48 protein-coding genes (2 of these 48 only partly in view) are annotated in these 57,671 nt (G+C 75.7%); 25 read left to right on the forward strand and 23 right to left on the reverse strand.

Annotated features, from left to right (window positions below; genetic code table 11):
• Positions 1-212, forward strand: the 3' end of a protein-coding gene (locus G339_RS37245; protein WP_051108009.1) for a serine/threonine-protein kinase. Its footprint begins 1,519 nt before the window's first position; 212 of the gene's 1,731 nt are visible here — the last part of the coding sequence; the start codon falls outside the window, past its left edge; the stop codon is at positions 210-212.
• Positions 209-979: a hypothetical protein gene (locus G339_RS0130955; protein WP_157408123.1), complete on the forward strand. Its 771-nt coding sequence runs from the start codon at positions 209-211 to the stop codon at positions 977-979. The genes G339_RS37245 and G339_RS0130955 overlap by 4 nt, the downstream gene beginning before the upstream one ends.
• 3 nt (positions 980-982) lie before the next feature.
• Here G339_RS0130955 and G339_RS0130960 read toward each other — a convergent pair whose 3' ends face one another.
• Genes G339_RS0130960 through G339_RS0130970 form a run of 3 tightly spaced genes read right to left on the reverse strand, consistent with a single transcriptional unit; the run spans position 983 to position 2,731 of the window.
• On the reverse strand, positions 983-1,684 hold the full coding sequence (locus tag G339_RS0130960) for a hypothetical protein (protein ID WP_019634950.1): 702 nt from the start codon (positions 1,682-1,684) through the stop codon (positions 983-985).
• A complete protein-coding gene (locus tag G339_RS0130965) occupies positions 1,681-2,019 on the reverse strand; it encodes a PadR family transcriptional regulator (RefSeq protein WP_019634951.1) in 339 nt (112 codons plus the stop codon). Before G339_RS0130965 ends, G339_RS0130960 begins: the two co-directional genes overlap by 4 nt.
• 10 nt (positions 2,020-2,029) lie before the next feature.
• Positions 2,030-2,731, reverse strand: coding sequence for a CPBP family intramembrane glutamic endopeptidase (locus G339_RS0130970; RefSeq protein WP_019634952.1), 702 nt, complete (start codon positions 2,729-2,731; stop codon positions 2,030-2,032).
• Positions 2,732-2,892: 161 nt separating this feature from the next.
• Here G339_RS0130970 and G339_RS0130975 point away from each other — a divergent pair, with 161 nt between their 5' ends.
• Both G339_RS0130975 and G339_RS39605 read left to right on the forward strand, forming a co-directional pair.
• Entirely contained in the window at positions 2,893-3,072 is a 180-nt protein-coding gene (locus tag G339_RS0130975; protein ID WP_019634953.1) for a hypothetical protein, read from the forward strand.
• Between the two features lie 123 nt (positions 3,073-3,195).
• On the forward strand, positions 3,196-4,923 hold the full coding sequence (locus tag G339_RS39605; protein ID WP_019634954.1) for a serine/threonine-protein kinase: 1,728 nt from the start codon (positions 3,196-3,198) through the stop codon (positions 4,921-4,923).
• Positions 4,924-4,999: 76 nt separating this feature from the next.
• On the opposite strand, the gene G339_RS0130985 is transcribed toward G339_RS39605, so the two are convergent.
• Both G339_RS0130985 and G339_RS0130990 read right to left on the reverse strand, forming a co-directional pair.
• Positions 5,000-5,293 carry a DUF397 domain-containing protein gene (locus tag G339_RS0130985; protein WP_051108012.1) on the reverse strand — a complete coding sequence of 98 codons (294 nt, stop codon included), beginning with the start codon at positions 5,291-5,293 and terminating at the stop codon, positions 5,000-5,002.
• Positions 5,293-6,114 (reverse strand): helix-turn-helix domain-containing protein, encoded by an 822-nt coding sequence (locus tag G339_RS0130990; RefSeq protein WP_084693537.1) that lies wholly within the window; start codon positions 6,112-6,114, stop codon positions 5,293-5,295. The genes G339_RS0130985 and G339_RS0130990 overlap by 1 nt, the downstream gene beginning before the upstream one ends.
• Positions 6,115-6,466: 352 nt before the next feature.
• Here G339_RS0130990 and G339_RS0130995 point away from each other — a divergent pair, with 352 nt between their 5' ends.
• The 6 genes from G339_RS0130995 (at position 6,467) to G339_RS0131020 (ending at position 13,300) form a co-directional block, all read left to right on the forward strand.
• On the forward strand, positions 6,467-7,018 hold the full coding sequence (locus G339_RS0130995) for an ATP-binding protein (RefSeq protein WP_026341937.1): 552 nt from the start codon (positions 6,467-6,469) through the stop codon (positions 7,016-7,018).
• Positions 7,019-7,146: 128 nt separating this feature from the next.
• Complete coding sequence (locus G339_RS0131000) at positions 7,147-7,515, forward strand: STAS domain-containing protein (protein WP_019634958.1); 369 nt, start codon at positions 7,147-7,149, stop codon at positions 7,513-7,515.
• 124 nt (positions 7,516-7,639) lie between these two features.
• Positions 7,640-8,896, forward strand: coding sequence for a M16 family metallopeptidase (locus tag G339_RS35950; protein WP_019634959.1), 1,257 nt, complete (start codon positions 7,640-7,642; stop codon positions 8,894-8,896).
• Positions 8,893-10,272, forward strand: coding sequence for a M16 family metallopeptidase (locus G339_RS0131010; protein ID WP_019634960.1), 1,380 nt, complete (start codon positions 8,893-8,895; stop codon positions 10,270-10,272). Before G339_RS35950 ends, G339_RS0131010 begins: the two co-directional genes overlap by 4 nt.
• Positions 10,273-10,388: 116 nt before the next feature.
• Positions 10,389-12,338: a sporulation protein gene (locus G339_RS40130; RefSeq protein ID WP_157408124.1), complete on the forward strand. Its 1,950-nt coding sequence runs from the start codon at positions 10,389-10,391 to the stop codon at positions 12,336-12,338.
• A gap of 107 nt (positions 12,339-12,445) precedes the next feature.
• Positions 12,446-13,300: a hypothetical protein gene (locus G339_RS0131020; protein ID WP_019634962.1), complete on the forward strand. Its 855-nt coding sequence runs from the start codon at positions 12,446-12,448 to the stop codon at positions 13,298-13,300.
• A gap of 229 nt (positions 13,301-13,529) precedes the next feature.
• Here the strand turns inward: G339_RS0131020 and G339_RS0131025 are convergent, their stop codons facing one another.
• On the reverse strand, positions 13,530-16,067 hold the full coding sequence (locus tag G339_RS0131025; protein ID WP_026341938.1) for a hypothetical protein: 2,538 nt from the start codon (positions 16,065-16,067) through the stop codon (positions 13,530-13,532).
• A 1,080-nt stretch (positions 16,068-17,147) separates the two neighbouring features.
• A complete protein-coding gene (locus tag G339_RS35960) occupies positions 17,148-18,038 on the reverse strand; it encodes a hypothetical protein (RefSeq protein WP_019634963.1) in 891 nt (296 codons plus the stop codon).
• A gap of 672 nt (positions 18,039-18,710) precedes the next feature.
• On the opposite strand from G339_RS35960, the gene G339_RS0131035 reads away from it, so the two are divergent.
• The 5 genes from G339_RS0131035 to G339_RS0131055 all read left to right on the forward strand — a co-directional run bounded on the left by G339_RS0131035 (position 18,711) and on the right by G339_RS0131055 (position 23,070).
• Entirely contained in the window at positions 18,711-19,274 is a 564-nt protein-coding gene (locus G339_RS0131035; protein ID WP_019634964.1) for a sigma-70 family RNA polymerase sigma factor, read from the forward strand.
• Positions 19,275-19,352: 78 nt separating this feature from the next.
• Positions 19,353-19,733 (forward strand): SSI family serine proteinase inhibitor, encoded by a 381-nt coding sequence (locus tag G339_RS0131040; protein ID WP_019634965.1) that lies wholly within the window; start codon positions 19,353-19,355, stop codon positions 19,731-19,733.
• A 63-nt stretch (positions 19,734-19,796) separates the two neighbouring features.
• On the forward strand, positions 19,797-20,222 hold the full coding sequence (locus G339_RS0131045) for a CBS domain-containing protein (protein WP_026341939.1): 426 nt from the start codon (positions 19,797-19,799) through the stop codon (positions 20,220-20,222).
• Between the two features lie 51 nt (positions 20,223-20,273).
• Positions 20,274-21,038, forward strand: coding sequence for an ANTAR domain-containing response regulator (locus G339_RS0131050; protein ID WP_019634967.1), 765 nt, complete (start codon positions 20,274-20,276; stop codon positions 21,036-21,038).
• Positions 21,039-21,174: 136 nt separating this feature from the next.
• Positions 21,175-23,070 (forward strand): SpoIIE family protein phosphatase, encoded by a 1,896-nt coding sequence (locus G339_RS0131055; protein WP_026341940.1) that lies wholly within the window; start codon positions 21,175-21,177, stop codon positions 23,068-23,070.
• Between the two features lie 47 nt (positions 23,071-23,117).
• On the opposite strand, the gene proS is transcribed toward G339_RS0131055, so the two are convergent.
• On the reverse strand, positions 23,118-24,566 hold the full coding sequence (proS, locus tag G339_RS0131060; protein WP_240489949.1) for a proline--tRNA ligase: 1,449 nt from the start codon (positions 24,564-24,566) through the stop codon (positions 23,118-23,120).
• Between the two features lie 192 nt (positions 24,567-24,758).
• Between proS and tnpB the strand changes: the two genes are divergently transcribed.
• Both tnpB and G339_RS0131070 read left to right on the forward strand, forming a co-directional pair.
• Entirely contained in the window at positions 24,759-26,126 is a 1,368-nt protein-coding gene (tnpB, locus tag G339_RS38320) for an IS607 family element RNA-guided endonuclease TnpB (RefSeq protein WP_240489953.1), read from the forward strand.
• A 68-nt stretch (positions 26,127-26,194) separates the two neighbouring features.
• Positions 26,195-27,889 (forward strand): proline--tRNA ligase, encoded by a 1,695-nt coding sequence (locus G339_RS0131070; RefSeq protein ID WP_019634970.1) that lies wholly within the window; start codon positions 26,195-26,197, stop codon positions 27,887-27,889.
• Here G339_RS0131070 and G339_RS0131075 read toward each other — a convergent pair.
• Positions 27,886-28,695 (reverse strand): hypothetical protein, encoded by an 810-nt coding sequence (locus tag G339_RS0131075; protein ID WP_019634971.1) that lies wholly within the window; start codon positions 28,693-28,695, stop codon positions 27,886-27,888. The genes G339_RS0131070 and G339_RS0131075 overlap by 4 nt on opposite strands.
• A 147-nt stretch (positions 28,696-28,842) precedes the next feature.
• Between G339_RS0131075 and G339_RS37265 the strand changes: the two genes are divergently transcribed.
• Positions 28,843-31,278: a hypothetical protein gene (locus G339_RS37265; RefSeq protein ID WP_019634972.1), complete on the forward strand. Its 2,436-nt coding sequence runs from the start codon at positions 28,843-28,845 to the stop codon at positions 31,276-31,278.
• 346 nt (positions 31,279-31,624) lie between these two features.
• Positions 31,625-32,011, forward strand: a complete 387-nt coding sequence (locus G339_RS0131085; RefSeq protein ID WP_019634973.1) for an SH3 domain-containing protein — start codon at positions 31,625-31,627, stop codon at positions 32,009-32,011.
• 156 nt (positions 32,012-32,167) lie between these two features.
• Here the strand turns inward: G339_RS0131085 and G339_RS38325 are convergent, their stop codons facing one another.
• Positions 32,168-33,559: a dienelactone hydrolase family protein gene (locus tag G339_RS38325; protein WP_084693529.1), complete on the reverse strand. Its 1,392-nt coding sequence runs from the start codon at positions 33,557-33,559 to the stop codon at positions 32,168-32,170.
• 84 nt (positions 33,560-33,643) lie between these two features.
• On the opposite strand from G339_RS38325, the gene G339_RS0131095 reads away from it, so the two are divergent.
• Positions 33,644-34,507, forward strand: coding sequence for a LysR family transcriptional regulator (locus G339_RS0131095; RefSeq protein ID WP_019634975.1), 864 nt, complete (start codon positions 33,644-33,646; stop codon positions 34,505-34,507).
• 253 nt (positions 34,508-34,760) lie between these two features.
• Positions 34,761-35,105 carry a hypothetical protein gene (locus G339_RS0131105; protein WP_019634977.1) on the forward strand — a complete coding sequence of 115 codons (345 nt, stop codon included), beginning with the start codon at positions 34,761-34,763 and terminating at the stop codon, positions 35,103-35,105.
• A gap of 7 nt (positions 35,106-35,112) precedes the next feature.
• Here the strand turns inward: G339_RS0131105 and G339_RS0131110 are convergent, their stop codons facing one another.
• Both G339_RS0131110 and G339_RS0131115 read right to left on the reverse strand, forming a co-directional pair.
• Positions 35,113-35,550, reverse strand: a complete 438-nt coding sequence (locus G339_RS0131110; protein WP_019634978.1) for a hypothetical protein — start codon at positions 35,548-35,550, stop codon at positions 35,113-35,115.
• A 124-nt stretch (positions 35,551-35,674) separates the two neighbouring features.
• The gene (locus G339_RS0131115) at positions 35,675-38,311 is read right to left on the reverse strand and encodes a phosphoenolpyruvate carboxylase (RefSeq protein ID WP_019634979.1); all 2,637 of its coding nucleotides are present in this window, start codon (positions 38,309-38,311) and stop codon (positions 35,675-35,677) included.
• Between the two features lie 107 nt (positions 38,312-38,418).
• On the opposite strand from G339_RS0131115, the gene G339_RS0131120 reads away from it, so the two are divergent.
• From G339_RS0131120 to G339_RS0131130, 3 genes are all read left to right on the forward strand, one after another.
• A complete protein-coding gene (locus G339_RS0131120; RefSeq protein WP_026341941.1) occupies positions 38,419-40,017 on the forward strand; it encodes an acyl-CoA carboxylase subunit beta in 1,599 nt (532 codons plus the stop codon).
• Positions 40,018-40,187: 170 nt separating this feature from the next.
• The gene (locus G339_RS0131125; protein ID WP_019634981.1) at positions 40,188-40,415 is read left to right on the forward strand and encodes an acyl-CoA carboxylase subunit epsilon; all 228 of its coding nucleotides are present in this window, start codon (positions 40,188-40,190) and stop codon (positions 40,413-40,415) included.
• 208 nt (positions 40,416-40,623) lie between these two features.
• Positions 40,624-41,685, forward strand: coding sequence for an NYN domain-containing protein (locus G339_RS0131130; protein WP_019634982.1), 1,062 nt, complete (start codon positions 40,624-40,626; stop codon positions 41,683-41,685).
• Between the two features lie 12 nt (positions 41,686-41,697).
• On the opposite strand, the gene G339_RS0131135 is transcribed toward G339_RS0131130, so the two are convergent.
• From G339_RS0131135 to G339_RS0131180, 10 genes are all read right to left on the reverse strand, one after another.
• Positions 41,698-44,880 carry a BTAD domain-containing putative transcriptional regulator gene (locus G339_RS0131135; protein WP_019634983.1) on the reverse strand — a complete coding sequence of 1,061 codons (3,183 nt, stop codon included), beginning with the start codon at positions 44,878-44,880 and terminating at the stop codon, positions 41,698-41,700.
• A 220-nt stretch (positions 44,881-45,100) separates the two neighbouring features.
• Positions 45,101-45,514: a TadE/TadG family type IV pilus assembly protein gene (locus G339_RS0131140; protein ID WP_240489950.1), complete on the reverse strand. Its 414-nt coding sequence runs from the start codon at positions 45,512-45,514 to the stop codon at positions 45,101-45,103.
• A gap of 143 nt (positions 45,515-45,657) precedes the next feature.
• Positions 45,658-46,080 (reverse strand): TadE/TadG family type IV pilus assembly protein, encoded by a 423-nt coding sequence (locus tag G339_RS0131145; protein ID WP_240489951.1) that lies wholly within the window; start codon positions 46,078-46,080, stop codon positions 45,658-45,660.
• Positions 46,077-46,499: a TadE/TadG family type IV pilus assembly protein gene (locus G339_RS0131150; RefSeq protein ID WP_019634986.1), complete on the reverse strand. Its 423-nt coding sequence runs from the start codon at positions 46,497-46,499 to the stop codon at positions 46,077-46,079. Before G339_RS0131150 ends, G339_RS0131145 begins: the two co-directional genes overlap by 4 nt.
• 5 nt (positions 46,500-46,504) lie before the next feature.
• On the reverse strand, positions 46,505-46,720 hold the full coding sequence (locus G339_RS0131155; RefSeq protein WP_019634987.1) for a Flp family type IVb pilin: 216 nt from the start codon (positions 46,718-46,720) through the stop codon (positions 46,505-46,507).
• Between the two features lie 58 nt (positions 46,721-46,778).
• Complete coding sequence (locus G339_RS0131160; RefSeq protein WP_019634988.1) at positions 46,779-47,696, reverse strand: type II secretion system F family protein; 918 nt, start codon at positions 47,694-47,696, stop codon at positions 46,779-46,781.
• Entirely contained in the window at positions 47,693-49,015 is a 1,323-nt protein-coding gene (locus G339_RS40955) for a type II secretion system F family protein (RefSeq protein WP_019634989.1), read from the reverse strand. The genes G339_RS0131160 and G339_RS40955 overlap by 4 nt, the downstream gene beginning before the upstream one ends.
• 180 nt (positions 49,016-49,195) lie before the next feature.
• Complete coding sequence (locus G339_RS0131170; protein WP_019634990.1) at positions 49,196-50,500, reverse strand: TadA family conjugal transfer-associated ATPase; 1,305 nt, start codon at positions 50,498-50,500, stop codon at positions 49,196-49,198.
• Complete coding sequence (locus tag G339_RS0131175) at positions 50,501-51,400, reverse strand: hypothetical protein (protein WP_019634991.1); 900 nt, start codon at positions 51,398-51,400, stop codon at positions 50,501-50,503.
• Positions 51,401-51,402: 2 nt separating this feature from the next.
• Positions 51,403-52,323 carry a hypothetical protein gene (locus G339_RS0131180; protein ID WP_019634992.1) on the reverse strand — a complete coding sequence of 307 codons (921 nt, stop codon included), beginning with the start codon at positions 52,321-52,323 and terminating at the stop codon, positions 51,403-51,405.
• A gap of 431 nt (positions 52,324-52,754) precedes the next feature.
• Here G339_RS0131180 and G339_RS0131185 point away from each other — a divergent pair, with 431 nt between their 5' ends.
• On the forward strand, positions 52,755-57,209 hold the full coding sequence (locus tag G339_RS0131185; RefSeq protein WP_019634993.1) for an FtsK/SpoIIIE domain-containing protein: 4,455 nt from the start codon (positions 52,755-52,757) through the stop codon (positions 57,207-57,209).
• Between the two features lie 407 nt (positions 57,210-57,616).
• Here G339_RS0131185 and G339_RS0131190 read toward each other — a convergent pair whose 3' ends face one another.
• Positions 57,617-57,671: the final stretch of a WXG100 family type VII secretion target gene (locus G339_RS0131190; RefSeq protein ID WP_019634994.1), read on the reverse strand. The gene runs 218 nt beyond the window's last position; 55 of the gene's 273 nt are visible here — the last part of the coding sequence; the start codon falls outside the window, past its right edge; the stop codon is at positions 57,617-57,619.

Raw genomic sequence — 57,671 nt, forward strand, 5'->3', positions numbered from 1 at the left:
ACGACCACGGGCGCACCGCGAGCGCCACCGTCGAGTTCCGGCTCGACAACGCGGTCGTCAGCGTCATCTACTCCTACAACTTCTCGCCGGACACCCCCGACCCCTCGTCCATCGACCTGAACGCGCTGGAGGGCACCGCGCGGGACCGCGCGCTGCGGGCGGCGCGCGACCTCGCGGCGAACCTGGCGGCGTGCGGGGAGTGCCGGGCATGACGCTCCCCGCTCCGACCCGCGCGGACCCGCCGCGCCGGCGCGGACGCCGCCTGGTCCCGGTGCTGTCCTCGGTGGCCGCCGGGGCGGTCACGGCGGGGCTCGTGCTCGGGTTCGGCCTGCGCGGCGGGCACGTGCGCGATCCGCGGCCGTCTCCCGCGCCGTCGTCGGCGTCGCCCTTGCCGCTGCCGGGTCTGCTCGCGGCCGTCCCGCAGGCGTGCGAGAGCGTTCGCGCGGTCGCCGAGCGGCTCGTCCCGGACGCCGGGTTCTCCCAGCGCGGGACCGACCTGAAGCGCGCGGCCCCGATCGGCGGCTGCACGTGGGAGACGTCGTCCACCGCCCGGACGGGACTCGTCCAGCGCAGCCGCGCGCTCGACGTCGGGTTCCACCTGTGGCCCGCCGAGGACGCCGCGTCGTCCGCCTTCGCCGACGACCGCGACGTCCTGCGCGGCCGGGCGGGCGCCCGGCGGAAGTCCGGCGCGGATGCGCTGGCCTACGGCCCCGCCGACGACGTGTCGGGCGTCGGCTCCGGAGCCGTCCGGCAGTACTGGACGCGCTCCGGCGCGGCGGACGGCACCGAGCAGCTCTCCGTCCGCTACCGCAACCTGGTCGCCACCGTGCGGTTCTCCGGCCGGGACGCGGAGGCGGGCCGGGCCGACGGCCCGGACCCCGACCCGACGCCCCTGGCCGAGGCCGAGGCGCGGGACGGCGCGGACCGCATCGCGCGCGCCCTCGTCGCGTTCCTCGACGGATGCGCCGACTGCCGCTAGCCGTCAGCGGCGGCGGGACAGGGTCGTGGCCAGCGCCACCGCCAGGCCGAGGATCGCGCCGATGGCCGTGCCCTTCAGGACGCTGGAGAGCGCGCCGCCGAAGGTGAGGGCGGCGGTGACGACGGCCGCGACGGCCAGGGCGTAGCAGGTGACGAAGACGTAGAAGCCCGCGCCGAAGAAGACGCGGCGGCGGGGGCGCGGCGGGGCGTCGGGGCGTTCGCCCGCCGGGCCCGCCGACGCCGCCCTCGGCCGCTTGTAGTAGGCGAAGCAGACCCACGTCCCGCAGCGCTCCCAGCCCTCGGCGGCGGGCGGTTCGGTGCGCGGGCGCTCGGCGCCGGGGAGCATCAGCGCGCGGCGGTACTCCCAGCGCAGCGGGCGGTCGGGGTCGCGGTGGGTGACGAAGCGGCCCGCGCCGTCGATGCCGCGCAGCTCCCAGCCCTCGTCGCCGTAGGCGTTGAGGCGGCGGACGTCCTGGAACGCGTCGGCCGTCCAGCGCCACGTCTGCTCCCCGGCGGGCGCCGGTTCGGCGTCGGACGCGGGCGCGAGCCGGGCCGCGAAGCCGGCGGCGGGCCCGAACTCCTCCGCGGGCGGCCGTCCGCTCTCGGCGGCGAACGCCGCCAGGTCGTCGACGGTCGCCGCGATCTCGTCGCGCGGGACGCCCCGCGCGGCGAGCGCGGCGGCGAGGTCGGTGAAGTAGTCGCTCACCGGACGTCTCCTCTCTCCAGCACCGAGCGGACGGACGCGTCGAACGCGAGCCACAGCGCGCCCTGCTCGGCGAGCGTCGCGCGGCCGCCGGCGGTCAGCCGGTAGTAGCGGCGGCCCGGCCCGCGCTCGGCGGCGCGGAACTCGGCGGCGACGAGCCCGGCCTCCTCCAGCCGGTTGAGGACGGGGTACAGCGTCCCGCCCTTGATCTGCCCGAGGCCGGATTCGGCCAGGTTCTTCGCGATCTCGTACCCGTAGCTCTCGCCCTCGGTGAGGCTCGCGAGGACGAGCAGGTCGAGGACGCCCTTGAGCCAGCTCGCGCGGCGGTCGGCGGCCACGGCGGCGCGCCTAGCGGGCCGGGACGGGCGCGGCGGCCGTCCCGGTCCGGGTCGGGGCGGACGTGAGCGCGAGCCCCCGCACGTCCATGAGCACGTGCAGCGCCATGACGGGGAAGAGGCTGCCCGTCTTCACGTACACCCAGGTCAGGAGGAGCCCGAGCAGCAGGATCGGCGGCAGCGCGCGGACCCCCTGGTACAGGTGCCCGACCGTGAAGACGGCGAGCGCGGCCGCGGCGGCGGGCCACGTCCCGCCGAGCGGCGCGGTGAACAGCGCGATGAGCAGGCCGCGGAAGACGATCTCCTCGGTGGTCCCGGCGGTGGCGGCCATCGCCAGGCCCGCGCCGCGCTCCCGCCGCGTGCGGGGCAGCAGCGCGCCGATCGCCGCGGGCGGGCGGCCGAACCGCGCGGCCAGCGCCGTCGCGACGGCGGCCCCGCCGACGAGGCCGTAGGCGAGCCCCGGCCGGTCCGGCGCGCGCAGCCCGAGGTCGGCCCAGGAGACGCCCGGGGAGAGCAGCACGATCGCGGCGGCGACGGCGACCCACGCCCAGGACCGTCCGATCCAGCGGGCGTACACGCGGGTGAGCGCGGCGGCGTCGCGCTCCCGCGTCCGGACGAGCCGCGCGTGCTCGCGCCGGCCGAGCAGCGGTTCGACCACGGCGAGGTGGACGGTCAGCAGCGCGGCGAGCACGAGCGCCGGGACGGAGAAGTGCATCGGACCCTCCATGAGGTCGGGGTGGCAAGCTAGACCCTAAAGCGACCTAGATAGGAATGCAACCTAAGTAGGAAGGTTTGCGGATATATGAGCGGGAATACATCCGGCGATCATGAGGTTGGAGTGATCGACACGCCCCCGACCCGCCTGGAGGTTCCCCCATGCCGAGCAGCATCCCCCGCCGCCGCGAGCCGCGGCGCGAACAGGTCCGGACGCACTCGCTGCGCGCCCTCGCGGTCGCCGCGCGGCTCGAACGCCAGCACGAACTGGAGGGCCCGCCGGGCGGAACGTCCGGCCGGACGGGCGCTCCGACGCGACGGCACGCGCCCGACCCGGCCTGAACCCCGGCACCGAGGCCCCCGCACGGATGTGCGGGGGCTTTCGCGCTCTTCGTCCCGTTATCGGCGCACCCACCGTGGTCAGCCCAATAGTCTGGCCGGACCCCGAGCGATGGAAGTGAGCAAGTGACGGACAGCACCACGCCCGACGCGCGACCGCTGCGGGCGGGCGACCCGGCGCGACTCGGCGGATACGAGGTGCTCGGCCGGCTGGGCGAGGGCGGCCAGGGCGCCGTCTTCCTGGGCCGCCGCGCGGGCGCCGCCGGCGCGGGCCCCGACGAGCATGTGGCGATCAAGCTCCTGCACGCCGACCTGAGCGGCGACACCTCCGCCCGGTCCCGGTTCGTCCGCGAACTCGCGGTCGCCAAGCGCGTCGCCCGGTTCTGCACCGCGCAGGTCCTGGACGCCGACCTCGCGGGCGACCAGCCGTACATCGTCAGCGAGTACGTGCCGGGCCTGTCGCTGCACCGCGTCGTCCAGCAGGACGGCCCGCGCACCGGTGGCGCGCTGGAACGCCTCGCGGTCAGCACGCTCACCGCGCTCATCGCGATCCACCAGGCCGGGATCGTCCACCGCGACTTCAAGCCGCACAACGTGATGATGGGCCCGGACGGGCCGCGCGTCATCGACTTCGGCGTCGCGCGGGCGCTCGGCGCGGCGGGCGAGACCCAGAACGTCGGCACGCCCGCGTACATGGCCCCCGAGCACTTCACCGGCGCGCAGGTCGGCCCGCCCGCCGACATGTTCGCCTGGGGCACCACGATGGTGTTCGCGGCGAACGGGCGGCCCGCGTTCGGCAACGACGACCTGGCCGCCGTCATGCACCGCGTCCTCACGGCCGAGCCGGACCTCGGCGTCCTGCCCGAGCCGCTGCGCGCGCTCGTCGCGGCCTGCCTGGACAAGGACCCCGAGCGGCGGCCGAGCGCGCGCGAGGCGCAGGAGCGGCTGGTCGGCGCGGCCAGCGGCGCGTCCCCGCTGCCGCCCGCCGTCCCGGCGCCGCCGCCGTTCCCGTACGCGGCGCCGCAGCAGCAGTTCCCCCCGCAGCAGCTTCCGCAGCAGACCCCGCAGCCCGGCGGCACCCTGCCCGGCGACACGCACCCGGCGACCCAACCCGGCACGAACCCGGGCACGCCCGCGCCGCCGCCCCCGCCGGGGCCGGTTCCGGCCAACCGTCCCGCCCGGCGCGGCATCGGCCGCGTCGTGCCGGTCGCGGCCGTCGCGGCCGCCGCCGTCGTGCTCGCCGCGGGCGGCGCGGTGTGGGCCGCGACGTCCCGCGGCGACGGGGACGCCGGTCAGCGCGAGGCCGCCGCGCAGGACGGCACCGCGGGCGACGGCGCGGCGGTGGAGGGCGCGGCGGGCGGCCACGGCGGCACGACCGGCCCCAGGTCGCCCCGCAGGCCGGGCGCGTCCCCCTCGAACGGCGCGGCCACGTCCCCGACCCCCGGCAACCCCAAGAAACCGGGCGGCCAGACGTCGGCCAAGCCGGGCGCGGACCCGACCGCGACCGCGGGCGGCAAGCCCGCCAAGCGCCCCGAGCCGCCGAACAAGTACACGCCGCAGGCCGCCTGCGGCTCCGGCTACGGCGTCCTGGAGTCGATGGCGGTGTCCGGCGGGCGCGCGTACCTGCTCTACAGCGGCAGCACGGGGAAGAACTGCGCGGTCACGATGAAGACGGTGAACGTCGGCAAGGCGTCACCGGTGTCGGTGTGGCTGGTGAAGAGGGGCGGGAGCAAGGTCGCCGACAGCGGCTCGTTCGCGTGGTACGCCGGGCCGGTCTACGTGTCGGCGAAGAACGTCTGCGTGCAGTACGGCGGCAACGGCAGGGCGTCCGCGTGGGGCCACTGCGGTTCGTAGGACGGTTCGCGGTACGGGGGGAGCGGGCGGATCGGAGTCGTCCGCGGGCCGGGCCGGCGGCCCGCGGAGGCGCCTTTCAGTTCTCGCCGTGGGCGATCAGATGGTCGAAGTCGCCGTCCTTGGCGCCGAGGATCAGCGCCTCGATCTCGGGGCGGGTGTAGATGAGGGCGGGGCCCTCGGGATGGCGGGAGTTGCGCATCGCGATCCGGTCGCCGGGGAGCTCGGCGATCTCGACGCAGTTCCCCTGTGAATTGCTGCGACGCGATTTCAGCCAGCGCGCCCCGTGCAGGTCGGCGGCGGAGATCTCGTTGGAGTCGAGGGGGACGGTGGGTACCCGGCCGCTGAACGGGCCGGTGTCGGACTGGAGCATCATGCCTCTCTGAGCAGATCACCGAGAAGCTCGACGGTGCGTTCCGGGGTTTCGCTGTCGACGCACAGGCGTTCCATCACCTGCAGGTAGGTGTCGACGTCGTCGCGCTTGTCGAGGTACATCGCGCCGGTGAGGTTCTCGACGTAGACCACGTCCGGCAGGTCCTGCTCGGGAAAGCGCAGGATGGAGAAGGCTCCGCCCTCGGCGGCGTGTCCGCCGAAGCGGAACGGCATGATCTGGATGGTCACGTTGGGGAGCTTGGCCATCTTGATGAGATGCTCGAACTGTCCCCGCATCACCTCCGGGCCGCCGATCGGCCGGCGCAGCGCACCCTCGTCCAGGACGGCCCACAACCGCGGGGCCTCCGGACCGGTGAGCCGCTCCTGCCGCTGGAGCCGCAGGTCGACGCGCTGCTCGATCTCGTGGTCGGCGGCCCCGGCGTTGCCCTGCCGGATGACGGCGCGGGCGTACCCGTCGGACTGCAGCAGCCCCGGAACGAACTGCAGTTCGTAGGTACGGATCAGCGCCGCCGACTCCTCCAGGCCCACGTAGGTCTGGAACCAGCCGGGCAGCACGTCGCTGTAGCGGTGCCACCAGCCCGGGGTGTTGGCCTCGCGGGCCAACTGCAGCAGCGAGGCGCGTTCGCCCTCGTCGTTGACCCCGTAGAGGGTGAGCAGGTCGTCGACGTCGCGTTCTTTGAAGCTGACCCGGCCGAGCTCGAGACGGCTGATCTTGGACTCCGACGCCCGGATGACGTATCCGGCGTCCTGACGGCTCACCCCTCGCGCCTCACGCAGGCGACGAAGCTGTGAGCCGAGCAGGATCCTGCGGACCGTCGACCCGGTTCCCGACGTCTCTGGAGTCACGCCCAACCTCCCGGCTACATGGCGGACAGCGAACCTAGTGTGCCATTGACCTCAGTGTCCTGGGGGCTCCTCTCTCCGATGCCCGCGCGACCCCGCCGTCCGCCTGTGGAAAGCCAGATGCACGTGCATTGGGCCTTGCATTCGCACGCTACGATGCGCAGGATAACGCACGAGACTTCCGAGCCACGGCTGCACAACGAGATCACTCTGCGGGGTCCGGGGAATGACGTCACGCCACGCGCACGACGACACGCGGTGGAGGGTGGGCTCCGTTGTGGGGCCGCCCGTGGAACCACAGGACCATGCCGTGTACTCAAGTCCGATACCCGAGTCGTCCGACCTCCCCCCTTCGCTGGACGACGCGCTCGGCCGGCTCATCGACCCGATGGGCCCCGCCGAGACCTACGTGGTGCTCCCCGATCCGGAATCGGTCACCGAGGCCCGCCATTTCACGCTGTCCCGCCTGGCCGCTTGGGGCGTTCCCGGGCTCGGGGACGACGTCGGGCTCGTCGTGTCCGAACTCGTCACCAACGCGCTCCGGCACGGCGGAACTCCACTGGTGTCGCCGCTGACGCCGCCGCCCGTCCCGCCGCCCGCGCCGCTCGGCCGCGTCCACCGCGGCTTCGCCGACCCGCTCCGCCCCGCCCCCGCCGTCATCCAGCTCCGCCTGCTGCGGCGCTTCCCGTGGCTGCTGTGCGGGATCACCGACGCCAGCCCCGCCGCGCCCCGCCGCAAGGAGCCCGACTACATCGCCGAGACGGGCCGCGGCCTGCACCTCGTCGAGTCGTTCACCACGCGCTGGGGCTGGCGCGGCCTGCCGACGGGGAAAGTGGTCTGGGCGCTGTTCCACGCGCCGTGACCGGCTCCGGCCGCGGCCTCGCGCGCGGGCGCGCGCGTAGGGACTGAGGGATAACCGCCGCCGCACCGGGTACGGGAGGCACCTCCCCCCGCCGAGGCCGAGGAACCCGCCAGCAGAAGGAGCCGTCCGTGGAATTCGCCGTCGAGAACCACTCGGAGAAGGACCTGACGGTCGTGACGATCCACGGCGAGGTCGACGTCTTCACCAGCCCCGAACTGCGCGAGACCCTGCTGGACCTCATCGACGGCGGCGCACTGCACCTCCTCGTTGATCTGGGCGACGTGACGTTCCTGGACTCCACCGGACTCGGCGTCCTCGTCGGCGCCTACCACCGGCTGAGATCCCGGTCGGGGAGCATGGCGTTCGCCTGCGCGAACGAGCGCGTCCGCCGCGTCTTCCACATCACCCAGCTCTCGAAGGTGTTCACCCTCTACCCGTCGCTGGACGAGGCCGTCGCCGCGCGCGCCACCGCCGGGTCCGCGCCGTCCGGCGGCTGACCGCGCGCGCTTCCGCCGGCCGACGTGGACGGCGCCCCCGGAACGGTACGGTGAGACGGAGATCAAGCCCGCCTGCGCGGGCGCCTCACCCGCCACCCAACACCGAACCGGACGGGAGCGCTCCGTGGCCGATCAGCCGCTGCACGAGCACACGCTCGGCAATGGCCTGCGCGTCGTGGTCCGCGAGGACCACTTCGTTCCGCTCGCCGCAGTCAACATCTGGTACGGGGTCGGCTCCCGGCACGAGGTCGCGGGCCGCACGGGCCTCGCGCACCTCTTCGAGCACCTCATGTTCCAGGGCTCGGCGAACGTCGCCGAGGGCGAGCACGCCGCCGTCCTGGAGAGCGCCGGGGCCACCTTCAACGCCAGCACGTCGTTCGAGCGCACCAACTACTACGAGACGCTGCCGGTCAGTCACCTCGACCTCGCGCTGTGGCTGGAGGCCGACCGGATGGGCACGCTGCCCGCCGCGCTCACCCAGGCCAACCTCGACAACCAGCGCGACGTCGTGAAGAACGAGCGCCGACAGCGCTACGACAACCAGCCGTACGGCACCGCGTTCGAGCGGCTGTGCGCGCTGACGTTCCCCGCCGGGCACCCGTACGCGCACACGCCGATCGGGTCGATGGAGGACCTGGACGCCACCTCGCTGGAGGACTGCGTCTCCTTCTTCCGCACCTGGTACGCGCCGGGCAACGCGGTGCTGTCCATCGTCGGCGACGTGGACGCGGAGAAGGCCATCGCGTCCGTCGAGCGGTACTTCGGCGGGCTGCCCGCCGGGCCGACGCCGCCGCCCGCGCGGCCGGGCGGCCTCGGGCCGCTCGGCGAGGTCCGCGGCGAGGACGTCGCCGAGGACGTCCCGTCCCCCGCCTACTTCGCGATGTTCCCGCTGCCGTCCGACGGCGGCGACGACGTGGAGGCCGCCGAGCTGGCCGTGGAGATCCTCGGCGGCGGCGCCGGCTCGCGGCTGTACGACCGGATGGTCCGCCGCGACGAGATCGCCACCGAGGTCTGGGCGGGCGTCACCCGGCTCGCGGGCGGCCCGTCGCTGGCCATCGTGGACGCCATCGGCCCCGACCCGGCCAAGATCGCCGAGGTGCTGGACGACGAGCTGGCCCGGTTCGCCGCCGAGGGCCCCGACGCCGACGAGGCCGCGCGCGCCGCCGCGCAGGCCGAGCGGGGCTTCCTGGAGCAGACCGAGACGGTGACCGGCCTGGCCAACGCGCTGTCGGCCAACGCCACCCAGTTCGGCGACCCGGGCCGCGTGTTCACCGCGCCGGGCCGCGCAGCGGCCGTCACCGCCGACCAGATCAAGGACATGGCGGGACGCTGGCTCGCGCCGGGCGCCCGCACCGCGCTGACCTACGGAGGTAACGCGTGACCGACTCCGGCCTGGCCCTCCAGCCGCGTCCCGTGCCGGGGCCGGTCCCGGCGTGGACGTTCCCGTCCGGCGACCCCGGCCGCGTCCCGGACGGCCCCGAGACGCTGCGCGTCGACCTGCCCGGCCGCCGCCTGGCGTCGCTGCGGCTCGTGCTGCAGGCCGGCGCGGGCCGCGAGGCCGCCGGGAAGGAGGGCGTCGCGACGCTGCTGTCCCGCGCGCTGCTGGAGGGGACGCGGCCCGGCGGCGGCACCGAGCTGACGGCGGCGTTCGAGCGGCTGGGCGCGAGCCTGTACGCCAGCGCCGACCTGGCCGCGCTGCGGATCGCGCTGGACGCGCCCGTCTCGCGGCTCGCGCCCGCGCTGGAGCTGCTGGCGGCCGTCCTGCGGGACGCGGCGCTGGACGACGGCGACGTGCGGCGGCTCGTCCGCGAGCGGCTGGACGAGATCGCCCAGGAGGACGCCGACCCCGGCACCCGCGCGATGCGCGAGCTGCGGGCGGTGCTGTTCCCGCCGGAGTCGCGGGCGCACCTGCCGACCGGCGGCACGCGCGCGTCGGTCACCGGGCTGACCGGCGCGGACGTGCGCGCGTTCTACGGGTCGGTCGCGCCCGCCGAGGCCGTCGCCGTCCTGGCGGGCGACCTGGCCGGGTCCGGCGCGGACGAGGCGCTGGCCGCCGCCCTCGCGGGCTGGACGACGCCGGGCCCGGAGCTGCCCGCCGCCGACGAGCTGCCCCCGGCGGACGCGCCGCGCGTCGTCATCGTGGACCGGCCCGGCTCGGTGCAGACGTACCTGAGCATCGCGCACGGCGTCCCGGACCGCACCGACGCGGACTGGCCGCTGCTGACCGTCGCCGCGCACGTCCTCGGCGGCGGCCTCACCTCGCGGCTGAACGCGCTGCTGCGCGAGGAGAAGGGCTACACCTACGGCGTGCGCGCGGGGCTGCTGCGGATGCGCGGCCGGGGCGTGTTCATCGCGCAGGGCTCGGTCCACACCGAGGTCACGGCGGACGCCGTCGCGGACGGGCTGGCGGTGCTGCGCAGCGTCGCCGCGGACGGCATCGGCGACGACGAGTGCGCCGCGTCGGTGCGGGCCCTGGCCGACCGCGCGCCCGCCGAGTACGAGACGGCCCGCGCGGTCGCCGCCGAGCTGGCGGACGCCGCCGCGAGCGGGCTCGGCTCGGGCTACCCGGCCGCGTACCTGGCGGCGGTGCGGGCGGCGACGCCGGACGCGGTCGCGCGCGCGTACACCGGTCGGGTGGACACCGACGCGCTGACCGTCGTCGCGGTCGGCGACGCGGCGCAGATCCGCGAGCCGCTGGAGCGGCTCGGCCACGGCCCGGTGACGGTGACCGCCCCGGAGGCCGCCGGGGCGGAGTGACGCGCCTGAACGAACATCTCACCCGAATGATCTCCAAACGGGATGCATCGGATGGCAGGGTGGTGCCCGGCTGCTAAGGCGGGGACCACCCCGCCGTCAGGTGAGAGGGGCCTCGGGTGTCCTACGGACCGATGGCGGACGGGCGCGCGCCCGGCGGGATCGGCGTCGACGCGCTCCTGAGCGGGTCGGGCTGCCATCCGGGCGGGGTCGTCGCCGGGAAGGTCCGGCTGCGCGGCGACGCCGCCTGCGACGTCCGGCACGTCACGATCGCCCTCATGCCGCTCATGGCGGACGCGCGCGGCGGGTATACGGCCGGGCCCGAGGTCTACCGGGGCGCGCTCACGCGGGCGTTCCGGCTGGAGGCGGGCGCGGAGCGGGAGCTGGCGTTCTCGATTCCGCTGCCGTACGAGCTGCCGTTCACGACCGTCCTCGGGCGGGAGCTGCCGGGCTTCACCCTGGGGCTCCGCACCGAGGTCGACGTCGCGGACGGGGCCGACGCCCACGACGTCGACCCGATCTCGGTGGAGCCGCTGCGGTCGCAGCAGCACGTGCTCGCGGCGGTGTCCCGGCTGGGGTTCCGCATCGACTCGGTGGCGTTCGAGCGGGCCGCGCTGCCGGGCGTCACCCGGCATCTGCCGTTCCACCAGGAGATCGGGCTGACGCCGCCGGACGCGTTCCGGGGGCTGCTGGACCGGGTGGCGCTCTCGTTCGTCGCGAGCCCGCGCGCCGTCGTCTTCAAACTGCGCGCCGAGGGCCGGGACGCGCCGGACGACGCGTTCGGCGTCTTCGAGACGGGCCACGCCGAGGCGGCCGAGACGGACTGGCCGGCGCTCCTCCGCGACTGGCTGACCTCCGCGACCCGCCTTCCCCACTCCGCCGCCGCGCCTTCCCCGGGCGCCCCGACCCCGCCCCCGGACGGCCCGCCCGGCTACGGCGGCCCCGGCGCATACGGCCCACCGGACGGCCCCGGCGCTTACGGCGCGGCCGGCTACGGCGGCCCGAACGAATACGGCGGCGCTGGCAGCCCGAACGAGTACGGCGACCTTGGCAGCCCCGGCGGCCCGGCCGGCCTGCACGAATACGGCGGGCCGGGCGGCCCCGCCGAGCACGGCGCGGCCGGATACGGCCGGCCGGGTCAAGCCCCGGCCGCCCACGGTTCCCCGCCATACGGACCGGCCGGCTACGCCCCGGCGGAACACGGGCCGGCGGGCTACGCGGGCGCGCCCCCGCCGCTCCCCGCCGCCTTCGGCGGCCGCCACGGCGAACCCGGCCGCGCCGCCGGAGACCCCCCGCCCTTCGGCCCAGAAGCCGTCCCACCCCCGTTCCCCCCGCCCCCGCCGGGCGTTCCCGGCGACCCATCGTCCCTCCCACCCCCGCCCCCGGGCGTGCCGCCGCACGGCGCGATCCCCAGCGGCATGCCCGGCGTCACGCCCGGCGCCGCTCATGGCGCAGTGCCCGGCGGCCCGCTCCGTGCCGCGCACGGCGCGCTGCCCGGCGGGCCGCCCGGAGCTGCGCCCGGCGCCCTCCCCGGTGGGATGCCCGGTGGCCTGCCCGGCGCGGCGCACAGCGGGATGCCCGGGGCGGCGCGCGGTGGGCCGGCGTTCGGGGGGCCCGCGTCGCCGCCGCCGTTCCCCGGCCCTGGGGGTGCGCCCGTCGCACCGCCCGGTGGGGTGGGCGGTGCGCCTTATCCGCCGCCGGGCGGGCCGGCGGGCGGGTCGGCGGGGCGTGTGCCGCCGTTCGCGCCGCCGGGGCAGGCGCCGCCCGGGTTCCCGCCCGGCTACCCGCCGCCCGGGCCGCACCGCGCGCCGCACGCCGGGCCCGTCCCGCCGCCGCCGTACCCGCGCGCGGCACCGCCCGCGTACCCGCCGCCCGCGCCCGTCCCGCCGCCGTACCCGCCGGGCCGGTACGGCCACGCGCCCGCCCCGTACTACCCGCGCTACGGGCACCACGTGGGCCCCCACACGGGCGAGTGGATCGCGGCCGGGGTCGTCGGCGTGGCCGCCGCCGGGGTCGCCATCGGCGTCGCGGACGGCCTCGCGGACGCGCTCGGCGACCTGTTCGGCTGATCCCCCGGCCCGGCGAGCCGGGCGTTCCGGACGAGATGCACGTGTGTGTCGGCCGATCCCCCGCCGGATGGCTAGGGTCGGACGCAGCCCCGCCCCCGAGGAGCCACATGACGACCGTCATCCTGGTCCTGCTGTGCCTGGCCATCGCCGGACGCGAGATGTACCTCGCGTCCGACAAGCGCCTCCCCCGCGCACAGGAGGAACTGCGCAGACTGCGCAAACAGGTGACCGAGCTGGCCGCCCGCCAGGACGCGCTGGAGCGCGAGCCCGTCCCGACGGCGCTGCCCGAGCCGCCCCCGCCCGTCCCCGACGACCGGACCGCCGAGCGGCTCGACCGCCTGGAGGCCCGGGTCGACGCGGTCGCGGCGCGCCTCGACGGCCTCGACCTGGACCGCGACGCCCGGCACGCGCTGGCCCGCTCCCTGGACGCCGTCGAGCAGGACGTCGGCGAACTCCACCAGGAGATGCTGGAGCGGCTGGCCCGCCAGGAGGGCGTGGTGTCCGGGCTGCTGCTCAGCGAGGAGGGCGAGGCCGAGGCGCTGCTCGCGGAGCTGTACGAGCGGTGCGCCGCCGAGTACGGGCTGCGGGTGCGGGTCCGCGACCAGTACACGGCGCACGGCGCGGGCGGCGCGGCGTTCCACGGGACGTCCTACCACCTGTCGGGCCGCCGCCCCGAGGCGCTGGCGGACGAGCTGTTCGCGTTCGCGCGCGGCATGTACGACCCGCGCGACCCGTCCGCGCTGGCCGCGCTCCTCACCGAGCTCGCGCAGCTCCACGGCGGCGCGGTCGCCCGCATCGGCCCGTGGGCCGCCGTCCGCGCCCCCGGCGCGCTCCTGTGCGGCCTCCTGCCCGACGACGACGCCCGTCCCGTCCCCACCGAACCCTGGGAACTCGCCGCCCAACTGCGGGAACTCCCCGAAGACCAGCAGTGCGACCTGACCTGGCTGACCGCCGAGCCCTAGGCGGTGTTTCAAAGTACCGGCCCACGGCCCTCGCCTGGCGGCTCGGGCCTCACCGGGCCTGTGCGAGCGCGGCATCGCTTCGCGATCTGGACGGCGAAGCTCGCCTCCGGCGTCGCTTCACCGGACAGTCAACGCACTCGCGCTGTGGCTGAGGCACTCTGAGGCAGGCCCTGGCCGGGGAACGCGCCGAGACCCCCATCCCCTAGCAGGGCGGGGGCTCGCGGCCTTTCTAGAGGCGGACGAAGTGGGGCGAGGATTCCGGGTCGAGGGCGAAGGCGAGGAGGCAGCGGGGCGTCCGGGTCGCGTCCACCTCCAGGCAGACGCCCAGGCCGAGGCCCGGGTCGACGAGGACGACGCGGCGCAGGGCGCGCAGGGCGCCGCGGGTACGGGCGCGGCTCTCGGGCCGCTCCGCGTCGTGCAGCGTCGCGGTGACGACGCGGCCCGCGTGCCGCCACAGCGCCGGGGCGTCCAGGACGCGGTCCCCGGCGGCGGTGAGGTCCGCGACGATCACGACGCCGGTGTCGTCCTCGTCCCCGACCGCGCGGGCCGCCGCCGTCGCCTTCCCGCCGGGGGCCTGCGGGCCGCCCATCGCGCGGTGGTAGCGGAGCGGGTCGAGGGTGTCGATGACGAACGCGCCCGCGTACGGCCGGGACGCGCGCGCCCGGACGGCGGCGCGGTCGCCGCTCAGCGCCTCCCCGACGGGCCGGTGCGCGCTCAGGTCGAACACGAGCCCGGACTCGTCCGACCACGCGGGGACGCCGAGCGCCGCGCTCCCCGCCCGGTCGAGGCCGTCGATGGACGCGCGCAGTTCGTCGGTGCGGCACGACAGCGCGGACGCGATGCCCAGCCCCGGGAACGCGCCTTCGAGCACGGCGAGCAGCGCCTGCCAGGTCGCGCCGCCGACGAACTCGCCGATGAACGCGTCCACGTGCGCCCTGCGGCGGGCCGGTTCGGCGAGCGGCCCGGCGGGCGCGGCGGCGTGCCGCGGCTCGCGCGGCCGCGGGACGGCGGTCGGCCGCCACTCGGCCCGCCCGCGACGCGGCGGCACGGCCGACAGCCCGCCCCCGCCCCCCGCCGCGCGCCGCTCGGCCCGATGCCGGGCCCCGTGCTGCGGCCCGTGCTGCGGCCCGTGCTGCGGCCCGTGCTGGGGCCCGTGCCGGGGCTCGTGCCGGGGCTCGTACGCCGGTTCCCCGCGGGAGGGCTTGCCGAGATCGACCGGTTCCGACGCGGCCTCCGCCTTTCCCGTCGACGGCTGCCGAACCCAGTCGTCCGCCGTGCCCTCCCCCAACGGCGGAATGGCCGAAAGCTCAGGCGCATCGTCCGCCCACGGGTGGACGGCCGGAGGCTCCGGGGCGCCGTCCGCCAACGGTTGGACGGCCGAAGGTTCCGGCACCTCGTCCGCCCACGGTCGCACGGCCGAGGGTTCCGGAGCGTCGTCCGCAAGCGGTGCCCGCGTGTCTTTCGCCAGTGGTGGGGCGGGTGGTGGTTCGGGCGCGTTCTCGGCCGCGCGTGAAGCGGCCGGGGGCGTCGGCGTGTCCTCTGTGGACGAGGTCATGTTCGGAGGCTCGGACGCGGTGTCCGGCGACAGAGGACCAGCCGGGGACTCCGATGCGGTTTCCGTCAGCGACGGCTTGGTCGGCGGTTCGAACGCCTCGTCTACCGGCGGGGCGATCCGGGGTTTCGATGCGCTCTCCGTCAGCGGCGGGTTGGCCGAGAGGTCGGGTGCGTCGTCCGTCAAGGGCGGGACGGATGGCTCCGGCGCGCCCGCCGCCGTTGGGACGGCCGGACGCTCTGGCGTGCCCGGGGTGGCCGATGGCTCGGGCGTGTCCGTTGCCGAGGGTTTCGATGCGTCGTCCAGGTCGGCGGGAACGAGCGCGGGGTCGTCCCCTGCCGGGGTGAACGGTCCGTCGTCGGCGCGCGGGGCCGCCGCGTGGCGGGCCTCGCGGTTCCCGGGCGGGGTGCTGCCGGAGTCGAGTTCCTCCCAGTCGAGCGGGGCGCCGCCGCGTGCTTGGCGGCCGTCACCGAGGTCGTCGGGCTCGGTGTTGGCGAGGGCGTCGCCGCTGAGCGGGCTGCGTCCGGGGCCGACGCGTCCGGGGGCGGCGGGGCCGCCGGCGGGCGCGCGCGTGGGGCGGTCGCGGCCCAGCGCGGATGTGGTGGGTTCGTCCTGGTCGGGCGGGGCGCTCGTGCGGCTCGCGCGTGCGTCGTCCGACGTCTCGGGCTCGGCGCTGTCGAGGGGGTCGCCCGTTTCGCCGTCGCCGGGGGGCGCGGTCTCCTCGTCCTGCGCGCCCTGGTCGGGGGCGTCGCCGCTGCGCGGGCGGGACTCGGGGGTGAGGCGGAAGGGGGTCGTGCCCCATCGTTCGCGTCCGTCGCGCGGGCCTGCGTTCACGTCGTCCCCCTCTGCGGGCGCGGCGGGTGCGGGCCGCGCGGTCGGGTCCGCGGGTCCGGCCGCCGCGTCCCGTGCGCGCGGCGCGCCCCAGCCCGCGGGCGGGCCGCCGGACGGCGCGGTGCCGCCGGCGGGCCCATCATCGCGGGCGGCCGCGGGCGACGCGCCGGAAGCGGCCGATCCGCGCGCGGACGGCGGGGACCACGACGGCCCGGCCGCGGCCCGCGGCCGGTCGCCGGGCTCCGGCGGACGCGCCGCGGGCGGCGGCTCGACGGCCGGGTCGGGAACGCGGAACCCGTCCGGCACCGTGGTCCCGGCGAAACCCGGCCGCGTCCCGGCGGGCGGCGGGACGGGCGGCGTCCCGGGCAGCGGCGGCAGCGGCACCCGGTCCGCGGGCGGGACGTGCCGCCAGTCGGCGGGCGGCAGCGCCTGCTCCCGTCGCCCCCGCGCGTCCCCCGTCCCGGCACCGGAACCCGGCGCGGGCTGAGGACGCGGCGCGGAGCCCGGAACGGCCCCGGACGCGGGCCCGGAGCCGCCGCCCGGCGCGGGTCCGGAACGCGGCGCGGGACCGTGGTTCGTCCCGGGAGCAGATCCGGGGGCCGGTGCGGAACCGGACCGGGACGCGGGGCCGTGATCCGGCCCGGGAGCAGAGTTGGGGGCTGGTGCGGGACCGGGCCGGGGCGCGGGACCGTGGTTCGCCCCGGGAACGGAGCCGGGGGCCGGTGCGGAACCGGGCCGGGACCCGGGTTCGAATCCCGGGCCGGGTCCTGAACGCGGCCCCGGTCGCGGGTCGGACGTTGGCGCGGGGCCAGGCCGCTGCCCGGGCCCGCGCGGGGAGCCCGGCGCGGGTCCGGAACCGGTCCCCGTGTCCGGCGCGGATCGCGGATCGGACATTGGCGCGGCACCGGGGCCGGAACCCCAGGCGGGTCCGGGAGGAGATCCCTGCCCGGGTCCGGGCGCGAAGCCCGGCGCGGGCACGGGGCCGGACCCTGGCGCTGGTCCGCGCCGCGATCCCGCCGCAGGCCCCGACCCCGGCGGAGATCCCTGGCCTGGCACGGGCCCCGGACCAGCCCCAGGCGTTCGTCCAGGCGCGGTACCCGCTGCGGGGGCGAAAGCGGGCGCAGGGCCGGGCCCCGCCCCAGGCGGCCCCCCGGGTGCGGTTCCGGGACCCGCCGCGTGCCTGGGGCGGCGGGTGCGAGGCGGCGCGGCGTCCGGTACCGGGTCCGGCGGCGGGGCGGCGGCGCCGGGCGGGGGTTCCGGGGGCCGGTTCCGGGGGCGGCCGGCCACCCGCACGTCGCCCGGGTGCGGGACCGGCGGCTCGGGTGTGCGGTCGGGCTCGGCGGGCACGGCGGGCTCCTCGGGCTCGGGGTACGGGCTGTCCTGGGGACCGGGGCTCACGCCCCCGATCCTCCGCTGAGAGATCGGTGACGGGCAAGACGGAAAACAGGCCGCATATCCCTCGAATCACTCGATTCCGTGGGCCGGTGCCCCGAACAGGGCGGCGCACAGCGCGGCCGGTCCCGCCGGCCCGTCGTCGGCGGGCACGACGGCGAGGACGGGCGCCTCGTCCCCCGGCCGCGGCTCGTCCGGCCGGAGCCGCACCGCGACCGAGCGCCCCAGCGTCTCCCAGCCGCCGGACGCCGCGGCGACGTCCTGCAGCCCGACCGTCACGACCGCCGGGAGTGCGATCTCGTACGGCGCCGGGTCGGCCCCGGCGAGTTCGGCCAGCCAGAGGTCCAGGAGGCGGCGCGCGAGCCCGTTGAGGAACCGCCCCCACGGTTCGACGAGCTCGTTTGGAACGTTCTCGGTGCGGAGCTCGGGAAGGCCGAACCGCGCCAGGCCGCGCGTCGTGAACCAGTGCCCGTCCGCGCCCGGCGAGTGCGGGATCAGCATCCAGTCGGTGAGCCGGATGCCGCCGCGCGGGCCGGGCAGCGACCGCCGCAGCCCGGCCGGGTCCAGGACGCGCGGCGTGAAGACGTCCACGACCGTCCCGCCCGCGACGGCGGCGACGGCCCCCGCGACGGCCCGCGCCGCCCACTCGTGCGCGGGCGGCCAGCCCGGCCGGTACGCCGCGCGGACGGCGAGCAGGTGCGAGGCCCCGGCGATCCCCGCGGTCTCGGACGCCGCAGCCCCGTACGCCGCGAGCAGATCAACGGGCAGCGGCGGGAACTCGTCGGCGGGCCGCAGGTCCAGCGTGAGCATCGGACTGTCGAACACGCCGAGCACGAGTTCGCGCAGCGGCGCGTCGTAACCGTCGGCGATCTCCCGCCGGACGGCCGCCCGCAGCCCCGCGGGCGGTTCGCGGAGCGCGACGGCGTAGGTGGCCTGCAGCCGGTCGGCCACGGGCAGCGTCAAGGTCGCACCCAACGTCGGTCTCGCTCTCCGGCTCCGCCGCGGGTGCGGCGTCTCAGCGGTGATCCGTCCAGTACTGATCAGACCCGAAGGCGGCCGTGGAACGTACCTGTCGCGGGAGGAACATTCCCCTACTCGCACCGTTAGGGCGTCTCGGACGAGTCCCAACGCAAGCGCCCACACGGGTCAAAGAGCACGTTGCCCGGACAACCACCACGATCAACCGTCAAAACGATCTACCGGAATGAACCCAGCCACCGAGGCGTTCCACCCCAACGCCATATATCGTGTTGACGGAGGGCGAACGCCCTTGACCTCGCGTTTGTGACGGATACCACGCAACCTGTCCGCACCTGTGGCGCGTCTTACCTAGCGAGACCGCCACCGCGCGAGCGGAAACGCCTGATCGAGCGCGCCCGCGACGTCCCGCCCACGGGGTCGCCCGGCACCGCGATCCGCGCCCGGACCGGCCGGGCGGCAGACCCGGCGACGACGCCCGTCCGAACCCGACACGCCCCGGCCCGTTTGACCGGCCCCCTCTGCGGAACGCGATCCGGGAGGGACCGTCCGCCGGGCGGCGGATCTCACCACGAGGGGCGGCCAGCCCGCCCGAGCCCGCACCGCCACGGGCCCGCAACCGGCCTTTCGGGGCCACCGAAGCAGGGGGGAACGACCATGACCGCCGCACCCACGACCGCCACCACCGAACGCTACCTGCGCGACGTCATGCCGCTCGCGGACCCGCTGTACGCGAGCGCCGTCCGCATGACCCGCAACACCGCCGACGCCGAGGACCTCGTCCAGGAGACGCTGACCAAGGCCTTCACGAACTTCCACCAGTTCAAGGAGGGCACGAACCTCAAGGCGTGGCTCCACCGCATCCTGACGAACAACTTCATCAACACCTACCGCAAGAAGCAGCGCGAGCCGCAGCGCGCGGGCTCGGAGGAGCTGGAGGAGTGGCAGCTCGAACAGACCGAGGCCAGCTCCGCCGGTTTCCGGTCCGCCGAGCACGAGGCGCTGGCGCGCATCCCCGACGGCGACGTCGCGGCCGCCCTGCGCGCCCTGCCGCGCGACTTCCGCGACGCGGTCTACCTGGCCGACGTGGAGGGCTACCACTACAAGGAGATCGCGGCGATGATGGGCACGCCCATCGGGACCGTCATGTCCCGGCTGCACCGGGGCCGCAAGCAGCTCCGCGAGACGCTGGCCGAGCGCGACCACGTCCTCGCCGCCTGACCCCCGAAGCGGCCCCACGGAACGTCCCCCGGCCACTACGGTGAGCGAGAACCCGCCGGACAACCGCAGGGGGATCGCATGCCGCGCCTCGTCCACGCCGCCCTGACCGGGGCGGCCCTCGCCCTCCTCCCGGCGGTCCCCGCCGCCGCCGGCCCCGCCCCGGGCGCCGAGATCCGCCTGGCGGTCCGCCGCGTGGGCGGCCCCGTCATCCGCTCGGTCGTCCTGCGCTGCGACCCGCCGGGCGGCACCCACCCGAGAGCCGCCGACGCCTGCGCCGACCTCGCCGAGCGCGGCGGACGCCCGGAGAACGCGGTGAGCCGGGGCTTCTGCACGATGCTGTTCGCGCCGGTCGTCGCGGAGGCGGCGGGCCGGTACCGGGGCCTCGACGTCCGGTTCCGGAAGGAATACGCCAACGCGTGTGTGATGCGCTCCAGGACGGGAACGCTGTTCGCGTTCTGACCCGGCGGCCGCGAGCGGGCGGCGGCGTACGCCGAGTGAGGAGACGCCGAAAGGTACACGGGGATGACACGCAAAGTGGGCGAGGTCATGACATCCGGCCCGTGCGCGCTGCCGCTGGACGCCACCCTCTACGACGCGGCGCGCGTCATGCGCGACGAGGGCATCGGGGACGTCCTGGTCACGTACGCGGGCCGGCTGTGCGGAATGGTCACCGACCGGGACATCGTGATCCGCGCGGTCGCCGAGAGCCGGGACAGCTCCGTCACCCCCCTGGGGGACGTCTGCACCGCCGACCTCGCCACGATCACCGTCGAGGACGACACCGGCGAGGCGCTCCGGCTGATGCGCGAGCGCGCCGTGCGGCGGCTGCCGGTGGTGGACGAGGCGCAGCGGCCCGTGGGGATCGTCACGATGGGCGACCTCGCCGAGCCCGGCGACGGCGTGCTCGCGCCGCTCGCCGACCTGCACCGCGCCCCGCCCGATCTCTAGCGGTGAACTGAGGGGTACCGGCACGCCCCGACTGCGGCTACCGTCGAAGCCGTGCCGCCCACCACCGGGTCCGCCGCCGGACCGCCCGACACCGCTCCCGACGCCGTCCTCACCGACCGGCTCGCCGTGGAGATCGCGCGCCTGGGGATCGTCGGCGAGTCCTCCGACGTTGGAACGCTGCACCGCGTGACCGACCTCGCGCACCGCGCCGTCCCCGGCTGCGCGGGCGCGTCCGGCGTCCGCTGGGCGCTCCCCCACGGGCCCGACGAGCGGCCCGAGCCGCTGGCGTCCGCCGCCAGCCACCCCGACCTGGCCGCCGCCGTGGACCGCCAGCTCGCGCGCGGCCGCGGCCCGCTGTTCGACGTCGTGGCCGAGCGGCGGCCCGTCGGCGCCGACGACGTCCTCGCCGAGGCCCGCTGGCCGGAGGCGATGGCGGACCTGCTGCGCGTCGGCGTCCGCTGCTTCTCCACCACGCCGCACCGGATGGCGCCGGTGCTGGTCACGCTGACGCTGTTCGGCGTCCGGCCGAAGGCGCTCGGCTCGGGCCGGGGCGGGCTCGCGGCGCTGCTCGCCGCGCAGGGCAGCGCGGCGCTGTCGAACTCCCAGCAGTACGGGGACGTCCACCGCACGGCCGTGCAGCTCCAGGAGGCCGTCGAGTCCCGCGCCGTCGTCGACCAGGCCAAGGGCATCCTGATGCACGCCCTCGGCTGCGACGCCGACGAGGCGTTCATCGAGATGCGCAGGATTTCGCAGAACCGGCGTGTGAAACTCACCGCTCTCGCACAGCGCATCGTGGGCGATCAGGGGCTTCGCTGAGCCGGTCATCACGGACCTTGCCGTCGCACCGCGCCCACCGGAATAAGCTTCGCGAGACGGTTCGGTGAACCCCGACGTCCCGTCCCCGCGCGTGGTTCGATCCGCGTCCGCGCCCGATGCCCTCCGGAGCAGCCCGATGTCCGATGAACTCGATCCCGGAGCGGTGCTCCGGGAGGTCGCCGGGCTCGGCGAGCGGGTCGCGGAGCTGCGCCGCGCGGCGGCGATGCCCGCCGCCGACCCGCGGGCGGCGCTGGACGCCGCCCTCGCCGAACTGGAACTGGCCGTCGAGGCGCTGCAGGCCGCGGGCGCGGAGCGCGCCGCCGTCGGGAACGGCGCGGGCGCGGGCGACACCGAGCGCCGCGTGCTGCGGACCGTCTTCCAGGACGCGCCCGTCCCGCTGTTCCTGCTCGACCGCGACAGCGGCGTGCGGCGCGTGAACCGGCAGGCCGCGACGCTGCTCGGCACGTCGCCCGGGTACGTGTCCGGCAAGCAGTTCACCTCGTTCTGCGACCTGGCGACGCGCGGCCCGCTGCGGTCCCAGCTCGCCGCGGTCGTCCGGACGGGCCGCCGCTACCGCGTCCGCGTCCGGTTCCTCGGCGGCGACCGGCCGGTGGACGCCGTCGTGACGCTCGCGCGCGTGTGGATCGCGGGCGAGCCCGACCCGATGGTCATGGCCGTCGCCGGCCCGACGTCCACGCCGACCGGCGACGAGGCCGCCGCCGAGGAGCGCCCCGCCGTCCGCGACGACGAGGCCGTCGCCGCGATCAGCCACCGGATGGACGTCCTCGCCGCCGTCGGCGAGATGCTGCTGGACGAGCCGGTGTTCAACGAGACCGTCGCGGTGCGCCGCTGCGCGCGGCTCCTCGCCGCCGAGCTGGCGGACTGGGCGTTCATCGACCTGGCCGCCGCGGGTCCGGGCGCGCGGCTGGGCGACCTGCGCCGCCAGGTCGTCGTCGGCCCCGCCGAGGACGAGCACGCGCAGGAGTCCGTCCGCGTCCTGGAGTCCCTGCCGCCCGGCCCGCTGCCGAGCACGGTCTTCGCGACGCAGCAGGCCGCGCTGCGCCCCCACGTCGAGGACCTCGGCCTGCTCGGCGCGGACGACGCGGGCCAGCCGGTGTGCGGCCGGATCGGCGCGACGACCGTCCTCGCCGTCCCGATCGAGGACGGCGACCGCTGCCTCGGCACGATCACCCTCGCGGGCGGCGGCGAGAGCGGCCCGTTCGACCTGCACGACCTCGCCGTCGTCGGCCGGATCGGGCGGCAGCTCGCGCTCGTCATCCGCGCGTCCCGGCTGTACCGCAGGCGCGCCGAGGTCGCCGACAGCCTCCAGGCGAGCCTGCTGCCGAAGAGCCTCCCGGCCATCCCCGGCGTGGAGCTGGCCGCGCGGTACCTGACGGCGACGCACGGCGCGGAGGTCGGCGGCGACTTCTACGACGTGTTCCGGCTCGGCCGCGGCTGGGGGCTGGTCCTCGGCGACGTGTGCGGCAAGGGCGAGGACGCGGCGGCCGTCACCGCGTCGGCGCGGCACGGCGTCCGGCTCGCCGCGCGCTGGCACGACGACCCGGCGGAGGTCCTGGCGAAGGTCAACGCGGCGCTGCTGGACGAGGACCGGTTCGTCACGGCCGTCCTCGCGGGCCTGGAGGTCCGCGACGACCGGGTCGTGGCGACGCTCGGCATCGCCGGGCACCCCCCGGCGATCGTCGTCCGCGCGGACGGGGTGATCCGGTCGGCGTCGCACGGCGGCGTCCCGCTCGGCCTGTTCGAGGACTTCACCGCCGGGCACGACACCGTCGAGCTGTTCCCCGGCGACACGCTGTTCCTGCACTCGGACGGCGTCCTGGACGCGTGCGACGCCGCGCGCGCCGAGTTCGGCCGGGAACGGCTGCTGGAGACGCTCGCCGGGGTCGCGGGCCAGCCGCTCGGCGCGCTGACCGACGCGGTGGAGCGCGCCCTCCAGGAGTTCTGCGACGGCGACCTGCGCGACGACGTGTCGATGCTCGCGCTGCGCGTATCGCCGCCCGAGCCCCTGTAAAGCACGTCCGGCCCGCCGCGCATTGCGACGGGCCGGGACGGGACGGGTCAGTAGGCGCGGCCGAACAGCACCCGCTTGCCGTACGCGGACGGCCGCCCGCACTTCACGCACGCGCCGGACTCCTCGGGCGCGTCCAGCGGGATGCACCGGGGCGTCGCCGCGGTCTCGGCCTTGATCTCGTCCTCGCAGGCGGCGGCGCCGCAGTGGAACGCCCGCGCCCAGCCGCCCGAGACCTGCGCGGCGAACGCGTCCCACGCGTCGACGGTCGCGGTGTGCTCCTCGCGGAACGCCTCCGCGCGGGCCAGCAGGAACGCCTGGAACTCGGCGAGGACGCCGGGCAGCAGCTCGGGCAGCTTGTCGAGCGGGATCTGCTCCTTGCCCTGGCCCTCGACCGTCGGCAGACGGCGCGCGAGCGTCGCGACCCCGGCCTCGATGTCGCGCATCCCGAGCTCGATGCGGACCGGGACGCCGCGCATCTCCCACTCGTTGAACTTGTAGCCCGGCGACAGGTTCGGCCGGTTGTCGTCCACGTGGACGCGGACGCCGGTCGCCTTGATCGCCGCGCCGAGCCGCCGCGCCTCGGCGGCGGCCTGCTCGCCCTGCTCCTTGCGGCCGATCGGGACGATCACGACCTGGTACGGCGCGAGGCGGGGCGGCAGGACCAGGCCCTTGTCGTCGCCGTGCGTCATGATCACGCCGCCGATCATGCGGGTGCTCATGCCCCAGGACGTGGTGTGGGCGAGCGTGAGCTTCTCGTCCTCGTCCTGGTACTGGATCTCGAACGCCTTCGCGAAGTTCGTCCCGAGGTAGTGGCTCGTTCCGGCCTGGAGCGCGCGGCCGTCCCGCATCATCGTCTCGATCGTGTACGTGCGGACCGCCCCGGCGAACCGCTCGCCCGGCGTCTTCTCGCCCGGCACGACCGGCATCGCGGCCAGCTCCCGCGCGACGCTCGCGTACGCGTCCAGCGCCCACATCGTCTCGCGCATCGCGTCGGCCTCGTCGACGTGCGCGGTGTGGCCCTCCTGCCAGAGGAACTCGGTCGTCCGCAGGAACATGCGGGGCCGCATCTCCCACCGGACGACGTTCGCCCACTGGTTCAGCAGCAGCGGCAGGTCGCGGTGCGAGTCGACCCACTTGGCCATGTACTCGCCGATGACGGTCTCCGACGTCGGCCGGACGACCAGCGGCTCCTCCAGCTCCTTGCCGCCCGCGATGGTGACGACGGCCAGCTCCGGCGAGAACCCCTCGACGTGCTCGGCCTCCCGCTTGAGGTAGGACTCCGGGATGAACATCGGGAAGCAGGCGTTGTCGTGCCCCGCCTCCTTGATGCGCCGGTCCAGGTCGGCCTGGAGCAGCTCCCACACCCGGTACCCGTACGGCCGGATGACCATCGTGCCCCGCACCGGCCCCCGGTCGACGAGCTGCGACTTGATGACCAGCTCGTTGTACCAGGCGGAGAAATCCTCGCTCTGCGGCGTCACACCTTCTCGACTCACACGGAAGAGGGTATCTGCTGCGGGAAGTCGCGGTTTCCGGTCAAGGTGGGATCTCCGGAGCGACCGAGAACTCGGCCGGAACCGGACGGCACCGGCGATCCGCCACCCACCCGTGGCGCACATCGACCACCCCAGCCCCAACGTTCAGTAATCAATCGATAACGATATGCTATCATCGTCCGTGTGATCGTCATGCAGGCGTTCCGCTACGCCCTCGACGTCACCCCGTCGCAGGAGCGTCGGCTGCTGCGTCATGCAGGAGCCGCCCGAGCCGCCTACAACTGGGGTCTCGCACACGTGCGGGCCAACCTCGCCCAACGGGAGGCCGAGCGCACGTACGGGCTGCCCGAGGATGCATTGACACCGGCGACCTCGTGGTCGATGTACGCGCTGCGCAAGGAATGGAACAAGGCCAAGCACCGGGTCGCGCCCTGGTGGGCGGAGTGCTCGAAGGAGGCGTACGCCTCGGGGCTGACCCAACTGGCCGCCGCCCTGGCGAACTGGTCGCGGTCCCGGCACGGCGACCGCGCCGGGCGCCGAGTCGAATTTCCCAGATTCAAAGCGAAACGGCGCGCGGTGCCCTCGGTTCGTTTCACGACGGGTGCGATCCGATTGGAGGACGGCCGACACCATGTCACCCTTCCCGTGGTCGGCACGCTGCGGACGCACGAGTCGACGCGGAAACTCCACCGCCGCATCGCCGCCGGCACCGGACGCATCCTGTCGGCCACGGTACGACGCGAAACCGGACGATGGTTCGTGTCCTTCACCTGCGAAGTCGATCGCGCGGTCCGCGTTCCGGCGCGACCTGCGGCGATCATCGGCGTCGACCTCGGAGTGAAGAAACTTGCCGTCTTCTCCGACGACCGGCCTGACGTGGAGAACACGCGGCGGCTGAAGAAGTCGGCACGTCGACTGCGCATCGCGTCGCGAAGAGCGTCACGGCGGCAGGGGCCCGACAGGCGCGCAGGCAGGGCTCCTTCCGCGCGTTGGCGGCGAGCGGACGCCTCCCGCGCCCGCCTCCACCGACGGACGGCGTTTCAACGGAAAGACGCGATCCACAAACTCACCACTTCACTCGCTCGCGAATACGGCGTGATCGTGATCGAGGACCTCAACGTGGCCGGGATGCTCCGCAACCGCAGACTCTCCGCGGCCCTGTCCGACGCCGCCTTCGGCGAAATACGCCGACAACTCGCCTACAAGACCGCGTGGAACGGCGGACGTCTGATAATCGCAGATCGGTGGTACCCGAGCAGTAAGACCTGCTCGGCGTGCGGCGTGGTGAAACCCAAGCTACCGCTGCACATCCGGACGTTTACCTGTGATTCCTGCGGCCTGGTACTGGACCGGGATCGCAATGCCGCGCTCAATCTAGCGGCTTTGGCGAAACACGTCATCGCCGGGAGTGGCCCGGAGATGGAAAACGGGCGTGGAGCCGCCGTCAGACCCGGCCGAGCCGGGCAGGTGGCAGAGAAGCGCCAATCCCGCACCGGCCGACGCCGGATCAGACGGGAATCTTCGCCCGACAACGGGCGAATCGCCGATATCGAGAAGTAATCCGGCGAACGGTACTCACTCCCGGCACGTCGGTGGTGAGGCGCGGTGGACCGCGTTAGCCTTCGCGAATGCGCTGGTCCCAGTTGTTCGTGCCCACCCTCCGGGAGGACCCCGCCGAGGCCGAGGCGCCCGGCCACCGGCTGCTGCTGCGGGCCGGGTTCGTCCGGCGGCTCGCGGCGGGGCACTACTCGCTGCTGCCGCTCGCGGTCCGCGTCCGCGCGCGGATCATCGGGATCGTCCGGGAGGAGATGGCGGCGGTCGGGGCGCAGGAGATGCTGCTGCCCGAGCTGCACCCGGCGGACCCGTGGCGGCGGTCGGGGCGGTGGGACGCGATCGGCGCGGAGATGTTCCGGCTGCGGGACCGCCGCGGCGCGGACCTCGCGCTCGGCATGACGCACGAGGAGATCTTCACGCTCGTCGCCGCCGAGCTGGGCAGCTACCGGCGGCTGCCGCAGCAGTGGTACCAGTTCCAGACGAAGTTCCGGGACGAGCCGCGGCCCCGCGGCGGGCTGCTGCGCACCCGCGAGTTCACGATGAAGGACGCCTATTCCTTCGATCTGGACGAAGCCGGGCTGGACGCGTCCTACACCGCCTACCGCGAGGCGTACGAGCGGATCTTCGCGCGGCTCGGCATCCCGGCGGTCCCGGTGGACGCGTCGTCGGGCGCGATGGGCGGCGCGGACTCCACCGAGTTCATGGTGCCCGCCGCGATCGGCGAGGACGTGGTGATCCGCTGCGCGTGCGGGTACGCGGCGAACGTCGAGAAGGCCGTCTCCGCGCTGGCGGCCGTCGCGGACGAGCCCGGCCCGGACGCGCCCGAGCGGTTCCCGACGCCGGACGTCCGCACCATCGACGACCTCGCGCGCGACCACGCCGCGCCCGCCGACCGGCAGGTCAAGACGCTGGTGTACGTCCTGGACGGCGCGGTCACGCTCGTCCTGCTGCGCGGCGACCACCCGCTGAACGAGCAGAAGCTCGCGGACGCCACCGGCGCGGCCGCGCTGCGGGCGGCGACGGCCGAGGAGATCCGCGAAGCGCTCGGGGCGTCGCCGGGCAGCCTCGGCGCGGTCGGCGTCGCGCTGCCCGTCGTCGCGGACACCGCGCTGCGCGGCCGCCGCTCGATGTTCACCGGGGCGAACGAGGACGGCGTCCACCTGCGCGGCGTGGACGTCGCCCGCGACATCGCCGTCACCACCTGGGCGGACGTCCGGGAGGTCGCCGCCGGCGAGCCGTGCGCGCGCTGCGGGTCGCCGCTGGCGGCCGAGAACGCGATCGAGGTCGGGCACATCTTCAAGCTCGGTGACCGGTACGCGGCGGCGCTGGACGCGACGGTCCTGGACCCGTCCGGCGCGCGCCGCCCGCTGCAGATGGGCAGTTACGGCATCGGGATCGAGCGGGCCCTCGGCGTCCTCGCGGAACTGCACCACGACGACCGGGGCCTGCTGTGGCCGCGCGCCGTCGCGCCGTTCGCGGTGGCGGTCGTCCCCGCCCAGTCCGACGACCCGGACGTCGCCGCCGCCGCCGAGCGGATCTACGTGGACCTGCGCGCGGCGGACGTCGACGCGGTCCTCGACGACCGGCCGGAGCGCCCCGGCGTCAAGTTCCGCGACATGGAGCTGACGGGCATCCCGTTCCGCGTCACGGTCGGCCGCCGGGCGCTGGCGGAATCGGCGGCGGAGTTCACCACCCGCGCGACATCCGAAACGACCCTGGTCCCGCTCCCGGACGTCGTCGCCCACACCGTGCGCGCCACGAACGGCTAGCCCTCGACCGCGAGCACGACCGGCCGCCGTGCGTCCAGGAACAACTTCGCCCGGGCCTGCCGCCCGAGCCCGGCGGTGCTGGAGTCCTTGACCTCGTCGTCCCGCAGGTGGACGGTCGCGTCGGGGAACGCCACGAGCCATCCGCCGCCGTCGGGCAGCCGGGTGACGGTGAAGCGCCGCGGATCGCGCTCGGCCGTGCCGAACGCCCGCAGCGCACCCTCGACCTCGCCGGGTGTCGCTCCGCCGACCGGCACGACGGTCCCGTGCCGCAGGAACGCCCGTCCCACCCCCGGCCCGCCCGCCGCGCGCCGCGCCGCGTCGGGGACGGTCGGCGCGGGCGTCATCGGGCGCAGCGCGTCGGTGCCCCGCTCGCGCCGCCGGCGCAGCAGGGCCTGCACGAGGCTCACGGCGCCGAAGACGAACCACACCCGCAGGACCCAGCCGAGGAACTCCTTCATGAGCGGCCGCTGGTAGTCCACCTGGACGAGCAGCGGCAGCGACGGCGTCTCGTCGCACTCGATCGCGACGTAGGCGTCCGCGTCCGGCCGGAACGCGCCGACCCACCGGTACCCGGTCGGCCCGCCGTCGCGGTCGCCGAACGCGGGGTCGAGGCGGAGGTGCTTCACCTTCCCGTCCGACGCGGCGGAGAAGCAGTCCTGCGGGTGGGGAACGCCTTCCCGGACCCAGAGCCGGTAGCGGTAGCCCGCGCCGATGTCGAGGGTCGGGCGCGGGTCCGCCTTGCCGGAGTCCGTCGAGACGGCGCCGGTCGTCGGCGGGCCGGACAGCGCGCCGGTGGCCAGCAGCACCAGTCCGAAGACGGCCCAGGCCGCGAGGATGGCGAGCGGAATGGCGAGAATACCGGCCGATGTCCGACGTGATCGCTGATACCGAAAAGAGATGTTTCCTACCACCCGCCGATCGTATGATGCCCCGGACCGAAACGGGAGATCATCATGGAATACACGCGGACCGAAATCGACGGCGTCCCGGTCTTCTGGGGAGACGGGGGCGACGAGTACCGCGTCGCGCTGATCTTCCGGGTCGGCCACGCCGACGAGACCCTGGCTCGCAGCGGTGTGACGCACCTGATCGAGCACCTGGCGCTGCACGAGGTGTCCGACGGCGAACACCGCTGCAACGGCATGGTCGACGCGGTGCTGACCCAATTCGTCATGACGGGCTCGGCGTCGGACACCGCGCGATTCCTCGGTTCGGTGTGCGAAGCGCTCGGCGACCTTCCGATGGACCGCCTGGAGACCGAGAAGACGATTCTCCGCACCGAGGACGCGGCCCGTTCCCCGAACGCCGCCGCGCGGATGCTCGGCTGGCGGTACGGCGCGGCGTCGTACGGGCTCGCCGCGTTCACCGGTCTCGGGCTCGGCGCGCTCGCGCCCGCCGACCTGCGGGACTGGGCCGCGCGCTGGTTCACCCGCGACAACGCCGTCCTGGTGGTGCTCGGCGGCCCGCCGCCGGACGGCCTGCGGCTGCCGCTGCCGCCCGGCGAGCGGCGGCCGCTGCCCGCCGCGCGCGACGTGCTGGAGCACGCGCCCGCCTACTTCCACGCCGGCGTGGGCGGCGTCGCGGTGTCCGGCGTCGTGCCGCGCTCCCCGGCGGGCGTCCTCTACGAGACCGTCCTGGACCGGCGGCTGCGCCGGGTGCTGCGCCGCGACGGCGGCGTCAGCTACACGATCGAGGTCGAGTACGCGCCGCGCGACGCCGCCGCCGCGCACGTCGCCGCGTACGCCGACGGGCTGCGCGAGTCGCAGGAGAAGCTGATCGCGCTGTTCCTCGGCGAACTCGACCGGATCGCGACCGAGCCGCCCGACGACGCGGAGCTGGCCGAGGCCGTCGCGGCGTGGCGGACGCGGCTGGACACCCCGGACGCGCGCGCGGCCCGCCCCGCCTCCGCCGCCGTCAGCGAGCTGATGGGCACCCCGATCCGCACCCTCGACGAGACGCTCGACGAGTACGCGGCCGTGAAGCCGGAGGACGTGCGGGCGATCGGCCGGGCGCTGTTCGACTCGGCGCTGCTGATGCTGCCCGGGGACCGCGAGCCGGGCGACGGGCGGTTCTCGTACGCCGACCCGGCCGGGCGCGCCGTCGCGGGCCGCGTGCTGCCGCACGTCGAGGACAAGATGCAGCACCTGGTCATCGGCGCGGACGGCGTGACGCGGCTGCAGGGGACGACGATCGTCACGGTCCCGTTCGCGTCGGTCGCGGCTGTCCTGGCGTGGCCGGACGGGGCGCGGCAGCTCATCGGCGCGGACGCGACCGTCGTGGCCGTCGAGCCGAACCGGTGGGCCGGCGGCGAGTCGCTGGCCGACGAGATCGACCGGGCCGTCCCCGCCGAGCTGATCGTCCCGATGCCCGAGCGCGCGGCGGACGTCGTCCCGGCCCGGCCGGACGGCCCGCCGCCGGAGCTGCCCGCGCCGCGGCCGGACCGGCCGCCGTCGCCGCTCGCGCGCGTCCTGCGGCGGGCGCCGCGCGCGCTCCCGCCCGCGTGGACGCACGCCGAGCTGGCCCGGACGCTGCCCGCCGTCCGGCGCGGCGACCTGCGCGCGGCGCTGGGGCTGCTCGCCGCGACGCGCGCCGACGCCGAGGTCCGCGCGCTCGCCGCCGACCGGCTGGCCAACGCCGCGATCGGCCGCGGCGACGCGCTGGAGGCGATGACGGCGGACGCCCCCGACGACCCGGACCTCCACCTGCTGCTCGGCGCGGTGCGGATCGCGGAGGGCTGGTCGATCCGCAGCGCGTACCGGGCGAAGTACGTGAGCGACGACCAGTTCGCGGGCCTGTTCCGCCACCTGCTGACGGCGGGTCCGCCGCTGTACCGCGCGGCCGAGCTCCTTCCGGCCGACCCGACGCCGTGGGTCCAGCTCCAGTCCCACGCGCTCGGCCTCCAGCTCGGCCGCGACGAGTCCGACCGCCTCTGGACGGAACTCGTCGCCCGCGCCCCGGGCCTGTACGCCGGGCACTGGCGGCGCGCGCAGGTCCTGTGCGCCAAGTGGCAGGGCTCGAACGCCGAGGTCCTCGCCTTCGGCGTGGACGCGGCCGGGCGCGCCGAACCCGGCGACCCGCTCGCCGCGATGCTCCCGATCGCCCACCTGGAGAACTGCGAAGATCCGTTCGAGTACATGGCGTCGCCGGAGGTCCACGCGGAACTGTGCGCGGCGTCGGACCGGCTGCTGTCCGCCGAGTCCGGCCATCTGCGCGCGGTCGAGGCCCACCACCTCTTCGGCGGCGCGCTCTACTTCGCCGGTGACTGGAAGCGCGCCCACGAGCACCTGCGCCGGACGGGCCGCACCGAACCCCCCGACCTCGCCTGGGCCTACCGTGCCTTCCCCGAACGCCGCTACCTGAAGGCCCGCCGCGAAGTGGCCAAGAACTGACCGACGCCCCACCGACGCCATCCACCGTGAGGCGAAACGGCCAACACGATCCGGGAAGGGATAGCGGTAAGCCTGGTGCCGCCATCTCCGCCCTGCGCGGCGACGGTCGGCAAAGTGGGCGGAAGCGGGGCGGGCCGCTGATTTCGGGGTGCCCGGGGGGTTGGGTGGGGCGGGCGGTCGAGGGACGTGTTCGTGCTGGTCGGGGGAGCTTCGCGGGGTGGCGGGGCGGGCATCAGGACGCGTGGGCACGAGCAGCACCTGACGGGCGGATGCCGGCCGGCGGATCCGGTCGACGCGGGCGAAGCCCCCATCCGTCCGCGACCGTGCCCGAACGGAGCACAGGAGAATGAAGCGATCAATCGCAGTCGCCGCCGTCGCGGCGGCGGTCCTCGGCGGCGGGCTCGTCTCGGCGTCCGCGGCCACGGCGTCCCCGGCGTCCGGTACGCCCGGCGTCCTCTCGGCGTCCGCGCCGAGGCCGCGGCACTACGCGTACGGCAAGGTGACGTCCTCGACGCTGGACATCCGCAGCAGGCCCACGACGCACTCGCGGAAGCTCGGCTACTACAAGCGGGGCCAGAAGCTCGAACTCGAGTGCTGGGTGCCCGGGGAGAAGATCCACCGCGACGCCACCTGGTACAAGCTCGGGCCGCACAACGAGAACTTCAGCGGCGTCGGCTACGTCGCCGGCCACTACGTGAAGCTCCTCACCCAGCGTCCCGACCGCTGTCGCTGACCCGTCCGCCCGGTCCCCCGTCGGGGACCGGGCGAACCCGCGTCGCGGGACCGCCGCGACGCACCCCCCGAACCGCCCCGCCGAACGCGCACCGCACCGAGCCGCGCGCGCCGGCCGGCCTCCCGTGGTCGCCGTCTCGGATCATGCGTGGGACTGTCAGGAATCCAGGCCCGCCAGAAGTGCGGTGATGCGGCTCCAGGCTTCCGCCGCCGCGGCGGGGGCGTAGGACGGACGGGCGTCGCAGAAGAAGCCGTGCGGCGCGTCCGGGAGGACCACGGCCTCGTGATCCGGGCCGGAGGCGGCCAGCGCCGCGATGATGCGGTCGCGTTCCTCCGCGCGGAGGATTTCGTCCGCCCCGCCGAACAGGACGAGCGCCCGCCCCTTGATCGCCGGCAGCGACGCGAGCGTCGGGGTTCCGGCGTTCAGCGGCAGCGTCGGGTCCGTCAGGAAGCTCGGGTAGAGCGCCGCCACCGCCGCCAGGTCGAGGCGGGCGGCGGCGAGGAGCGCCAGGTGCCCGCCGACGCTGAAGCCGAGCATCCCCGCGCGGTCCGTCGTGTCGGGGCGGGCGCGCAGGGCGGCGAGCGTCGCGGCGGCGTCCGCGACGACGCCGTCGCGGGTGAGGCGGCGCAGCAGCGCGAACCCCCGCGCGCGACCCGCGTCGCCGTAGGGCAGGGCGGCGCGCGGCTCGGCGCGGTGGTGGAAGTCGGGCGCGGCCGCGACGTACCCGAGGGACGCGACGCGCCGGACGACGTCCCGGATGTGCTCGTCCGCCCCGAACAGCTCCGGCGCGACGAGCACGCTCGGGAACGGTCCAACCCCGGCGGGCCGGGCGACGAAGACGTCCAGCGGCCCGTCCGGCCCGGCCACCGGCGTCCAGCCGCCGAGCAGGTCCGACACCGCCTCCGCCACGCCTCGCGCCGACGCCGGGTTCTGCCCGGTGACGAGCCGCCCGTCCCGCACGACGTGCGCGGCGAACGCGTCGGCGGCGACGTGCTCGGCCCCGAGCGCGCGCAGCCGCCCCGCGAGCGGGAACGGGACGACGTCGGCGAGCCCCACGGCCGCCTCCTCGGCGTCGGTGAAGGCCGCGACCCGCCGCCCCGCGACGAACGGCGTCCCGTCGCGGCGCGTCGCGCCGACGAGCGCCGCCGGCCCGTGGCACACCGCCGCCACGACGCCGCCCCGTTCGTCCACCGCCCGGATCAGCGCGCCGACCGCCGGGTCGCCGGGGAAGTCCCACATCGTCCCGTGCCCGCCCGCGAAGAACACGGCGTCGTACCGCGCGGCGTCCACGTCCGCAACGCGCGGCGTCGCGGCGAGCGCGGCGCGGACCCGCCCGTCGTCGAGGAACCGCCGCTGCACGGGATCGGCGCGGTCCTCCCCGTCGCGCGGCGGCGCGCCGCCCGCGACGCTCGCGAGGTCCACCGCGTGCCCGGCGGCGGTCAGGACGTCCCACGGCTCGGCGGCCTCCGACACGTAGAACCCGGTCGGCCGCCCCGTGTCCCCGAGGACGCCGTGGCTGGTGAGGACGATCAGCACTCGCTTCGGCATGGCCGACAGTCTGCGCCCGGCGCCCCATAGAGATCCAATAGCGCGAAGCCGACCTTGCCATAGGAAACCTGATATCCAGACGGCATGCCCGTCTCGTTCGACCTGCTCCGCACGTTCCTCGCCGTCCACCGCGCCGGATCGGTCACGCGCGCCGCCGAACTGCTCCAGCTCTCCCAGCCCACGGTGACCGCCCAGATCAAGGCGCTCGAACGCGCCCTGGACCGCCCGCTGTTCGAGCGGCGGCCGCGCGGCATGGCGCCGACCGCCGCCGCCGACCGCCTCGCCCGCCGCGTCGCGGGCCCGCTGGACGCGCTGGAGGAGTTCGTCGGCGACGACACGGGCGCGGACGCGTTCGCGCGCGCCGTCCACCTCGGCGGCCCCGCCGAGCTGGTCGCCGCGCGGGTGCTGCCCTGCCTGGCCCCGCTGGTCCGCGACGGCCTGCAGCTCCGCGTCGCGCTGGGCCTGCCCGGCGACCTGGCCGCCGCGCTCACCGACGGCCGCCTGGACCTGGCCGTCTCGACGGTCCGCCCGCGCCAGGCCGGGCTCCACGCCGAACCGCTGTGCGACGAGGAGTTCGTCCTGGTCGCCGCCCCGCCCTGCGCGGACGCCGACGTGGACCGCGCACCCCTCGTCGCGTACGCCGAGAACCTGCCGATCCTGCGCCGCTACTGGCGGACGGTCTTCGGCAGGCGCCTCACCCGCGCGCCCGCGCTCGTCGTCCCGGACCTGCGCGGCGTGCTCGCGGCCGTCGCGGCGGGCGCGGGCGTGACCGTCCTCCCCCGCTACCTGTGCGCGGCCGACCTCGCGGCGGGACGACTGCGCGTGCTGCGCGAACCGGAGCTGCCGCCGATCAACACGCTGTACCTGGTGAGCCGCGCGGGGACCGTCCACCCCGCCGCCGCGACGGTGCGCGACCGCCTCCGGCGCGCGGGCCGCACCTGGTCGTAACCCGCGAACGGCGACAAACCGGGGTACCCGGCGGGCCACCGGCCCCCGACCCGCCGCGACAGGTGTTCGTCCTGGTCGCGGGCAGCGTCGCGGCGCGCCGCGCCGGGCATCAGAAGGGCGCGATCGACCCGGCGGCGCGGCCGCGCCCGCCGTCCGCCCCGCGCGGACGGCCCGGCCGCCGCCGGACGGCCGCGCCCGCCCCGTCCCGGCCGCGCACGCCGGGACGCGCCGCACACCCGAGGGAGAACCCGCCATGAAGCGTCCGCTCGCCGTGACCGCAGCGACCGGCCTGCTGCTCACCGCAGGACCGCTGCTCGCCCCCGCCGACGCCGCACCGGCCCGCGCCGCGCGCTACGCGTACGGCCGCGTCACCGCGTCCACGCTGGAGATCCGCTCCCGGCCCACGTCCAAGTCGCCGTCCAAGGACCACTACGTGCGGGGGTTCCAGCTCGAGATCGAGTGCTGGACGCCCGGCGAGAGCGTCGGCGGCAACACGACCTGGTACAAGCTCGGCCCGGACAACCGCAACTTCACCCAGCCCGGATACGTCGCGGCGCGCTACGTCGAACTGCTCACCAACGGCCCGGCCCGCTGCTGAGCGGGGATCACTCGTCGAAGAGCGCGTACATCGCGGTTTCGAGCCTGCTCAGCGCGACGGGGCCGAGCCACTCCCGCCCCAGCGCGACGACGTCGAGGCGGGCGCATTCGAGCTGGACGTCCAGCAGCACGACGGACATGCGCGCGCCGAACACCGCCTCGGCGGGCCACGTCTCGCAGTCGGCGTTCACCCGCGCGTCCGTCACGCCGACCGCGCGGATCAGCAGCACGGGCGCGTCCCCGCCCTGGAACTGGACGAGCAGCCACGCGACGCGCCCGCACGGCGCGGCCGCGCCCCGGTCCGCGCCGACGTAGGCCCCGTTGTCGACGAGGCAGTGCTGCACGACCCCGCCGCGGAACCCGTCCACGAGGTCGAGCAGCTCGTGCCACGCCGCGGCGTCCGCGACGCGCCGCACCCGGCCCAGCACCGGACGCCGGTTCTCCACGGACCCCACCCCCTCCCGCACGGTGGCACCGCGCGGCGAACTCATGTTCGGACATCTCACCATGAGTTCATGGCCCACGGATTTCGTTCTCAGCGAACGCGCCCGGACACGAGCACGCGGGGGATCAACCCGTGTTCTGCAACCCCGCCGCCACCCCGTTGACGGACAGCAGCAGCAGTTCCTCCAGCCGGGCGCGCTCCGCCTCGTCCGACACCCCGGCCCGCAGTGAGGCGAGCGCGCGCAACTGCAGGTGCGACAGCGCGTCCACGTACGGGTTCCGCAGCGACACCGCGCGCGACAGGACGCGCCGGTTCTCCAGCAGCCGCTCGTGGCCCGTCACCGCCAGCACCAGCCGGTGCGTGCGGTCGTACTCGGCCAGCACCGTCTCGGTCAGCTCGGGACGCCCGCCCAGTTCCAGGTACCGGGCCGCGATGTCCCGGTCGGACTTGGCGAGGCTCATCTCGGCGTTGTCCAGCAGCGTCCCGAACAGCGGCCACGACGCGTACGCCTCGTGCAGTCCCGCCAGGTCCGCGCCGTCGTCGGAGACGGCCGCGAGCCCGCTGCCCAGCCCGTACCAGCCGGGCAGGTTCACGCGCGTCTGCGTCCACGCGAACACCCACGGGATCGCCCGCAGGTCCTCCAGCCCCTGCGCGGCCTTGCGCCGCGACGGCCGCGACCCGATCCGCAGCTCCGCGATCTCCTCCAGCGGGCTGACCCGCGCGAACCACGCGGCGAACCCGTCGGTCTCGATCAGCGACCGGAACGCCGCCCGCGCCGCGTCGCTGATCTTGTCGGCCAGCGGCCGGAACCGGGCCGCCGCCGCGCGGGCGCGGTCCTGGACGTCGTCGGTGGACGCCAGCAGCACCGCGTTGGTGACCTGCTCGACGTGCCGCCGCGCGATCTCCGGGTTCCCGTACCGCGCGAAGATCACCTCGCCCTGCTCGGTGACCTTGAACCGCCCCGCGACCGACCCCGGCGCCTGCGCCAGGATCGCCCGGTTCGCCGGGCCGCCGCCCCGGCCGAGCGAGCCGCCGCGCCCGTGGAACATCGTCAGCGTCACGTCGTTGCGCGCCGCCCACTCCGTCAGCGCCTCCTGCGTGTCGTACAGGCGCAGCGTCGCGCTGGTCGGGCCGAGCTGCTTGGCCGAGTCGGAGTAACCGAGCATGATCTCCATGCGGCGGCCCGTCGCGGCGAGGCGGCGGCGCACCGCCTCGATCTCCAGCATCCCGTCCAGGACGGACGGGGCGCGCTCCAGGTCCTCCCCCGTCTCGAACAGCGGGATCACGTCCAGGACGGGCGCGTGCTCGCCCAGCGACGCCGCCAGCTCGTGGACGTTCGCGATGTCCTCCGCCGACCGCGTGAACGACACGACGTACCGGGAGCAGGCCGTCACCCCGAACCGCCGCTGGATCCAGGCGACGACCCGCATCGTCTCCAGGATCTCCTCGGTCATCGCGTCGCGCTCGCCGCCCGCCCGGACCTGCGCGAGCGCCTTCTCGTGCAGCTCGGAGTGCTGCCGGATCTCCAGCTCCGCGAGATGGAACCCGAACGTCTCGACCTGCCAGATCAGGCCCTGCACGCGCCCGTACGCCTGCCGGGGCGCGCCCGCCGCCGCCAGCGACTCCTGGACGGTCCGCAGGTCGGCGAGCAGGTCGCCGGGCCGGTCGTAGCCGAGGTCGGCGTCGCGCTCGCGGGTCGCGGCGACGCGCTCGGCCGCGAACATCAGGAGCTGCCGGTGCGGCTCCCCCGGCGACCGCCGCTCGATCGCCGCCAGCCGCTCCGGATGCGCGGTCCGCGCCGCCGCGAGCGCGTTGCACAGCGCCTCCGACGGCGGCGTCGTGGACTCGTGCGCCGTCATCTCCCGGCCGATGCGCGCGCACGCGTTCTCCAGCGCGCGCAGCACGTGCTCGGACTGGATCGTCACCGCGTCCCGCGTGACGCGCGCCGTGACGAACGGGTTCCCGTCGCGGTCGCCGCCGATCCAGCTCCCGAACCGCAGGTAGGCGGGCGCGCGCGGCGGCTCCGCGCCGGTCCCGGACGGGTTCAGCGCCGCGTCCAGCGCCCGGTAGATCCGCGGCACCACCCGGAAGATCGTCTCGTCGAACGCGGCCATCGCCGTGCGGACCTCGTCGAGCGGGTCCATCTGGGCGTGGCGGCGCAGCGCCGTCCGCCACAGCAGGTCGATCTCCTCGCGCAGCCGCCGCCCGATCTCGGCGCGCGCCCCCGCACCCGGCGCGGACTCGGGCGCGGCGTCCCACGCCGACAGCAGGTCGCTGACCCGCTGGATCGCGGTGACGACCGCGCGGCGGCGCGCCTCGGTCGGGTGCGCGGTGAAGACGGGCCGGACCTCCAGCCCGGCGACCGCCTCGGCGAGCCGCCCGTCGCCGTCCGCGCCGATCTGCTCCACGGCCGCCGCCACCGACGACGGCACGCTCTCCCCGGTGTCGCGTTCCCGCAGCGTGCGGACGCGGTGGTGCTCCTCGGCGAGGTTCGTCAGATGGAAGTACACGGTGAACGCGCGCGCGACCTGTTCGGCGCGTTCCAACGTCCAGCCCTCGACGAGCGCCGTCACCTCCGCGACGGGCACCTCGCCGCGCCGCGCCGCGATGACCGCGTGCCGCAGCCGCTCCACGTCGTCGAGAAGGCCCTGCCCGCCGTACTCGACGAGGCTGTCGCCCAGCATCGCGCCGAGCAGGCGCACGTCCCGCCGCAGCGGGTCGGGCAGGTCGTGCCGGAGGATGTCCCGCGTCTTGGTAGCCACGGCCTCAGCGTAATCAGCCGCGGGACGGGGGCGGCAAGGCGGGCGGGGGCTGTGGAAAACCGCCCCGCGCGCCGCGCCGCCATCAGCGAGTGGTTACCCTGACCGGCATGGCGATGGAAGCTCCTGAACCCGTGGTGTCCTCGGACATCGACATCCACACGACCGCGGGCAAGATCGCGGACCTGGAACGCCGCCGGCACGAGGCCGTCCACGCCGCGTCCGCCGCGGCGGTCGAAAAGCAGCACGCCAAGGGCAAGATGACCGCGCGCGAGCGCATCGACGCCCTGCTGGACGAGGGCTCGTTCACCGAGTTCGACGAGCTGGCCCGGCACCGCTCCACCATGTTCGGGCTGGAGAAGAAGCGGCCCTACAGCGACGGCGTGGTCATCGGCCACGGCACCGTGGACGGCCGCCCGGTGTGCGTGTTCTCCCAGGACGTCATGGCGTTCGGCGGGTCGCTCGGCGAGGTCTACGGCGAGAAGATCGTCAAGATGCTCGACATGGCGCTCAAGACGGGCTGCCCGGTCGTCGGGATCAACGAGGGCGGCGGCGCGCGCATCCAGGAGGGCGTGGTCGCGCTCGGGCTCTACGCGGAGATCTTCAAGCGGAACGTCCACGCGTCCGGTGTGATCCCCCAGATCTCCCTGATCATGGGCGCCGCGGCGGGCGGGCACGTGTACTCCCCCGCGCTCACCGACTTCATCGTCATGGTGGACCAGACGTCCCACATGTTCATCACCGGGCCGGACGTCATCAAGACCGTCACCGGTGAGACGGTCACGATGGAGGAGCTGGGCGGCGCGCACGCGCACAACACCCGCTCCGGCGTCGCGCACTACCAGGGCGCAGGCGAGCAGGACGCCATCGACTACGTCAAGGCGCTGCTGTCGTACCTGCCGTCCAACAACCTCGCCGAGCCGCCCGCGTTCGACGCCCCGGCCGACCCGGCGGAGCTGCGCGAGGAGCTGGACGCGCTCATCCCGGACTCGCCGAACCAGCCGTACGACATGCACACCGTCATCGAGAACGTCGTGGACGACGGCGAGTTCCTGGAAGTCCAGGAGCTGTTCGCCCCCAACGTCATCGTCGGGTTCGGACGCGTCGAAGGCCGCTCGGTCGGCGTCGTCGCCAACCAGCCGATGCAGTTCGCCGGGACGCTCGACATCCACGCCTCCGAGAAGGCCGCCCGGTTCATCCGCACCTGCGACGCCTTCAACATCCCCGTGCTGACGTTCGTGGACGTCCCCGGCTTCCTCCCCGGCACCGACCAGGAGTGGAACGGCATCATCCGGCACGGCGCGAAACTGCTGTACGCGTACGCGGAGGCGACCGTCCCGCTCGTCACCGTCATCACCCGCAAGGCGTACGGCGGCGCGTACGACGTCATGGGCTCCAAGCACCTCGGCGCGGACGTCAACCTCGCCTGGCCCACCGCGCAGATCGCCGTCATGGGCGCGCAGGGCGCGGTGAACATCCTGTACCGGCGCGAACTCGCCGCCGCCGACGACCCGGACGCGCTGCGCGCCGAACTCGTCACCGAGTACGAGGACACCCTCGCCAACCCCTACATCGCCGCCGACCGCGGCTACGTGGACGCGGTGATCAAGCCGTCCGAGACGCGCGGGCACGTGGTCAAGGCGCTGCGGGCGCTCCGCGAGAAGCGCGCCACGCTCCCGCCGAAGAAGCACGGCAACATCCCGCTGTGATCTTGTCCTTCCGGGCTGCGCCCTCGCCTGGCGGCTCGGGCTTGTCGCGCATCGCTTCGCGGTCTTCGAGCCGGGACCTGGCTTCGGCTCGTCCCGGCCCTCAGGTCACGCGGTCGCGTTGTGGGGACGGCGGTCTCGGGAGGGACGATCCGTCGCCGAAGGAGGACTTCATGAGTGAGGCCGAGCCGTTCCTTCAGGTCGTCCGGGGCGACCCGACGGCCGAAGAGGTCGCGGCGCTCGTCGCGGTGCTGACGGCGCGCGCGCAGGCCGCCGCGGCCGCGCGCGGCGCCGCGCCCGAGCCCGTCTCGCGCTGGGCCGACCGCGCGCGCCTCGTGCGCGGCGGCGCGCCCGCGCGGCCGGGCCCCGGCGCGTGGCGGGACGCGGCGCGGCACCGCTGACCGGCTGCTGACCGGCGCAGACTCGGCGGGACGACACGCCGGGGCGGCGACACGGCGTCACATGTTCGGTCACGGTGGGCGGTCCCGCGATTTCTCCTGGTGATTCGCGGCGGACGGGTGTGGACGGCCGCCGACGGGACATGCTGATGGCACACGCAACCGTGGATCGCGCCCTGTTGAGGGCCTTGCACGAATAAGGTGAAAGGCCATGGCCACCTCGGAGTTCGTCCCACAGCCCGCGCGCTTCGCGATTTTCGTCGACGCGGGATACCTCTACGCGGCCTCCGGGGCGCTGCTGCTCGGCTGCGGTTCCAGGCGCGAGTACCGTGTCGCCGCGGAGAAGCTGATCAAGGCGCTGACGGGGCACGCGGACGACCAGTTGCTGGGCGAGCTGCTGCGCGTGTACTGGTTCGACGCCGCGCCCAAGCGGCAGCCGACCGTCGACCAGCGCGTCATCGCGAACCTGCCGCTGGTGAAGCTGCGCCTGGGCAACCTGAACGCGCAGGGCCAGCAGAAGGGCGTCGACGCGCAGCTCCGCGCGGACCTGGAGGCCCTGGCCCGGCACCGGGCGATCACCGACGCGGTGCTGCTCGCGGGCGACGAGGACATGCTGCCCGCCGTCGAGGCCGCGCAACGCTACGGGGTGCGCGTCCACCTGTGGGGCGTGGAGCCGACGCACGGCTCCAACCAGGCGGAATGGCTCGTGTGGGAGTCCGACACCGTCGAGGTGCTGCCCGCCGACTTCCTGCGCCCGTACTTCACCAAGGCCAAGGCGCTGCCGGTGCCCGCGCCGACCGCCGTTCGCGAGGTCGCGGGCAAGACGGTCACGGTGCCGTCGCCCGCCGAGGTGTTCGCGGGGCGGGTTCCGGCGGTGCGGCCGGTGCCGACGCCGAACGTGTCGCCCGCCGTGGTGCCGAACAACGTCCCGAACACCGTGCGCGGGCCGTCTCCCGCGACGGTCGCGGCGTCGCTGAGCGCGGCGGGCGCGGCGCTCGCCGAGACCAAGCTCGGTCCCGAGCGCGACCACATGCGCGAGATCGGCGAGCACGTCGCCCAGAAGTGGATCTTCGAGCGGGGCCGCGACAACATCCGCGACCTGCTGCCCGGCCCGATCCTGCCGCCGGTCATCGACAAGGAGCTGCTGATCGAGGCCGAGAAGGAGCTCGGCTCGTCGCTGCGGCCCTACCAGGAGGCGCGCACCTGGCTGCGCGACGGCTTCTGGGAGCGCGTGTACCGCGAGTTCGGCATCGGGTACGGCACGTCCGACTGACCGCGCCGCCCGTCAGCGGACGGGGACGCGACCCCATTCGGGGACCAGTTCCTCCACCAGCGCGTCGGTCTCCGGCTGGAGGCCGTCGTACATCGGGTCGCGGCCGAGGCGGTCGCGCAGCTCGTCCACGACCGCCCTGACCTGGGCGTCGTCCCCGAGAGCGTGGACGGCGCGCAGCAGGTCGCGCCACAGGCCCTCCTCCTCGGGGGCCAGCCGCAGGCCCGCGCGGGCGGCCCCGGCGGCGGCGCGCGGGTCGTTCTCGTCCAGCCGCAGCAGGACGAGCCGGTGCGCGACGTCCACGACGCGCGCCGTCGCCTCGTACTCGACGTCGCTCGCGGCGAGCCAGCCGTACCGGCCGCGCGGCCGGTCCGCCAGGAGCGGGCCGCGCACCAGGTCCAGCGCGTACGACATGTACGCGGTCTCCGACGACGGCTCCGCCGCCGACCGCCACAGCAGCCAGCGGAACACCGCCCAGTCGACCCGGACCTCCGAGCCGAGCCGGACGCGGCCCCGGTCGTCGTAGTACAGGTTGGGGCGGCCGCGCGCGTCGCGGCCGAGCCAGTCCGAGACACGGGCGATCGTCGCGTCCCGGACGCCCGCGGTGACGCCGCGCGGCCAGATCGCGCCGCCCAGCACCGTCGGGTGGACGCCCTCGGGGTGCAGCGCGAGGTAGACCAGCGCCTCGGTGCAGAGTTCGCGGCGGGTCTCGTCCAGGGGGCCGGGCGCGTCGACCTCGACGGGGCCGAGGAGCCGGATGTCCACCGCGGACTGGTCGCCGTCCGGCGGCTCCGCGCCCGCGGACGGCTCGGGCAGCGCGACCGACTCGGCCCGGTCCGCGGTGTCGAACAGCTCGAAGACGCCGCGGTACTGCTCTTCGGGGACGAGCTGCGCGTCGACCTCGAAGCCGAGGACACCCGCCTGGAGCCGCTCGGACTCGTCCAGGTCCCACGTCCACGTCGCGCCCTGAACGTCGCCGGGGACGAGGTAGCCCGCCGCCATGCGGGTGCCGGTGCGGGCGAGCGCGACGAGGCGGTCGGCCTCGGCCTCGTCCGGCTCGTCCGCCATGATCAGGTAGTGCGGCATCCACGCCTCGCCGAACACGCCGCGCGACCGGCCCGTCAGGACCGAGTCCACGCCGGACGCGGCGAGCGCCTGGCGCACCTCCTCGCTGCGGCCCTCCAGCTCCGGCAGCGCGTCGGCGAGGTTCGGGACGGAGCGGATGCGGTCGGGCGCGATCCGGCCCAGGCCCTCGCCGAGTTCCTGGCCGAACCCGACGAGCGTCACGCGCATGTGGTCCGACCAGCGGTTCGTCGCCAGTTCCAGGGCGAGGGCGGCGAGCACGGCGCGGCGGTCGCCGTCGGGGCCGCGCAGCGCGACGAGGCCGTGCGCGGCCTCCAGGTCGACCAGGATGCGGCCGGTGTCGTTCGTCCCGATCGAGACCAGGCCCGGGTAGGGGGCCAGGACGTCGCCGAGGTCGGCGGCGTCCAGCGCGGGCAGCGCGTCCGCGCCCAGCCGCCACACCTGGCCGTCGTCGAACGCCTGCCACGGCGCGGGCGGGTTGCGGTCGGCGGGGGCGATCCACAGGTCGAGGCTGCCGGGGCCGAGGTGGACGCCGTAGACGGTCGGCAGCGGCCGCCCGCCCGCCGCCATCGACTTGGAGAGCTGGCGCAGGCCGAGGTCCAGCAGCCGGGCCGCGGACTCGTCCGCGCCGAACCGCAGCGCGTGCTCGGCGAGCGCGGCGCGGCCCTCCGGGCGGGCGATGCGGTGGCCGAACGCGCGGTCCCGCGCCTGCGCGCGCCGCCGCCGGCCGAGGACGGCGAGCAGGCCCGCCGCCAGCAGCGACGCGACCGCCAGGCCCTGCGGCCACTCCATGTGCAGCGGCAGCGGGACGGTGTGGTCGTGGTTCGCCGCGGGGCTGGACGCGGGCGTCTCGTCGGGGGCCTGCCGGCCGGGGTCCTTGACCGGCGGGGCGGCGGGGGCGTGCTCGGGCTTCTCGTGCGCGGGGGCGTGGGTCGGGGCCTGCGCGGGCGCGTGCGTCGGCGCCTCGCTCGGCGCGGGGGCCTGGGTGTGCGGCGTCTGCTCGTGCGGAGCTTGGGCGGGCGGGGCCTGCTCCTGCGGCTTCTGCGCGGGCGGGGCCTGCTCGTGCGGCGTTTGCTCGTGCGGCGTTTGCTCGTGCGGAGCCTGCGCGGGCGGCGCTTGTTCGCGGGGCGTCTGCTCGTGCGGGGTCTGCGCGGGCGGCGCTTGTTCGCGGGGCGTCTGCTCGTGCGGGGTCTGCGCGGGCGGCGTCTGCTCGTGCGGCGTCTGCTCGTGCGGCGTCTGCTCGTGGGGCGTCTGTTCGTGGGGCGTCTGCGCGGGCGGCGTCTCTTCGCGCGGCGCGGGATGCTCGACGGGATGCCCGTGCCGGAAGTAGTCGTCCAGCTCCCCGACCGGGACGACCTTCGCGTGCCGCGCGTCGTGCGGCATCTCCAGCACCCAGCCGGGCCGGATCAGGCTCGCGATCGTCAGCTTGCTGCCGTCCGGCTGGACGCGCCCGTGGTTGAGGTCGTAGATCTCCTTGTACCGGCGACCCTCGCCCAGGCACTTCTCCGCGATCTCCCACAGGCTTTCGTGGTGACGGCCCTCCGGCGGCTGCACGCGGTAGATCTTCGTCGTGCGGCCGTGCTCGTCGGGCGCGGCAGCGGCGGTGTACGGGGCGGCGTCGGGCGCGGCCCGCTCGGCGTGCTGCTCGACGGGCGCGTCCTGCACCTGCGCGACGAGCCGCACGGCCGCCGGGGCGGCGGGCGCCTGGTGCAGCCCGCGCGCCGCGAACGCGGGCACGACCGCGGTCGTCGCGGTGAACAGCAGCAGCGCCGTCACGACGAGCCGGTGGACGAGCGACTGCGTCCCGCCCGCGAGCGGCACCCGCGCCGGGACGCCGACGCCGCGCACCCCCGCGTACACCTCGACCGCGACGCACAGCGCGAACTGCAGCCACGCCAGCCACACCAGCCCGACGAGGATCGGGATCAGCGCGCTCTCGCCGATCCGCTGCCCGAGGTCCCCGGCGGCGGGCAGCTCGGTGGGGACCGGGGAGCCGAACGCGGCCAGCAGCGCCCACGGCACGCCGACCAGCAGGGCGGTCAGCGCGGCGAGCGCGCCGACGCCGGCGAGCACGTCGCCGGGGGTGCGCCGCCGCCCGGTCCGCCGGGGGTCCATCGGTGTCTGTCGTATCGCCATTCGCCGCCGCGTCCCTAGCGCTCGCCGATCGCCGCCTGTGCAGAGTTCCGTGCCGAATTCCGTGCCGTTGCCGAAGTCGATGCCGATGTGGCGGCCCGTGCCGTCTTCGTCATCGTAGACGGGGTGACCGCCCGTTCAATGCCTCTGTCGTCCGCTTCGTCCTTACCTGCTGCGGTAAGTGCGCCTCTGCTCGAGGCCGTCACGGGGCCTCCCCACCCGTCACCGGCTGGGCCGTCGCGGACGACGTCATCGTGAACGACCCCAGCCCCGGGACGATCCCGAGGATCTGCGACCGCACCGTGAGCTGCACCGCCACCCGGACGTGGCCGGTATCGGCGTCGCAGCTCAACGGCCTGGCCGACGCGTCGTACTCGGTGACCATCGCGCACGCCGCCGACCGCGCCCGCCCCGGATCGAGGACGGGCTTGCCGGTACGGCGCAGCGCGGCCTCGTCGATCTGGTTCGCGCCGGCCCGCGCCGCCTGCTCGGCGATGTCCGCGGCGCGCTGACGGGCGTGGATGGCCAGCCCGCCGTCCACGAGCAGCCCCGCGAGCAGCAGCACCGAGGGCGCGAACAGCACGACGTACATCGACGCAGCCCCCCGGTCGCGCACCACCGCTCCGCGTCGCCGACGACGCTTCCCCGCGCCGTCCCCCGGGTCCGCTCTTCTTTCCGCGCCGCGTTTTTGGACGCGCGTCGCCGCCGGGGTGCCCTCCGAGTCCGGCCCCGCCGTCGCGCGGCGTTCGCGGAGGCGTCTCATTCGTCACCCCCGCGATAGGTATAGGTGTCGATCGGGGCGAGGGCGCGGCCCTGGAGCCGCTTGGTGCCGGGGAATCCGACGAACGCCAGGTCGGCCAGGTCCACCGAGCAGACGATCGTCACGGCGACGCGGCCGCCCGCCCGGAAGCCGTTCAGGTCCACCTCCACCGAAGGGCCGCCCGCGCACCAGTCGCGGCCGCGCAGGTCGGCGGCGGCCGCGGCGCGCGCCATCTGGTCCGCGCCGCCCGCGCTCCGCGCGACGGACGCCGCCCGCGCCGCGTCCCGCGCGGCCCCGTCCACCTGGCTCTGCGCGTCCACGAGCCGCCCCGCGCCCGCGAGGACGAGCAGGAACGCCACGAGCAGCGGCGTCACCAGCACCATCTCCAGCGACATGGACCCGCGCTCGCCGTCCTCCCTCATCGCGGGGCCTCGCAGGTCGTGCCCGAGCCGACGTCCGGCCGGAAGCACTCGATGGGCCCCTGCGACCGCTGCGTCACCGAGACCTTCAGGAACGGCACGACCCGCACGGCCGTGCCGCTGACCTGCACCCACCGCTCGTCGCCGTCCTGGCCCGCGTCGATCCGCAGTCCCTCGATGAGGCGCGGGCCGATCTGGCGGACGTCCGTCCCGGCCTTGGCGACGGCCTGGCCGCGCCAGTCGCCGTCCGGCTGCGTCCGCGCGACGCGCGCGCCCGCCTGCGCCGCGGCGAGCGCGACCTGCCGGGCGTGGTAGATCATCGCGAACTGGACGACGGCGAGCAGGACGAGGATGAGGACCGGCGTCAGCAGCGCCCACTCCATCGCGGACGCGCCCCGGTCGCCGTCTTCGCGCCTGGCCATCGCCGTCAGGTGCCGGTGTTGATGCTGTCGGCCTTGGCCTTGATCTTGTCCATGATGATCTTGCCGATGGTCACCGCGATGAGCGCGAGCACGGCCGTGATGATGGCCCACTCGATCGCCGACGCGCCCCGGCTGCGGTCGGGCTCGTTCCGCAGCCGGTGGATGCGCGCGCCGACGAAGGCGCGCAGATAGACGATCATCGGGTCGTCGAGGGGGTTCATCGGATCAGCTCCTAGTGCGTCGCGGTCGGGGTCGGGGGGAACGGACGGCGGGGAACGGTCAGGAGCCCATCACCCGGATGAGCGCGGGATAGGCGAGGAAGATCAGGAACGCCGCGCACAGGAAGAGCTGCGCGACGAGCATCGACTGGGAGCGCTCACCGGCCTTCCCCTCCAGCTCGGACAGCTCCCGGCTGCGCATCGACGCGGCGCGCGCGGCCAGCGACTTGCGGACCTGCGCGCCGTCGTCGGCGACGAGCGCCAGCGCCCCGGCGAGGTCGCGCAGCTCGGCGATGTCGAGGTCCTCGCCGAGCGTGCCGAGCGCCTGCCAGGGGGTGCGGCCGGTGATGCGGGCGTTGCCGAGCGCGTCGCGCAGCCGCCGCATCGCCCAGCCCTCGCCGACGCCCGCGGCGGTCGTCAGCGCCTCCGGGACGCCGCGGCCGCCCGCGAGATTCATCGAGACCAGGTCCAGGAACGCGCCGACGACGTGCCGGAAGTCCTGGCGGCGCGCGGCGGCCTCCTGGCGCAGCTTCATGTCGGGGAAGAAGAACACCGCGACCGCGAAGATCACGCAGACCCACGCCGGGACCTGCAGCGACATCCCGAACCCGATCAGCGCGAAGTACGCGGTGATGACGGGGATGAACAGCAGCGCGGCGGCGGGCAGCAGGAACTTGGTGGCGAGGAACGCCTCCAGGGACCGGTCGGTGATGGCGAGGTCCGCGCGGACGGACGTCAGCCGCCAGCCGCGCGCCTCGCAGAACCGGACGAGCTCCCGGCCGAGCCGCGCCCGCATGCCGCCGACGCGCTCCATCGTCGGGGACGCACGTCCGGCGCGGGCGCGCTCCTCGTCGCGGCGGCGCACGGCGTCGAGCGCGGCGAGCCGCGCGGTCAGCCCCGGACGCGCCGGGAACAGCGCCCGGACCAGCGCGAACAGCCCCAGTCCGGCGATGGCCCCGGCGAGCAGCGCGGCGTTCACGGCGCACCCCCGTCCACGACTCCGCCGCCCGGATGTCCGCCCAGGCCGCCGTTCACACCACCCGAACCGCCGCTCACACCGCCCGCACCGCCGCTGAGACCGCCCGAACCACCGCTCAGGCCGCCCGAACCGCCACTCAGGCCGCCCGCGTTCCCGCTCAGGCCACCCGAACCGCTCAGGCCGCCCGCGCCCGCGCCGCCTGCGTTCCCGCTCAGGCCGCCTGCGCCCGCACCGCTCGCGTATCCGCTCACGCCGCCCGCGCTCCCGCTCAGGCCACCCGCGCCCGGGCCGCCCGCGTCGTCGCCCGGCGCCGCCGCGTCGCCGAACCGGCCCGCGCCGCCGTCCGTGCGCGCGCCGCCGCCCGCGTCCATCGCGTGCCGGCCGCGCAGTACCGACCCGGCCTGCGCGCCGCGCCCGCGCCAGCCCGCGACGGTCGACGGCACCGCGCCCGGCACACCCGGCCGCGCCGCAGCGCCGTCGCCGAGGAACCGCCCCGGCAGCTCGTAGTGCGACAGCCGCCGCAGCCACAGGAACCCGGCCGTGTAGAGCCCGATGATGACGCACAGCACGAGCTGCCCGACGAAGTCGTCGTACGGCTCGACGTACGCGCGGTTGAACACCGCCAGCGCGACGGCCGTGCCGACCGACACCGCGACGACGATGCGGACGCTGCGCCGCGTCGAGCGCCGGTCCGCCTCGACGCGCCGCCGCATGTCCAGCTCCGCGCGGGCCGACGACGCGAGCGCGCCGAGCATGTCCCGCAGCCCCGGCCCGCGCAGTTTCGCGTTGAGGACGAGCGCGGCGATGACCAGGTCCGCGGACGGGTCGTTCAGGTCGGCGGCGAACCGCCGCAGCGCGTCCGGCATCGGGACGCGGGTGTGCAGCCGGTCCACCAGGTCGCGCAGCGGCTGCTGGAGCGCGGGCGCGGCGACGCGCTGCGACGCGGGGATGGCCTGTTCGAGGCCGACCGCGCCCGCGATCGTGTCCCGCAGCGACTCGGTCCACGCCGCCAGGCCCTCCAGCCGCGCCATGCCGCGCCGCTCGTCGGCGGCCCCGCCGCCGATGGAGTTCCAGGCCAGGACGAGCGCGCCGGTCCCGACTGCGGCGACGGGCCAGCGCGTCACGACGAGCACGAGCGCGCCGACCAGCACCGCGACGGCCGTCCGCGTCGTCAGCGTGCGGATCAGCTCCTCGCGCCGCCGCGCGCGGTCCGGCGCGTCCCGGACGGGCATCCCGCGCAGGCTCGCGACGAGCAGCAGCACCCCGCCGCCGACCAGCCCGCCCGCCAGGATCGCCGTGAGCACGTCAGAGGCGTACACGCCCGCCTCCCCCACCCTGCACCGTCACCACGCGCCCCGCCGACCCGCACCGCGCCGACCCGCACTGCGCCAGCCCCCGCCGCGCCGCGCACTGCGCCGCCGCGCGCCGCGTCGGCCCGCACAGCGTCGGCCCGCGCCGCGCCAAGCGGCGCGGCGCCCGCCCGGCGAGACCCCGCGCCGTCACCACGCGCCCGCCTCGCGGGCCGGGTCGTAGCCGTACTCGGCCAGGTCGTCGGCGCACGCGATCGGGGCGTGCGGGACCGCGACGCCGTCCGGCCCGAGCGCGAACACCTCCGACGACAGCACGCGCCCGTCGCTGCCGGTGACCTCCCGGACGCTGGCGACGTACCGCCGCAGCCGCCCGCCCCGCGCGTAGTCGTTGCGCTTCTGGATGAACACGACGAAGTCGATGGCCCCGGCGATGAGCATGTGCGTCGCCTCGACCGGCAGCCGCTCCTCGGACTGGATCGCGTACGTCGCGATGCGGTTGAACACCTCCGCCGACGAGTTCGCGTGGATCGTGGACAGCGACCCGTCGTTGCCCTGCGTCATGGCGTTGAGCATGGTGACGATCTCGTCGCCGAGGACCTCGCCGACGATGACGCGCGAGGGGTTCATGCGCAGCGACCGCCGCACCAGCTCGGCCATCGAGATCTCGCCCTGCCCCTCGGAGTTGGGCAGGCGCTGCTCGAACGCGACGCAGTTGGGGTGCAGTTCGGGGAACGCGTCCAGCCCGAGCTCCAGCGCCCGTTCGACGGTGATGAGCCGCTCGTGCTGCGGGATCTCGTTGGCGACGGCGCGCAGCAGCGTCGTCTTCCCCGCGTTCGTCGCCCCGGCGATCATGATGTTCTTGCGGGCGTGGACGGCCGCCTTGAAGAACCGGCCGAGTTCGGGGCTGAACGTGCCGGTCCCGACGAGGTCCGCGAGGAACACCTTGCCGAGCCGCGCGCGCCGGATGGACAGCGCGGGCCGGACGGTGACGTCCATGACGGCCGAGAGCCGCGACCCGTCCGGCAGCCGCAGGTCGAGCTGCGGGTTCGCGGTGTCGAACGGCCGCGACGACAGCCCGCTGTAGGCGGCGAGGATCTGGATCAGCTCGACCAGTTCCTCGTCGCTCTCCGCGACGGGCTCGCCCATGACCTCGCGCCCGTCGGCGTAGCCGATGAACACGCGGTCGCACCCGTTGATGTCGATGTTCTCGATCTCGGGGTCTTCCAGCAGCGGCTGGAGCCGGCCGACGCCGAACAGCGCCGCGTGGACGCCCGCCGCGAGTGCTTCCTCCTCCTCGGCGTTGGGCGGCCGCCGCCCCACGGCGATCTCGCCGCGCGCGTACTCCTCCAGGACCTGGCCGATGAGCGCGCGGGCGAACTGGCGCTCGTCCTCACCGGTCATCGGGGCGAGGCCGTGCGCGGCGTCGAGCCGCCGCTGCTGGGCGAGCCGGTCCCCGACCTCCTGGCGCAGCCGCTTGACGAGTCCGTGGTCCATCTAGCCCCTCCCCTCGGGGACGGCCGGTTCCGGGAGCGCGTCGGCGAACGCCGCGGACGCGGCCGGGACGCGGGCGAGCAGCGTCCCGGCGGCCTCCCGGGCGGAGCGGATGAGCAGCGACCGGTCCAGCCGCCCGCCCCAGCGCCCGCCGAGCAGTTCCGCGCCCTTGGGGTCGAGCGCGAGTCCGCCGAGGACGTCCACGCGCGGCGCGGGACGGCCCGGCCGCGCGGCGCTGTCGGCGGCGAGCCGCTGCCGCGTCCCCGCGACGATGCGCTCCACCTCCGCGACGGAGCCCCGGAACGCGCGCGGGTCGGCCAGCACCAGCACGCCGATCGGCGGCCCGCCGCGCAGTTCCTCGGCCAGGACGGCGACGCGTTCGCGCAGGTGGGCGACCTGTTCGAGGGTCGCGCGGGTGACCAGGACGACGAGATCGGCCTCGCGCAGCAGGTCCGTCAGCGGGCTGGCCGCGCCGAGCCGCCCGCAGTCCGCGAGGACGTCCACGTCCCCGAGGCCCCGGAACGCGCGGCCGAGCGGCCCCCACAGCCACGTCATGGCCTGCGCCTGCTCCGCGCCGGTCAGCCCGACGAGCACGTCGAGGCCGCCGACGAGCCGCTGGCAGTGCTCCGCGATCTGCTCGGGCCGCAGCCCGCGCCGGGCCGTCGCGGCGAGGCTGAGCAGGCCGCGCGACGGGTTGAGCATCGCCGCGTCGTGCCCGCCGAGCGCGTCGCCGCCGGGCGCCGGGTTGGCCGACGGGTCGGCGGGGAGCCGGTAGACCAGGTCGCCGCCCGCCTGGTCGCACTCGGCGAGCAGCACGGGACGCGGCCAGACCGCGCCGAGCGCGACGGCGGCGGTGGTGACGCCGGGCGCTCCCTTGTCGGCGGCCAGTGCGATGAGCGCCACGGTCAGTGCCCGCCCGTGTTAGGAGAACCCGTGTTAGGAGAACCCGTGTTAGGAGAGACACCCGTGGACGGCGTGCCCGCGTCCGCGGACTTGCCCGCGCGCGGAGTCTCGTCGTTCTTGGTGGTCGCGAGCTTCGCGCCCGCGGGCAGCAGCGCCACCGCGACGCCGCCCGCCGACGCGGCCTGCGCGACCTTCCCCGCGTCGCTCACCGGCACCGCGACGTCGATCGTGGTCTGGTCGGTGCCGCCGAGCCTGCCGCTGTCGCCCTTGCCGATGCTGCGCACGACCGCGTCGCCCGACAGCACGCCGCCCGAGCGCGTCCCGGCCGCCGCGCCGCCCGTCCCGGCCGCGACGGCGTACAGCGCGACGCGGTCCCCGACCGACAGGCCCGCCGCCGGGTACTGGCCGGGCTTCACCGCGAGTCCGACCACGACGCGGCCGCTGGCGGCGTCGCTCTCGGTGGTGGTCATCTGGTTGGTCAGCAGCGCGCCCGGCACGAGCGGCACCGCCGCGTACGTCTGCGCGACCTTCGCCCGCTCGGTCCACGCGACGTAGTAGTCCGCGCCCGTGTCGCCGACCTGCACCTCGCGCAGCGCCGACGCCGGGATGCGCTGCCCCGCCGCGACGGGCTGCGCGATCTGGATCGCCGACACCCGCTGCCCGCTCGCCATCACCAGGTACGCGCTGGTCAGCGCGCCGCCGAGAATGAGCAGCACGGCCAGGGCCGCCAGCGCGGGCCGCCGCTCGCGCGGGGCCACCGGGAGCCGCTGCCCGCCCGCCGACCCGAGCCCGGAACGGCCGAGTCCGGCCGCCGGGTCGGACGCGTTCGCGCCGCCGGGCGGGTTCAGGGAGACACCGCCCGAGCGGACCCCGGACTCGCCGCCCGCGACCGCCGACTGGTTGGACTTCATCGCGCTGGCCACCGCTCCTTCCCGTTCGGCGGTCGCCGCCGCCGCACGAGATCCTCGCCTGTCGAGCGCTCCATGCTCGCGTCGCCGCTCGGGCCGCGTCAATGGATTCGGCCGGTCGAAGCCGGGACGTGACGGAACGTGCCGGGTTGACCAGCGATTTCGTCGGCCACTTGTGTTCTGACGACCAGTTGCACGACCCGCTGACAGTCACCGGAATACTAGACGGATTTGTCATCGCGTGCTCGTGTTCTGTCGGTTTCCGGGGCCGCTCCGCCCCCGGGGCGCGGGCGCGCCCCCGGGTCGGCCCCCGCCGAGTAATTAAGCTGGCCCGGACGCCGGGGACGCTCCGGCGCACGCGCGACGAAGGGGCTCGAATGCGGATCTCGTGTACGGCGCTCACGGGGGACGGCCCCCGTGACGTCGTGATCCATATCGATTCCGAAATGACGGTCGACGGCGTCGCGCGCTCCCTTCACGGAACTCTGCACGGCAGTTCACCGGCGCAACAGGAGTTCACTTCCGCCGTTCCCGCACCGCGTTTCTCCAAGGACGCGCTGACCGGCGGGCTCGCCACCGTCCCCACCGCGCCCGCCGCCGAACCGCGCCGCGCCCTGTGGATGGACGGCCGCATGCTCGACCCGGACGCGCTCGCCGTCCGCGAGCTGCGCGACGGCGCGGTCCTGGCCGTCGAGGAGCGGGCCGCCGCCGCAACCGTCCTGACCGAGCCGACCGGGCTCGCCGAGATCCGCGTCGTCGGCGGCCCGGCCGCGGGCACCGTCCACCGCCTCGGCCTCGGCGCGAGCACGCTCGGCTCGGGCGCGGACGTGGACGTCGCCGTCGCGGACCCGGCGATCCCGGCGGCGTCCCTGCGCGTCACGGTCGGCCGCGGCGAGGTGCTGGTCGAGCCGTCCGCGCACACCCGGGCGCTGCTCGACGGCGTCCCGCTGGAGCCCGGCCGCACGGTGTGGCCCGCGGGCGAGCCGCTGACCGTCGGCGCGACCGTCCTCACGCAGGTCCCGAGCGCCGCGCCCGACACCCATCTGGAGCCGCTGCCCGGCGGCGGCCTGGCGTTCAACCGGCCGCCGCGGCTGCGGCCGCCCGCGCGGACCCGCTCGATCGCCGTCCCGCGCCGCCCCGAGCGCGACCCGCGCGAGCGGCTGCGGCTGCTCGGCGCGCTGCTGTTCTCCGCGTTCGGGCTCGTCATGGCGTTCGGGCTCGGGCAGTGGTGGTGGGCGCTGTTCGCGCTGGCGTGGCCGCTGACGACCGTCGGCGAATGGCTCGGCGACCGGATGCACGGCCGCAAGTCGTACAAGAAGGCGCTGAAGGAGTACCAGGCGCGCGCCGACGCGTTCGGCGGCGAACTGGACCGGCTCCGCCGCGAGGACCAGGCCGACCGCCGCGCCGCCTGCCCCGACCCCGCCGACGTCCTGCTCACCGCGACCGGCCCCCGGCGGCGGCTGTGGGAGCGCCGCGCCACCGATCCCGACGCGCTGGCGCTGCGGCTCGGGCTGGCCGACCTGCCCGCCGGGATCGAGCTGACCGGCGACCCCGGCGGCGACGGCGCGCCCGCGGCGCGCGTCCCGCTCGCGCGGCTCGTGCCCGTCGCGGTGCCGCTGCGCGACGTCGGCGTCCTCGGCGTCACCGGGCCGCGCGACGCCGCGCGGGGCCTCGCGCGCTGGCTCGTCGCGCAGGCCGCCGCGCTGCACAGCCCGCGCGACCTGACGATCGTCGTCCTCACCGACCCCGCCGCGGCCGACGCCGGGGACGCGTGGAACTGGGTGCGCTGGCTCCCGCACTGCGCGCCGCGCGGCGGCGAGGAGTGCGCGGCGCTCGTCGGCGCGGACGCCGAGTCCGTCGCGCACCGCGTCACCGAGCTGGCCATCCGGCTCACCGAGCGGCGGCGCGCCGCGCAGTCCGTCGTGCCGGGCGCCGCGCCCGCGCACGGCGACATCCTGCTCGTCCTGGACGGCGCGCGGTCGCTGCGCCGCGTCCCCGGCATGCCGATGCTGCTGGCGCGCGGCGCCGAGTTCGGCATCCACGCGATCTGCGTGGACGACGAGGAGCGGCTGCTGCCCGAGGAGTGCGCGGCCGTCGCCGCCCTCGACCCCGAGCGGCCCGAGCTGCTGCGGCTGCGCGGCGAGGGGCTGGACGCGGTCGGGGACGTCCTGGCCGACCGGGTGTCCGCCGCGTGGGCGGAGCGGCTCGGCCGCGCGCTCGCGCCCGTCCGCGACGTGTCCCGGGAGGACGCCGAGGAGGCGCTGCCCGCCGAGGTCCGGCTGCTCGACCTGCTCGACATGCCCGACCCGACCGCCGAGCACGTCCTGCGGTCGTGGACGGCGACGGGCGGGCGGTCCACGCGCGTCCCGGTCGGCGTCGGACCGGACGGCGTCCGGCACCTCGACCTCGGCGCGGACGGCCCGCACGGGCTCGTCGCGGGCACCACCGGGGCCGGGAAGTCCGAGCTGCTGCAGTCGCTCATCGCCGCGCTCGCCGTCGCGAACCGGCCCGACGAGCTGACGTTCGTCCTCATCGACTACAAGGGCGGCGCCGCGTTCAAGGACTGCGCGAAGCTCCCCCACACGGTCGGCATGGTCACCGACCTCGACGGCCACACCACCGAGCGCGCGCTGGAGTCGCTGGCCGCCGAGCTGCGGCGGCGCGAGGAGATCCTGCTCGCGGCGGGCGCGAAGGACATCGACGACTACAACGACCTGCGGTCCGCCGAACCGGACCGGCAGCCCGTCCCCCGGCTCGTGCTCGTCATCGACGAGTTCGCGGCGCTGGTCGGCGAGCTGCCCGACTTCCTCGACGGGCTCGTCGACATCGGGCGGCGCGGCCGGTCCCTCGGCGTCCACCTGCTGCTCGCCACGCAGCGGCCCGCCGGGGTCGTCACCGGCGACATCCGCGCGAACACCAACCTGCGGATCATCCTGCGCGTCACCGACGCCGAGGAGTCGACGGACCTGCTCGGCAGCCCCGACGCCGCGCAGATCGCCAAGGCCGTGCCGGGGCGCTGCTACGTCCGGTCGGGCGCGGGCGCGCCGCAGGCGATGCAGTCCGCGCGGGTCGGCGGGCGGCGGCCCGGCGCGGGCCCGGCCGGGCGCGGGCCCGTCGTCGCGCCGCTGCCGTGGGACGGGCTCGGCCGCCCGCTCCCCGCCGCCTGCGGCGAACCCGACGAGGACGCCACGACGCTCACCGACCTCGCCGTCCTCGTGCAGGCCGTGGACGAGGCCGCGCGCCGCTCCCGCATCCCCCGCCAGCCGTCGCCGTGGCTGACGCCGCTGCCCGAGCGGGTCCGGCTGACGCCGCGCACCGCGGCGGGCGGCTCGGTCGTGGACGTCCCGCCGATCACGTTCGGGATCACCGACCTGCCCGCCGTCCAGTCCCGCGAGCCGCTGCTGCTCGACCTCGCGGGCGGCGGCCACCTGTACCTCGCGGGGACGGCGCGGTCGGGGCGGTCCACGGCGCTGCGCACCCTCGCCGGGTCGCTCGCCGGGTCGTGCTCGCCCTACGACGTCCACCTGTACGCGATCGACTGCGGCGCGGGCGCGCTGCTGCCGCTGACGGCGCTGCCGCACTGCGGGGCCGTCGTCGGACGCGACCAGCTCGACCGCTGCGAACGGCTCGTCACGGCGCTGTCGGCGGAGGTGTCGCGGCGGCAGCAGCTCCTCGCCGGGGCCGGGTTCGCGTCGCTGGCCGAGCAGCGCGCCGCCGTCGCCGCGACCGACCGGCTCCCGTGGATGGTCCTGCTGCTGGACCGGTGGGAGGCGTTCGTCGCCGCGTTCGAGCACTACGACTACGGGCGGCTCGTCGACCAGGCGCTGCGGCTGCTGCGCGAGGGCGCGGCGGTCGGGCTGCGCGCGGTGTTCACCGGCGACCGGTCGGGCCTCGGCGGGCAGATCTCGACGGTGTTCGACCGGCGGCTCATCCTGCGGATGGCCGACCCCAACGACTACGGGTACGCGGGTTTGCAGGCCCGGCAGGTCCCGGCGGCGATGCCGCCGGGGCGGGCGCTGGAGGTCCTGGCGCCGGGCGTCCCGCTGCGCGAGTCGCAGATCGGGCTGCTCGCCGACGACCCGTCCGGCACCGCGCAGGTCGCGGCGCTGCAGGAGATCGGCCGGGCCTGCGTCAGCCGGTACGGCGCGCTGCCGCGCCGCCAGCGGCCGCTGCACGTGGACGAGCTGCCGGTGCGCGTCACCTACCGGGAGGCGATGGCGCTCGACCCGGACTTCCTGCCGCCGTCCGCGCTGTGGGCGCTCGTCGGCGTCGGCGGGGACACGCTCGCGCCCGTCGGCGTGGACCTGCTGGCGGACGGGCCGGGCTTCGTCGTCGCGGGGCCGCCGCGCTCGGGCCGGTCCACGACGCTCGGGACGATCGTGTCCTCGCTGCTCGACCCGGCCGTCGCGGGCGGCCTCGTCCCGGTCGTGCTCGTGCTGCCGCGCCGCTCGCCGCTGCGGCTGCTCGCGGGCCGGCCGGGCGTACTCGCCGTCCTCGACGCCGACGCCGGACCGGACGACCTGGACGCCGCCGTCGCGGGCGAGCACCGCTACGTCGTGGTGGTGGACGACGCCGAACTCCTCGACGACACCGACCTGGACGACGCCCTGCGCGACACGCTCCGCACGGCCCGCGACGGCGAGCACGCCGTGGTCCTCGGCGGCACCACCGCCGACCTGGGCCGCGGCTACCGGGGTTTCCTCCCCGACGCCCGCCGCTCCCGCTCCGGCGTCCTGCTGTCCGTGGACACCCCGGAGGACGCGGAACTCTTCGGCCTGCGCCTCCCCCGCAACGCCAACCTGGGCGGCCCGACCGGCCGCGGCCTCTTCGTCGCCACAGGCACGACGACCCAAATCCAGGTAGCCCTGGGCGCCCTCCCAGCCCGAGAAGAAGACCACTAACCCAAGAGCCCATAAGACGCACCGTCCGCAGCAACCCAAGGGGGTTCCGCACCCGAACACCAGCGGCGACCGTGGGGGGTGCCGGACGGCCGCAGCGCGGAGGGTCGCACCGCAGCGGAGCGCCAGCGGAGCGAGGATGCGACCCTCCGCGCCGCAGGGGGCGTGGGGGGGTGCCCGCGGGCGCACGGCCGCGAGCGCTAGCGAGTGGCCGGGCGCGCGCAGCGCGAAGGGTCGCACCGCAGCGGAGCGCCAGCGGAGCGAGGATGCGACGCTTCGCGCCGCGGGGGGCGTGGGGGGTCGCCCCCCCACAATGAAAAGAGCGAATCCCGGCCTCGGGGGGATGGGCCGGGATTCGCCGTCTCGGGTGCGGTGGCCGGGGCGGTCGCCGTCCGGTCCGTCCGCGGGGGCTACCGGGTGGCGGCCTCGATGTTCTGCTGGGAGCGTTTGATGTCCTGGCTGCCC

It is taken from the genome of Actinomadura atramentaria DSM 43919 (genome assembly GCF_000381885.1).
In the GTDB taxonomy this organism is placed as follows: domain Bacteria; phylum Actinomycetota; class Actinomycetes; order Streptosporangiales; family Streptosporangiaceae; genus Spirillospora; species Spirillospora atramentaria.

What these genes read in the sequence shown, in the direction of transcription:
- G339_RS0130955 (WP_157408123.1), top strand. Translation starts at nt 209, where the DNA reads ATGACGCTCCCCGCTCCGACCCGCGCGGACCCGCCGCGCCGGCGCGGA.
- G339_RS0130970 (WP_019634952.1), bottom strand. Translation starts at nt 2,731, where the DNA reads ATGCACTTCTCCGTCCCGGCGCTCGTGCTCGCCGCGCTGCTGACCGTC.
- G339_RS0130975 (WP_019634953.1), top strand. Translation starts at nt 2,893, where the DNA reads ATGCCGAGCAGCATCCCCCGCCGCCGCGAGCCGCGGCGCGAACAGGTC.
- G339_RS0130985 (WP_051108012.1), bottom strand. Translation starts at nt 5,293, where the DNA reads ATGCTCCAGTCCGACACCGGCCCGTTCAGCGGCCGGGTACCCACCGTC.
- G339_RS0131020 (WP_019634962.1), top strand. Translation starts at nt 12,446, where the DNA reads ATGACGACCGTCATCCTGGTCCTGCTGTGCCTGGCCATCGCCGGACGC.
- G339_RS0131035 (WP_019634964.1), top strand. Translation starts at nt 18,711, where the DNA reads ATGACCGCCGCACCCACGACCGCCACCACCGAACGCTACCTGCGCGAC.
- G339_RS0131040 (WP_019634965.1), top strand. Translation starts at nt 19,353, where the DNA reads ATGCCGCGCCTCGTCCACGCCGCCCTGACCGGGGCGGCCCTCGCCCTC.
- G339_RS0131045 (WP_026341939.1), top strand. Translation starts at nt 19,797, where the DNA reads ATGACACGCAAAGTGGGCGAGGTCATGACATCCGGCCCGTGCGCGCTG.
- G339_RS0131055 (WP_026341940.1), top strand. Translation starts at nt 21,175, where the DNA reads ATGTCCGATGAACTCGATCCCGGAGCGGTGCTCCGGGAGGTCGCCGGG.
- tnpB (WP_240489953.1), top strand. Translation starts at nt 24,759, where the DNA reads ATGCAGGCGTTCCGCTACGCCCTCGACGTCACCCCGTCGCAGGAGCGT.
- G339_RS0131070 (WP_019634970.1), top strand. Translation starts at nt 26,195, where the DNA reads ATGCGCTGGTCCCAGTTGTTCGTGCCCACCCTCCGGGAGGACCCCGCC.
- G339_RS37265 (WP_019634972.1), top strand. Translation starts at nt 28,843, where the DNA reads ATGGAATACACGCGGACCGAAATCGACGGCGTCCCGGTCTTCTGGGGA.
- G339_RS0131085 (WP_019634973.1), top strand. Translation starts at nt 31,625, where the DNA reads ATGAAGCGATCAATCGCAGTCGCCGCCGTCGCGGCGGCGGTCCTCGGC.
- G339_RS38325 (WP_084693529.1), bottom strand. Translation starts at nt 33,559, where the DNA reads ATGCCGAAGCGAGTGCTGATCGTCCTCACCAGCCACGGCGTCCTCGGG.
- G339_RS0131095 (WP_019634975.1), top strand. Translation starts at nt 33,644, where the DNA reads ATGCCCGTCTCGTTCGACCTGCTCCGCACGTTCCTCGCCGTCCACCGC.
- G339_RS0131105 (WP_019634977.1), top strand. Translation starts at nt 34,761, where the DNA reads ATGAAGCGTCCGCTCGCCGTGACCGCAGCGACCGGCCTGCTGCTCACC.
- G339_RS0131120 (WP_026341941.1), top strand. Translation starts at nt 38,419, where the DNA reads ATGGCGATGGAAGCTCCTGAACCCGTGGTGTCCTCGGACATCGACATC.
- G339_RS0131125 (WP_019634981.1), top strand. Translation starts at nt 40,188, where the DNA reads ATGAGTGAGGCCGAGCCGTTCCTTCAGGTCGTCCGGGGCGACCCGACG.
- G339_RS0131130 (WP_019634982.1), top strand. Translation starts at nt 40,624, where the DNA reads ATGGCCACCTCGGAGTTCGTCCCACAGCCCGCGCGCTTCGCGATTTTC.
- G339_RS0131135 (WP_019634983.1), bottom strand. Translation starts at nt 44,880, where the DNA reads ATGGACCCCCGGCGGACCGGGCGGCGGCGCACCCCCGGCGACGTGCTC.
- G339_RS0131145 (WP_240489951.1), bottom strand. Translation starts at nt 46,080, where the DNA reads ATGAGGGAGGACGGCGAGCGCGGGTCCATGTCGCTGGAGATGGTGCTG.
- G339_RS0131150 (WP_019634986.1), bottom strand. Translation starts at nt 46,499, where the DNA reads ATGGCCAGGCGCGAAGACGGCGACCGGGGCGCGTCCGCGATGGAGTGG.
- G339_RS0131155 (WP_019634987.1), bottom strand. Translation starts at nt 46,720, where the DNA reads ATGAACCCCCTCGACGACCCGATGATCGTCTATCTGCGCGCCTTCGTC.
- G339_RS0131170 (WP_019634990.1), bottom strand. Translation starts at nt 50,500, where the DNA reads ATGGACCACGGACTCGTCAAGCGGCTGCGCCAGGAGGTCGGGGACCGG.
- G339_RS0131185 (WP_019634993.1), top strand. Translation starts at nt 52,755, where the DNA reads ATGACGGTCGACGGCGTCGCGCGCTCCCTTCACGGAACTCTGCACGGC.